This window comes from Seohaeicola saemankumensis (genome assembly GCF_021021435.1).
Taxonomy (GTDB): Bacteria; Pseudomonadota; Alphaproteobacteria; order Rhodobacterales; family Rhodobacteraceae; genus Seohaeicola.
Genome location: NZ_JAINWI010000010.1, coordinates 281,702 through 322,360, shown reverse-complemented (window position 1 = coordinate 322,360; position 40,659 = coordinate 281,702). Strand labels below are relative to the sequence as shown.

Here is a 40,659-nt window from a genome sequence, read left to right as displayed (position 1 = left end):
CAAGACGCGCCTGCACAGCGCCATCGGATACATCACACCGAACGAAGCAGAGGAGGCATTCTACGCAAACTTGAACGTTGATGAAAAAGCAGCGTAATCATTGAACCAGAAACTCTCCGGTAAACCCGGAGCGATTCAAGATGACCCAACAGCCCCCGGGCACCACTTATTCAGATAGATTTGTGGTAGGAATTAAGCATTTCGTATCTGTAAAAGGCTTGATATCTTTCCTGTTGTGTTCATGTCCAAGAGCGGGGGGCTTTTTGTGAACCATCATAGCCGCAAAGCCAGAAAAGGCGGCTTTTGAGCGACGGCCACGACCTTGGGTCGTTCGGGACACGCTTTGCCTGCGCCGCTGACCGTTCCGGCCTTCAGCGCAAGCAGTTGTTTTCGGCAGCCTTCAGGCGGCGGATTTGCGGTGCAGGGCGTGTTGCGCAGCGATGATGTCTGCGGCCTTTTCCCCGATCATGATGGATGCCGCATTGGTGTTTCCGCTGATAATGTCGGGCATGACGCTGGCATCTGCCACACGCAGCTTCCCGACCCCTTTGACGCAGAGTTCGGTATCGACCACATCACCCATCCGGCAGGTCGAGACCAGATGATAGACCGTTGTCGAATAATGCAGCGCCATATTCTCCAGTAGCGCGTCGCTTGGTCTTTCGCCTTGCACATAGCCATGTTTGCGCGCCAGTGCGGGCGGCACGTTCAACGGACCGGGTTTTTTCTCTCCGGGCCAGTTGTCCACGATCTCCAGTGCTTTTCTCATCACGGCAACCATCACCTTGAGATCATGCGGATCGGTGAAATAGTTCATCCGGATGATCGGATTATCAGCAGGGTCCGCACTGGCCAGAACGATCTCGCCCGTGCTGTGAGGCAGGACAGGATTTGCCAGCAGGATCATGTTTTCCTGATCGGCCGCCAGAATCTTGTCCGGGTCCTCGAAGAACGTGGAGATGTCGATCCGAAGACGGTCCCTGAGCAGGCCAGCATCATAGCCGCAAGGGACATATCCGATCTGGGCGTCATGGCTGTGTAGATCGCCCAGCCCCGTCGAGAAGAAGGCCACCGCATCGTAAAGCGACGATGACACAAGGCTCTCGCCTGTCTCGGCCCATTGGCCCAGTCGCCGCTCGGCCTCGGCCTTGAGACCAGCCAGTTCCGGGGGTAAATTGACGTCATCGGCGGGATCAGCCGGCAAAGGACCAGCCGGTGCGCGCAGCGCATCAGGCCCTGCCGATACGCCGACCTCGGCAATCGGTACGCCAATACCGGGCGCTGGAAAGAACAACGCGCAGTGCAGGTGGTCCTTGAGGTTCTTGCCGACGGCGGGCAGGTCATGGCGGCATTGCAAGTCAACGGCCTCTATCTCGCGGCGTGGACCGATGCCTGACAGCATCAGGATCTGCGGCGAACCGACAGCACCTGCGCTTAGGATGACCTCGCGCGCCGCATGGATCACATGCGACGCGCCCGCGGCATCGCGATACTCTATCCCTGTAGCACTCAGATCATCCGCGTCATCCGACAAGACAATGCGTGTGACATGTGCATGGGTGATGATCGTCAGGTTGTCGCGTGCCTCGGCTGCTCCCTCGAGAAAGGCGTGATAGGTGCTGGACCGCATGCCCTTGCGGGTTGTGGTCTGGAACAGCGAGGCCACGCCTGCCGGTCCGCCTCGGTCGCGCCCGTTATAGTCCCCGTTGGCAATGCCGCTATTGCCAGCCGCCGCAACAAAATCGCGGGATGCGGGAATAACCGGAGAGCGGACAGAGACGCCAAGCGGCCCTCCCGTTCCATGTGCCGACCTGTCCACCACAATTTCGTTGCTGGGGGCCAGATCCTCGCTTTTGATGAAGTAGGGCAGTACGTCTTCAAAGCTCCAACCCGTGGCGCCACCGGCGGCCCAAGCGTCGAAATCGCCGGGATGGCCTCTGACATAAGCCATGTAATTCAGTGCGGAAGAGCCTCCCAACATCTTGCCGCGCGGCACAGCCATCACATTGCCAACCAGACCAAGCCCTGCATTGCCGGGATCGGCGGTATACATCCAGTCGACCGACGGGTCCAGTTGCAGGCTGGCCACCGCCGCCGGCATCGAGGCATGTGCCGGAGGTTTTCCTCCCGCTTCGACGAGGGCGACACTGCAATTCGGGTCCTCGCTCAGCCTGGCGGCAATTACAGCGCCGGCTGACCCTCCTCCAACGATAATAAAGTCATAAACGTCTGTCATTCTTGTTTCTCCTCCCTGAAGAACCTCTGCTCAACACAGCTTTTGTTTAGGAACATCCCGAAATGGAACGCTTCCCAGCCTAAGTTGCGCAGCTGCGGATTTTGGATCAAGGATTTTCACAAAAGGTCCCGATCACGATCTTGCAAGGGACGCGCTCTGTACTTGTCGCACCGATGAGCGCGCAGCTTCTTCGGCTAGCTGCATCGCACAGGCTTTCCCTATCCCCCCAGCGCCGCCTGTGATGATGGCGGTTTTTCTGGTACGTCTGTTTGTGACCGTTCTTTTTAGTTGTCTTTGTTACCATGGCCTTCCGGCATGACGGTCCTTTTTGATCCATTCCCAAACGATAAACGTCGTTGAGTTGTGCTTTCTCACGCTTTGCTTTCGCGACGTAAGCGGACAAACGTGAGCCAATAGATCTTCCCAAACCTTGGCGATGGATGCTGGTGACGGAAGTATGCGCGACGTGTCGGCAATTACGCCGCTTTGCGGCGATCTGATCATCAAGGTGATGTAATGACTGCAGGCAGTTCCACGGCGGTTCCGGCTACATGGCAGGCACCCAGATCGAAGGCACGGTGCGCGACGTCCGCGTGCAGGCGATCAGGTGCGGAGCGACCGAGAAAATGCTGGAGGAGATCGCAAAGCGGCTGTAAGCCACAAGCGCCGCAAGAGTGGCGAATAATGCTAAGAGCATTTTCGGCAAGATGAGGGCGCGCGGCGTGAGTCAGCTTTTGTTCAGACCGCCGTTCAGGTCTGGCAGAAGCCGTTTGTGTTTGCGCATCTCGGTCAAAACATCGCCGAAAGTGACCAGTCCCTGCGCCTCGAGCATCGGGATCATCCGCAGAAATACATCGCGCGTGGCGATGGCGTCACCCAATGCGGTGTGGCGCACCTCGTCGGGCAGGTCGACTTCCAGCCGCTGCACGATTTCGTCCAGCGTATGGCCTTCGGTGCCGCCGAAAAGCACTGCCGACAACAGCACGGTATCCAGCACCGGATTGTCGAAGGCGACCCCGATGGATGTGGCATGGCGGTGGAAGAAGGCCATATCGAAAGGTGCGTTATGCGCCACCAGGACGGCATCACGGGCAAAGCTGTGAAAGCGCCGACCGGCCACAGCCATATCCGGTGCATCCGTGACCATCGCATCCGTCACGCCATGCACGGCGGTCGCGCGCGCGGGGATCGGGCGGCCGGGATTGACGAGTTGATCCAGCACCTCGCCCGCCGCCTGCTGGCAATTGACCACGCGCAGCGCACCGATCTGTACGACCTCGTCCTTGTCGGGCAGAAGCCCCGTCGTTTCGGTGTCAAAGACCACATAGGTCAGATCGCGCAGGGCCACGTTCAGGATGTTGTCGGACTGCACGCGCGTATTCAGTTCGAAATCATAGACCACGGGTCGCGCCGGTGTCGTTTCCCGCGGGACCGGAAAGCTGAGCATATAGCCCTGATCTGCCCCGAGATCATGCAAGGTCACATCGAACAGTTGCGCCCCGTCCGCCGTGACAAGTTGCTGGTCCAGCGTGCTGCGCCCCGTGTCCGACAGGTTTGCCAGTGCCGCAAGCAGATAGGTTTTGTCGAAATAGTCAAAAATGCGCTGTCCCAAACCAAGATGGTGCTGGTTGTCCAGCATCGCCGCTGCATGACCGTCATAGAGCGAGATCCGGTGATCGGGACCCACCATGACAACGGCAGCGGGGATAGCCGACAGGATGCGTGTCAACTGTTCACGTTCCGCCATCAGGCGCTTGGTGTGGCGCGCGATATCGGCGTCGGCGTCGGATTTGGCCTGTCCCAGCCGCGAGGTCAGTGCAGATGCGGCCGATGTCAGCTCGCCCAGATGACGCGCGACGGCAGTGTCTATCCCGCCCCGCATGTCGGTGGCGGCGCGGGCATGCATGGCTGCTGTCAGCCTTTCAATCGGGCGGGCAACCATCTCGTCAAAGATCAGCCACATCAGGGCGCACAGGCCCAGTATCGCAAAGCTGGCCATCAACCCCGCCGACACAAAAGCCGGTCGCGCCTCTTCCATATCCAGCCGTGAATCGGCAAGCACCAGCGATCCGACCACGGCCCCGATGGACCCCACGGCCAGCAGCCCGAAAAAAGCCAAAGTACGTTGACGAGGTTTGAGGCGGTCAAACACGGGCTTATGCCTCCTTGCAGACAAGGGCTGTGGCAGGGTCGTTCTGTCCGGTCTGGTCCCAACGCGCGACGCGGACTGTCCCGTCATCGTTGAAGACCTTTTCGGCATCCAGCAAGGCGCTGCGGCCTTGCGCGCAGTCAAAGACCACGGGCAGAACACGGACGGGTTCCCAGCGGGTGAAAAAGATCACGCGGCTCAGCCGCAGATCGGGCTGGCCCTCGTTACGCTGCACACCGTCCAGATCAACGGCGACAAAACGGTCGACATAGGGCACGACATAGGTCCAGGGGCTATAGGCCGCACTGTGATCGGCGGTCGAGATGACCTCGAAACCGGCAGGCAGCAGTTCAAGCGTGCGCGGATACCAGCGATACTCGTTGGTCAGGCTCATCAGGATCATACCCGCGCCCGCCCCGGCCGGAATGGCCCAGCGCGGCAAACGGCCGCCGATCAGCCGGTTCAGGATCATCACAATCCCCGCCGCAGCAAAACCGGCGGCAATGATCGTGATTATATCAACATACATTCTTTCTCTCCTCCTCCCGCATGCGGGAAAACCCGGAACTGCGGGGTCAGCCGATCACGCCCCGTCCTTGGGTCGCGGCGGATTGCATTGTACGAACGACAACAAAGGCGTCGCGCAGATGGCTACGCTCGAATTCGGACAGAACATTGGGTGCCATGAAATTGTCAGGCTTGCCGCCCGCGCGGATCAGCGTCGCCTGATGTTCCAGACGGGTTTGGGCGATCAGGTCATAGGCGTCCAGCAGGTCGCGCCCGCCGCTCTGGCTGATCAGTCCGCCGCTATGGGCCGCTTCAAGCCGCGCCCGTGTATTGACCATCTCAAGCTGGCCGCGCAGCGCATAAATCCGTCCCAGATCGACGACAGGCACGACGCCGTTCAGCTTCATGTCGATGTGGTTCTTGTGCTCGCCGCTGCGGACCGTGGCAAAGCCGCGAAGCAAGCCCAAGGGCGGGATATGTTTCAGCGAGTTCGACACCATATGCGCCACGAAGATCGAGTTGCGCGCCGCAAGTTCGAGTGTTTCGCGTTGCAGATCGTCAAATAGCGTGCGCGTCCCGCCGATGGGGCGCAGGTCGAACATGACCGAAGCCAGCATCTGCGCTTCGGGGTTCGGGGCTTCGATCCAGCGGCGGAAATAGCCGCGCCAGACGCTCACCGGCTGGCACCAGCGCGGATTGGTCGCCATCATATCGCCAGGGCAATAGAAATAGCCCGCCCCGTCCAGCCCGTCGCTGACGAATTTCGCCAGTTTCGCGAAATAGGGCATATCCGCCTCGGTCACGGCATCGTCCAGCATCAGGCAGTTGTCCTGATCCGATACGCCGGTCTGTTCCTGTCGCCCCTGCGATCCGCAGGCCAGCCAAAGATAGGGCACAGGCGGCGGGCCAAGGCTGTCTTCGGCCAGCGCCAGCAGACGCCGTGTCGCGGCATCGGCGATGTCGGTGATCAGGCGGGTGACGGTCTCGTGACGGTTGCCCGCACCGACCAGTTGTACCAGAAGGCGTGGGATATGGGCTGTTACCGCGCCCAGATCGGCAGGGCCGCTGGCGCGCGCGACATCGCGTACAAGCGAGGCAGTATTCGTGGCCTGAAAGCGGGTCAGGTTGGTTTGGGTCACGATCCCGACCAGCTTGCCCTGATCCACGACAGGAACATGCCCGAAACGGCGTTCCATCATCATATGCAGCACATCCGAGCCGATGGCCGAAGGAGGCAGTGTTTCGGGGTTGGCGGTCATGATCTCGTGCACGGGGCGCGAGATGTCCAAGCCTTCGGCGACCACACGGTTGTTGATGTCATGCAAGGTGACGATGCCGGCCAGACGGTCACTATCGGTGATGCCAAGCGCGGAAATCCGGTGCGACCGCATCAGGCGCGCCGCATCAAAAATCGAGGTCTGCGTGGTGCAGGTGATCGGATCGGATGCCATCAGCCGGTCAACGCGCATTTCGGTCAAGGCGACAGGACGGGCGGCATCAGCCGCCTCGCGCGCGCGGCTGCGTGCGAAAAAGCGGCGCACGCCCTCGTTGCCTGCGATCAGATCGTTGAAATCATCGGTGGGCAATAGCAGCAGTTCGCCATCAATGAGAGCGCGGGCATTGGTTCCGGTCACGCCGTCGCGCATCAGCCCGCGTTCACCAAAGGAATTTCGGGCACTCAAGTGCGAGACAATCTCGCCACTGTCCGAGGTGATTTCGACCTCGCCTTCATGGATGACATATAGACCTTCGCAGGCCTCGCCATAGCTGTAGATCACATCGTCTTTCTTGACCGGCAGGCGGCGAAACTGATCCGCGATGCGGGTCAGGTCGGCGTCGGCAAAACTGTCATAGGGATGAATGGTGCCGAGAAAACGGCGCAGGTCGTCAGCAGAACGTGGCATCAAACCGATCCTTGGGAATGTCCCTCTAGCCTCTGGTGACAACTGTCTAGCGCAGGGTAGGGCACGGGAACATCTGAAAAAGCAGAAGGGGCGGTTCTTTCGAACCGCCCGCTCCGAAGGGGTTAGTGACCTGTGGCCGCACCCGCGCCTTTGGGCACGCGGATGGATTCCACCAGTTCCTGGATCTCGCGCGGTGGCTCTTTGGTCAGCGCCGATACGATATAGGCGGTGCCGAAGTTCAGGAGCGCGCCGACGGTGCCGAACGAGGCAGGCGAGATTCCGAACAGCCAGTTTGCAGGCACGTTCTCCAGCGTGTTGGTGCCGGGGATGAAGAACCAGCCCAGGAACAGGAAGATGTAGATGGCGGTCGAGAACAGACCAACCAGCATCCCCATGATCGCGCCTTCCTTGTTGATGCGCTTCGAGAAGATGCCCATCATCAGCACAGGGAAGATTGTCGCTGCCGCCAGACCGAAGGCCAGCGCCACCACCTGAGCCGCAAAGCCAGGAGGGTTGAGGCCCAGCCATGTTGCCAACACAATGGCAAAGCCCATCGAGACACGCGCAGCCATCAACTCGCCTTTTTCGCTGATGTTCGGATTGATCGAACCCTTGATCAGGTCATGCGAGACAGCAGACGAAATCGCTAGCAGCAGACCCGCCGCCGTGGACAGCGCCGCAGCCAGACCGCCAGCAGCCACCAGAGCGATCACCCAGCCCGGGAGCTTTGCAATCTCAGGGTTGGCCAGAACCATCATGTCGTTGTCGATCTTGGTCAGTTCGTTGCCGGTCCAGCCACGTTCTGCCGCGATCTCCTGCATGCGGGGATTGTTTTCGTTGTAGTACTGGATGAAACCGTCGCCGTTCTTGTCTTCAAAGGCCAGCAGACCGGTGTTCTTCCATGTGTTGATCCAGCTGAGTTCGGGATCGGTATTGATCGCCTCCAGCGAGATCGGATCGCCTGCCAGCGCTTCGCCTGTGACGGCGTTTGGCCAGAAGGTGGTCGAGATGTTCATGCGCGCCATCGAACCCACGGCAGGTGCCACGGTGTAGAGCAGGGCGATGAAGACAAGGGCCCAACCAGCGGACCAGCGTGCATCAGCCACCCGCGGCACAGTGAAGAAGCGGATGATGACGTGTGGCAGACCGGCAGTACCGATCATCAGTGACATGGTGAAGAACACCATGTTCAGGGTCGATGTCGTGTGCGAGGTGTATTGCGTGAAACCAAGTTCGGTCACGACCTGATCAAGCTTGCTCAGGAACGCGATATCACCGCCCGCCGGAGCGTAACCACCCAGCAGCCCCAGCTGCGGGAAGAAGTTGCCGGTGATCTGGAGCGAGATGAAGATCGCCGGAATGGTGTAGGCTATGATCAGAACGCAATACTGGGCAACCTGCGTATAGGTGATGCCCTTCATCCCGCCGAAAACCGCATAGATGAAGACGATCGAGGCACCGATATACAGGCCTGTATCGGTCGAGACTTCCAGAAAGCGCGCGAAAGTCACACCCACACCGCGCATCTGGCCGATCACGTAGGTGACCGAGATCACGATCAGACAGATCACAGCCACAAGACGTGCGCCCTTGGAATAGAAGCGGTCGCCGACGAATTCCGGCACGGTGAATTTGCCGAATTTTCGCAGGTATGGTGCTAGCAGCAGCGCCAGAAGCACATAGCCGCCTGTCCAGCCCATCAGGAAGGACGATTGCGCGTAGCCGCCCGCAGGTGCCAGCGCGATGATGCCCGCCATCGAGATGAAAGAAGCCGCCGACATCCAGTCCGCAGCGGTGGCCATGCCGTTCATCACGGGCGGAACGCCCTGACCGGCGGCATAGAACTCGGCGGTCGAGCCCGCACGGGCCCAGATCGCGATGCCGATATAGAGCGCAAAGGACGCGCCCACCACCAGCAGGTTAAGAGTATACTGATCCATTGGTTTCCCTGTCCCTATCTCTTATTCTTCGACGCCGTGTTCGGCATCGAGCTTGTTCATGCGCCAGGCATAGAAAAAGATCAGTACCAGGAACACGAGGATCGAGCCTTGTTGCGCGAACCAGAAGCCCAGATCGGCCCCGCCCACGGAAATACCCATCAGGGCTGGCCGCAGGATGATGCCGAACCCGAACGATACCGTCGCCCAGATCGCAAGGCTTATCAGGATGATCCGCACGTTTGCGGCCCAATAGGCGTTATTGTCTTTTGAGTTGTCTGCCATGAAAGGCGTCCTCCCTAGTTGCACTTTTCCGAAAGATGCGGGACTTTCCGCATCTCCCCCTCCCGATTACGCGACAGCCCGTTGGACTATCGCGCTCAGCCCTTCGGCGATCTGCCCGATCTCGCCCATGGCGTCGATCCGTTGCAGAGTGCCTTGTTCCTCGTAATAGGCGATCAGCGGCGCGGTCTGCGCGTGATAAGCCCCCAGACGCTGACCCACAGTGGCCGCGTTGTCATCGGCACGCCGCTTCATATCGGTGCCACCGCATTTGTCGCAAGTGTCTGCAATCGCTGGCACTTTATAGCTGTCGTGATAGCCCTCGCCACAGGTGCCGCAGGTATAGCGGCCAGCTACACGCGCTACCATCTCTGCGTCGTCCACCTCGAGCGAGATAGCCGCGTTGATCTGCTGCCCGCTTTGCGCCAGCAGCGCGTCCAGCGCCTGCGCCTGCACATTGGTGCGCGGGAATCCGTCAAGGATCACGCCTTTCGCGGTATCGGGTTCGGCCAGCCTGTCCTTGAGGATCGCCAGAACGATCTCGTCGCTGACCAGACCGCCCGCCGCCATTACGGATTGCGCCGCGCGACCCGCCTCGGTGCCCGTAGCCACAGCCGCGCGCAACAGATCGCCGGTGGACAGTTGCACCAGTCCGAAACGGTCCTGAAGCATTCGTGCCTGCGTGCCTTTGCCTGCCCCCGGAGGGCCAAGCAGGATCAGAACGGCGGGGCGTGTCATTGTGTCGGCACCCATGCTGCTCAAGCCTTGTTCATGCGGTTTTCGATCAGGTGATCGACAACCGAAGGATCTGCCAGCGTCGAGGTGTCGCCCAACGCGCCAAAATCGTTTTCGGCGATTTTACGCAGAATGCGGCGCATGATCTTGCCCGAACGGGTTTTCGGCAGGCCCGGTGCCCATTGGATCAGGTCGGGGCTGGCGATCGGACCGATCTCGGTGCGGACCCATTTGACCAGTTCCTTGCGCAGATCCTCGGACGGTTCGATCCCGTTCATCAGCGTGACATAGGCATAGATGCCCTGTCCTTTGATGTTGTGCGGATAGCCGACCACAGCCGCCTCGGCGACGTTCACATGAGCCACCAGCGCGCTTTCGACCTCGGCCGTGCCCATCCGGTGGCCGGAGACGTTGATCACATCATCGACGCGGCCCGTGATCCAATAATAGCCATCCGCATCGCGGCGGCAGCCATCGCCTGAGAAGTAGTAGCCTTTGTAGTCGCTGAAATAGGTCTTCTCGAACCGGTCGTGATCACCGTAAACCGTCCGCATCTGGCCAGGCCAGCTATCCTTGAGGCAAAGAACACCCTCGGCGGCCGTCGTGTGGATTTCCTCACCGGTTTGCGGATCAAGGATGACGGGCTTCACACCGAAAAAGGGCAGGGTGGCCGAACCCGGCTTGGTCGGGATCGCGCCTGGCAGCGGCGTCAGAAGATGCCCTCCGGTTTCGGTTTGCCACCAAGTATCCACGATCGGGCATTTGCCCTTGCCGACGGTGTCATTATACCAGTTCCACGCCTCGGGATTAATCGGTTCGCCCACGGTGCCCAACAGCTTGATGCTGGACAGGTCATATTTCTCGACAGGCTCGGTGCCATGCGCCATCAGCGCGCGGATCGCGGTGGGGGCGGTGTAGAACTGGTTGACCTTGTGCTTCTCGCAAACTGCCCAGAACCGGCCCGCATCGGGATAGGTCGGCACACCCTCGAACATCAGGGTCGTCGCGCCATTGGCCAGCGGACCGTAGACGATATAGCTGTGACCGGTCACCCAACCCACATCGGCTGTGCACCAGAAGATATCGCCGTCATGGTAATCAAACGTATATTGATGCGTCATCGCGGCATAGGCCAGATAGCCGCCCGATGTATGCACTACGCCCTTGGGCTGACCGGTTGAACCTGAGGTGTAGAGGATGAAAAGCGGGTCCTCCGCGCCAACCTCGGCAGGAGCGCAGTAATCATCCGCCTCCATCGCCATTTCGGTGTAATCGTAATCGCGCCCGTCCACCCATGTGGTCTGCCCGCCGGTGCGGCGCACCATCAGGCATTTGACGCTGTCCTTGCAATGTAGCAGCGCCGCATCGGTATTGGATTTCAAGGGCGTTGCGCGTCCACCACGTGGCGCATAGTCGGCGGTGATCACCACTTTCGCATCGCAACCGTTGATCCGCGCGCCCAGTGCGTCAGGCGAGAAGCCCGCGAAGACAATGGAGTGAACGGCACCGATCCGCGCGCAAGCCAGCATCGCATAAGCGGCTTCCGGGATCATCGGCAGATAGATGACAACGCGGTCGCCCTTACGCACGCCCATCGACTCGAGGATATTGGCCATCCGGCAGGTGCGACGGTGCAATTCACTGTAAGTAATGTGCAGCGCCTGATCCTTGGGATCATCGGGTTCCCAGATGATCGCGGTCTGGTCGCCCCGCGTGGGCAGATGACGGTCGATGCAATTGGCGCTGACGTTCAGCGTACCATCCTCGAACCATTTGATATCGACCTTGCCCAGCGTGAAATCCGTGTTCTTGACGCGGGTGAACGGCTTGATCCAGTCGATCCGCTTGCCATGCTCCGCCCAGAAAGCCTCAGGGTCATTGATCGAGGCTTCGTACATCGCCTTGTATTGGTCTGCCGTCACATGGGCTTTGGCGGCAAAGTCAGCCGAAGGCGCATACATGGTATCGGTGCTGGTCTGGTTGGTCATAGATCCTCCATTCTTCATCTCGGCTCTAAAGCCAGTGACGCGCACCAAACGGGTGGCCGCGACGTCATCTCCTCGGGCGTGAATTTACCACAGAGATGCCATTTTTGTATAAGATACTGTTTTTTATTGTTTATTAAGTAAAGAAATTATCAAGACGTGATAATTTCTGTAAATTTCTTCGACTTCACAGAAAATTTACATACAGTTTACGGGTTTGGCGCGGAACAATCTGTCGTTGTGCAATGGGTTGTATGCTGCTTCATGCCAAAAATGGCATGTCTTTCGACGATGATGATTCCCCTTGGATTGCATGGCTCCATCCGCATATGACGTCGCGTCACTGATTCTTCGGCGCAGTCAGGCTGTCCGATTTCGGGGATTCTCTACCTGTAATCTTGGTGCTGTCGCAGGGCCTGTGCTATTCGATCTGACGATGGTTAGAACGCCGTGGCTGACCGTGCGGCTTGATCGTATTGCCCCGACATTGTCCGCAAAAGCGTGGCCAGTTTGCTGATCTGTTCCGGCTCCAGCCCCAGTTCCAGAACCGGCTTCAGAAGAAGACCCTCGCGGATTTCGCGGTAGCGCGCGCAAGCATCCTGTCCGGCTTCTGTTGCCTCGACCGTCTTTTCCTTGCCGCGACGCCCTTCCATGACCAGCCCGTGTTTGGTCAGCTTCTTGATCGCGTAGTTGACGGTATGCGTATCCTCGACATTCAGCACCAGGCAGATATCGGCCAGTTTCTTGGCCCGCCCACGATGGCGCACGGTATGCAGCACAAGCACATCCAGCGCAGACAGGTCGGGAAAGCCGGTGGCTGCCATCGCCCGCACCATCCAGCGGTTAAAGGCATGTCCGGCGATGATCATGCCGAATTCAAGTTCGGATATCTCGGCAAAGGAACCCTCTGCCAAATGCGCGGATGATACGATGGGGCCAATTCGTGATGTCATAGGCATGAGAATGAGTAACGCTGATAAAATGTCAACAATTTGTTGACGTATTCTGAAAGTCAGGCACTATGGACAGTGGAATCAGGGTTGGTTCCGGCTGGTTTTCAGCGTGACTTGACCGGATGAACCCGCCTCTGCACCTTGTTGGTGCAGCCACGATTTGGGATGGGGCGCAAGATCCTGCCCATGACCGCCCGCAAAGCCGGGCCTCAACCGGGAGACAGTTCATGAAAACATTGACCAACCTACTGACCGCGACGGCCCTGACCACGGCCATTGCATCACCTGCTTTTGCCGAGACATGGGATATGCCGCTGGCTTATCCGGCCACCAACTTCCATTCGGCGGTTGCCGCCGAATTCGGAAAATGCGTCACAACCGGGACTGGCGGCGATATCACCATCGCTACGCATCCCTCTGGTTCGTTGATCGCGGGCAATGATATCAAGCGCGCCATCCAGACAGGGCAGGTGCCTATCGGCGAGCGTCTGATGTCGGCGCACCAGAACGAGAATGCGGTATTCGGTTTCGACAGCATCCCCTTTCTTGCCACGTCGTTCGATGATTCCGCCAAGCTGTGGGAAGCAGCCAAGCCGACACTGGAAAAGGTGCTGGCCGATCAGGACCTGACGCTGCTTTATACCGTTCCGTGGCCGCCGCAGGGCATCTATTTCAAGGCGCCCATCGCTTCAGTAGATGAAATGAGCGGTATCAAATTCCGCGCCTACAACGCTGCGACCGCGCGTCTGGCCGAGTTGACCGGCATGCTGCCCGTGCAGATCGAGGCCGCCGAACTGAGCCAGGCGCTGGCAACAGGTGTCGCGGATTCCATGATCTCTTCCGCAGCGACTGGCTATGACAGCAAGCTGTGGGAAAGCCTCAACTACTTCTACGAGGTCGATGCGTGGTTGCCGCGCAACTACATCATGGTGAATTCGGGCGTCTGGGATGGCCTGTCTGAAGAAAACCGCGGCATCATCACCGGCTGTGCCGAACTGGCCGAATATGCGGGCAATTGGCGCGCACGGGAATATACCGGCTTTACGCTGCAAGGTCTGCGTGACGGCGGCATGACGGTCGAGCCTGCCTCGGACGCATTGAAAGCCGGTTTGCAGGAAATCGGCGCGACCATGACCGAAGAGTGGCTGGCAGCCGCAGGAGAGGATGGCGCAGCCATCGTCGAAGCCTACCGCGCCATGAAGTGATCGGGGCAGGGGGGGCGTCATGAACTGGCGGCCCCCCGGCAACCGTCCTCAATCCCGAAAACCAGAACGGAGGGGCCAATGGCCATTCTTCGCGGAGTGCGTATTTTTCTCGACGGTTTGTACCGCGCGGGCAGCATCCTTGCTGCAATTGCCCTCATCGCGATCCTGTTTCTGATCGTCGTGCAGATGCTGGCCCGCTGGACCGGCGAGGTGTTTCCGGGCGCGCCCGAATATGCAGGCTATGCCATGGCCGCCGCATCCTTTCTGGCCTTTGCCGATGCGCTGAACAAAGGCAGCCATATCCGTGTGTCAGTTCTGCTGAACGCCTTGCCGCCGCGCGGGAAGTGGATCGTCGATATTTGGTGCTTTGCCATCGGGGCTGCCATCGCGTGGTATGTCGTCTGGTATGCGCGCAAATTCGTCTATTGGTCGTGGAAATTCGGCGACGTCAGCCAAGGGCAGGACCGCACCGCGCTCTGGATGCCGCAATCCCTGCTCGTTCTGGGGGCCGCTATTCTGGCCATCGCACTGACTGACAACCTGATCTCGCTTCTGTTCCGCGGAAAATCCCGCGTCACCCGTGACCCAAGCGGTCATAGCGCAGCGGAGTAGTCCCGATGGAAGACCTGTCTATCATCCTCCTGTTTTTGTTCGTCCTGTTTGTCCTGTTGGGCTCTGGCGTCTGGGTCGGGCTTGCCCTGATGGGCGTTGCCTGGGTGGGCATGGAGCTCTTTACCACCCGTCCTGTAGGCGATGTGATGATGACAGTGCTCTGGCGCGCGTCATCCTCATGGACTCTGACGGCCTTGCCCCTGTTCATCTGGATGGGCGAGATCCTGTTTCGGACGCGGTTGTCCGAGGATATGTTTCGCGGCCTTGCCCCGTGGATGGCGCGCCTTCCGGGTGGGTTGATGCACACAAATATTGCGGGCTGCACCGTGTTCGCCGCCGTGTCGGGCAGTTCTGCCGCGACGCTGACCACCGTAGGAAAAATGTCGATCCCCGAACTGCGCAAGCGTAATTACCCCGAACGTATGATTATCGGCACGCTCGCAGGTGCCGCCACGCTGGGCCTGATGATCCCGCCCTCGCTGACGCTGATCGTCTACGGGGTGACTATCAACGAGAGCATCTCGAAGCTGTTTTTCGCGGGCGTCCTGCCCGGTCTGGTGCTTGCAACCATGTTCGCGGCCTATGTCGCGATCATGTCGCGTGTCTCGCGCGACTGGAAACCCGATCCCGAACCGCGTCAGAGCTTTGGTGACAAGCTGGCCAATTCGCGTTTCCTGATCCCCGTTTTCGCCTTGATCGGCGTCGTGATCGGCTCGATGTATCTGGGTTATGCCACAGCGACCGAGGCCGCCGCCCTGGGCGTGATCGGCGCGCTGGTGCTGGCCGCGATTCAGGGCTCGCTGTCGTGGCAGACCTTCAGCCAGTCGCTGATGGGCGCCACTCGCACATCCGCTATGATCGCGCTGATCCTTGCGGGGGCGGCGTTCCTGTCGATGGCCATGGGCTTTACCGGCCTGCCGCGCGGTCTTGCTGACCTGATCGGCAGTCTCAACCTGTCGCGGTTCGAATTGCTGATGGTGCTTTTGGTCTTCTACATCATCCTTGGCATGTTCCTTGACGGGATTTCCTCGGTCGTGCTGACTATGGCTGTGGTCGAGCCGATGGTGCGCGAGGCGGGGATTGATCTGATCTGGTTCGGTATCTTCGTCGTCGTGGTGGTCGAGATGGCACAGATCACGCCGCCCATCGGGTTCAACCTGTTCGTGCTGCAAGGCATGACCGATCACGAGATGGGGTATATCGCGCGCGCCGCCTTTCCGATGTTCCTGATCATGGTCGTGATGGTCTTCGTGCTGATCTTTGTGCCTGAACTCGCCACATGGCTGCCCGAGAATGTCCGCCAAGGGCCGGGCAGTTGACTATGCTGTCCGGATTGCTTGCCACAATCACCCGCCACGGGCGGCTGGCGCTGGTTGCGGGGCTGTTGGCAGGGTTGACCCTGCCGGATCTGGCCGCGCTAATCCGGCCCTGGCTGCCGCATCTGGTGGCGCTTTTGCTGTTCCTGACCGCCTTTCGTATCGGCTTGCGCCAAGCCGCAGGATCTCTGGGCGAGGCGCGGTCGGGCCTGATCTTGATCGCGGTGTTCCAGCTTGCCATGCCCTTGGTGGCGCTGGCGGTGTTCTGGGCGCTGGATTTGCATGCCACGCTTTTTGCCCTTGCGGTAATGCTCATGCTGACGGCACCCGGTGTCTCGGGGGCGGCGGCCTTTACTGCGCTGCTGGGCCGCGATCCCGCACCTGCGTTGCGTCTGCTGATTACCGGCATGGCGGTCTTTCCGCTGACGGTGATGCCGATCCTCTGGGCGACACCGGCGCTGGGCAATATGGCCGATGTTCTGGCCGCGTCGGGGCGATTGCTTGCGGTGATCGTCATCGCCTCGGCCCTCGGTTTTGCTTTGCGCCGTATGATCCCTGCGCCTGATCTGCGCCAGATCGACGGGTTGAACGCGATTGCGTTGTTTGTCATCGTAATCGGGTTGATGGCCGCTGTCGGCCCTGCCTTGCGCAGCGATCCGGTGCTGGTGCTGAAATGGCTGGCAGGTGTTTGCGCCGTCAATTTCGGTCTGCAAATCGTCTGCTATATGATCTTGCGGGACCGCGTTACGATGGACCCGACCGGCCCGTCGATCATCGCGGGCAACCGCAACGTGGCGCTGTTCCTGTTGGCTCTGCCTGCGGCGACCACCGACCCTTTGCTGATCTTTATCGGTGTCTATCAGGTGCCGATGTTCCTGACCCCTATCGCCATGCGCTGGCTTTATGCTCCGCGTCCTGATCCCAAGGCTGCACATTGATCCCATGACACAGACTGACACCCTGACACCTGATTTCCCCCGCATTTCCCCCGTTGGTATCGCTGGTCTATTGGTCAGCTTTGCCGACAGCCTGAGCGAGCCTGCAAATCGCGCGGCACTGGCCTTTCGCGCCGCGATCGAGGCAGATACGCTTGACGGGATCGAGGAAGTCTCGACCTCGCTGACCTCGACCTTTCTGCGTTTCGACCCGTTGCATCTGGATCACGCCAGCCTGACCGCACATGTAAAAAACCTGCTGAAGGCGCAGGACTGGACCCGCGCCGCCCTGCCGGAAGGGCGGCGGCATTTTCGGATCCCTTGTGTTTTCGGCACCGACCTTGCTCCGCAATTCGACGAGGCTGCGAAGGCCGCAGGCCTGTCCGCGCAAGCGGCCATCGACAGCCTGACCGCCGCACGCCCGCGCGTGCTGACCATCGGTTTCGCGCCGGGGCAGCCCTATACGGGCCAGCTGCCGAAGGAATGGGACATTCCGCGGCAGACAGCCCTGACTCCACGCGTGCCCGAAGGCGCGCTGGTTGTGGCGATCCGGCAATTGATCATCTTTTCGGCCCCCACCCAGACCGGCTGGCGTCATATCGGGCAGACGGCCTTCCGCTGTTTTCGTCCCGAATCGGACGAGCCTTTTGCCCTGCGTCCGGGCGATGAAATCTCGTTGTGGGCCATAGATGCCGAGGCGCTTGAGAATATTCGCACCACGGACAAAAGTGGTCAAGGCGGCGCCGAGATCGAGGTCATCCGATGAACCGCGCGCTGATCATCCACCGTGCAGGTCCGCAGGTCACCGTGCAGGACAAGGGCCGCGCTGGGCTGCTGGGCCAAGGGCTGTCACAGGGCGGCGCAGCCGATCCTGTCGCTTTGGCTGAAGGGGCGGCTTTGCTGCGACAACCTGCGGACTATGCTGCGCTTGAAATGGCCGGAATGGGTGGCAGTTTCGAGGTTGCCATGGAGACACGCATCGCTCTGACAGGCGCGCCGATGCAGGCCAGCATCGACGGGCAGGCGCTGGCGTGGAATGCCAGCCATCTCCTGCCAGCGGGCGCGCGGCTTGAAATAGGCGCCGCGATGCGTGGCAACTATGGCTACCTGCATCTGGGTGGTGGCATTGCCACCAAACCCGTGCTTGGCGCGCGCGCCACCCATCTGGCAGCCGGTATCGGGCAAGCCTTGCGGCAGGGGGACTGTCTGCCCTTGGACGATGATCCCCGAACTGAGGTAGGCATGACGCTGGACCCCGAGCCGCGCTTCACCGGCGGCACCGTCCGCATTACCCGCTCGATGCAGACGCAGTTGTTTGCCCCCGACATGCTGGAGCGGTTTCAGACCACGACATTTGCCCGCGACGCGCGCGGCAATCGTATGGGGGCGCGGCTGGAATTCGACGGCGATCCCTTCGCCGCCTCCGGCCAGTTAAGCATCCTGTCCGAGGTGATCGTGCCCGGTGATATCCAGATGACCGGCGACGGGACACCCTTCGTGCTGCTGCCCGAATGCCAGACCACGGGTGGCTATCCGCGGATCGGCACCGTGATCCCCGCTGACCTGCCCCGCGTGGTGCAAGCCGGGCAGGGTGTCACGCTGCGCTTCGAGGTGATCGACCTGTCCGATGCGGTCGAGGCACAGCGTCGCTTTGTCGCCGCGCTGGACAAGCTGCCCGCCACGATCCGCCCGCTGCTACGCGATCCGACGCAGATGCAGGATCTTCTGTCCTACCAGTTGATCAGCGGCGTGATTTCCGGCCATGAAGCCGAAGAACAAGGAAACTGAGCCATGACCCTGCCAACAAGCCCGCGTGTCGATCTGAATGCCGATATGGGCGAAAGCTTTGGCCCGTGGCGCATGGGCGATGACGCCGCGCTGCTGGACATCGTGACGTCGGCCAATATCGCTTGCGGGTTTCACGCCGGCGATCCCGATGTGATGATGAAAACGATGCGGCTGGCCGTGAAGAAGAATGTAGGGATCGGCGCGCATCCCGGCTACGCCGATCTGCAAGGGTTCGGCCGCCACAGGATGCAGGTGCCGCATGCCACATTGCAGAACCAGATCCGCTATCAGATCGGAGCGGCGCAAGCGATGGCGCGTGCGGCGGGCGGGCAGGTCCGTCACCTCAAACTGCACGGCGCGCTGGCCAATACAGCCGCCGAGGATTTCGCGCTGGCAACCGCGCTCTACGAGGCCGCTCTGTCCGTCGCTCCCGATATTGCGATCATGGTGCTTGCGGCCACCGAACAGCAGGCGGCCGTGCAGGCGCTGGGCTGCAAATACGTCTGCGAGATCTTTGCCGACCGTGCCTATAATGATGACGCCACCCTTGTGGATCGCAGCATTCCGGGGGCGGTGATCCATGACGCCGATCTTGCCGGCAAACGGATCACCGACATGGTGCTGCGCCGCGCCATTGTCACTGCCAGCGGCAAGGAGATCCCTACGCAGATCGACACGATCTGCCTGCATGGAGATACGCCCGAAGCGGTGGATATCGCCCGTGCCGTGCGAACAGGGCTTGAATCTGCAGGGGTCACCGTCACCCCATTTCCGGTGTAACGCTCACCTGTTTCATCTGGCTTCAAATACTCAGTTTGCGCCGTTTCAATCCGCGAAAGGGTCCTCGGGATAGCCTACGCCCGCCAGATAGAGCCCATGTGGTGGACAGACCGGCCCGCAGGCTGCGCGATCGCGCGCCTGCAAGGCGTGCTGCACATCGCCCGATGTCCAAGCGCCCGATCCAACACGTTCAAGCGTGCCTACAATACTGCGCACCTGATTATGCAGGAAAGACCGCGCCCGCAGGCGGAAATGCAGTTCTGGCCCCGACAGCCCCTCGACCGCATCAATCGAGATCGCATCCAGCGACTTCACCGGACTGGCCGACTGGCACATCGTGCTGCGAAACGTCGTGAAATCGTGCAAGCCGACCAGATGGGCAGCCGCTTCGCGCATGGCGTGAACATCAAGCATGCGCGGCACTTGCCAGACCAGCCCCGCATCATGGGTCGCAGGCGCGCGGCGCATCAGCAGGCGAAAGAAATAGCGCCGCTCCTGCGCCGAGAAACGCGCATGCCAGTCATCGGCCACGCCAGCCGCCGTCAAAACCGCCACAGGCAGCGGTTTGAGATGGTAATTCAAGGCCTCGGACAAGCGAAACGGGTCCCAGTCCCGACTCAGATCGCAATGGGCCACCTGTGCCAGCGCATGCACACCCGCATCAGTGCGCCCCGCAGCGGCAATCCGGTGCGCACGCGGTTCAAGCTTGGCCAGCGCATCCTCGATTGCCCCCTGTACCGAAGGCTGGTCGGCTTGCGCCTGCCATCCGGCAAAGGGCGCGCCATGGTATTCGATCCTGAGGGCATATCTGGGCATGTTGCGCGACATAGAGGAATTCGCGGTGCTGCTCAATCCATCCGGAAAGGCGGGTGCCGCTTTGCACAGACAGGAGCCTCCGGCGGGGATATTTCAAGCAAGAAGAAGCGGCGCGGCCTTGCCTCTGGTGAAGTGGGGGCTGGATGCCTATCTTGGCACAAACACAGGCGAAGAGGCAGGATTTTGGTTATCACGGAACTGGCTGACGGAATCACGCGGCGCGTCGAGGCGCTGGGTGATACGCTGTCTGGCACTTTTTTCGAGCCGGTGATCCGTCTGGGTGTGACAGGGCTTGCCCGCTCGGGCAAGACGGTTTTTATTACCTCTCTGGTGGCGAACCTGATCGACCGCGCGCGGATGGGCCAACTGGTCGCGCAGGCCGAGGGGCGGATCGCAGCGGCCTATCTGCAGCCGCAACCCGATGACACCCTGCCGCGTTTTGACTACGAAACCCATCTGGCCGCGCTGACAGCGGCCAAACCCCATTGGCCCGACAGCACCCGTGCTGTGTCGGAATTGCGACTGTCGCTACGTGTGCGGCCCACGGGGTTGTTGTCGGGCCTGTCGGGGCCACGCACCCTGCATCTGGATATTGTCGACTATCCGGGCGAATGGCTGCTGGACCTTGGTCTAATGGATAAAAGCTATGACCAGTGGTCGCGTGAGGTGACGACGCGGATCGCGCCGCGTCAACAGGCGGCAGAATTTCTGGCCGCGCTGGGCGGCGTTGATCCGCAATCCGTCCATGACGAGGTTACAGCGCAGGATCTTGCGCGCCGCTTTACCGGCTATCTGCATGCGGCGCGCGCGGCAGGCTATTATGATTGCACGCCGGGACGCTTTATCTTGCCAGGCGATCTGGCAGGCTCGCCCGTGCTGACATTCGCGCCAATGCTTGGCGATGGGAATGATCCGCGTAAATCCCTGCGCCGCGAGATGGCGCGACGCTATGAGGCTTATAAGGCGCAGGTCGTCAAACCGTTCTTCCGTGACCACTTCGCGCGGATCGACAGACAGGTCGTTTTGGTCGATGCGCTGGGCGCGATCCATAAAGGCCCGCAGGCGGTCGAAGATATGCGGCAGGCTATGGCCGAAACGCTGGGCGCCTTCCGCCCGGGTGGCAATGCCTTTTTGTCGCGCCTGCTGCGCGGCAAGCGGGTCGAGCGGATTCTGTTCGCCGCCACCAAGGCCGACCATCTGCATCACAGCCAGCATCCGCGCTTGAGCGCGATCATGCAGGCTCTGACCCGCGAGGCGCGCGCGCGTGCCGATTTTGCAGGCGCCCAGACCGCCGCCATGTCGATAGCGGCGCTGCGTGCCACGGTCGAGGAGACGATCACCCATGACGGTGCACAACTGGACTGTGTCCGCGGCACCTTGCTGGAGACAGGCAAGCAGGCGGCTTTTTATCCCGGTGCCCTGCCTGAAGATCCCAACCGGCTTATGGGCCCTGCGCGTGAGGGGGCGCAAAGCTGGCTGGATGCAGACTACAAGGTGATGAATTTCGCCCCTGCGCCACTGCGCTTGAAACCGGGGGAAGGACCGCCCCATATCCGGCTTGACCGTGCGGTGCAGTTTCTGGTCGGGGACCGTCTGTGATCCGCGCGGCGCAACCCACGGATGCGGGCGCGATCGGTGCGATCCTGTCGCAATTCATCGACACGACAAACTGGATGCCGCGGCTTTATAGTCGCGCGCAGGAGTTGGCTTTTGCTGGCCTAATGGTTGATCGCGGTTGGGTGAACGTGATCGAGCCGCAGGGACAAGGCACCGGAATCGCAGGTTTTCTGGCCGTGGATGCAGGATATGTCCATGCGCTTTATATTGCCTGCGAGCAGCGCGGTCTGGGATGGGGGCGGCGGTTGCTGGACCATGCCAAATCGGATGCAATCCGTCTGGAATTGCACACCTTTGCAGAAAATCGCGGGGCGCAGCGCTTTTATGCACGCGAAGGGTTCGTTGAGGCAGGGCGTGGGGATGGCACACAGAATGACGAAGGTTTGCCGGATGTCCTGCTGGTCTGGGAAAGGAAAACTGCATGAGCGAGCGTGACAAGGCTGCCTTTGCCCGTGGGCCGGTGCTGATCGAACTGGACGGCAGGCCGGAACAGGGCCCTGACCAGGCGCCTCCGGTGCCCGATCCCGAGGGGGCGACCGATCATCCGCAAGGTCGAGCGATGCAACAGATGGCGCATCTGATGGCGCGTCCCCCGTCGCGGCTTGCGCGCTGGTTCTGGGCTTTGCTGCTGTCCTTGCTGGGCGTCGTCCTGTCGGTTGCTGCATGGGATTTCGTGACAGGCCTGATCCAGCGCGCGCCGCTTCTGGGCTATCTGGTTACAGGCATTACTGCGGCTCTGCTGGTGGTTTTGCTCGCCATTGCCCTGCGCGAGGCAGCGGCTTTTGCGCGGCTGGGCCGGATCGACAAGCTAAACCATGATGCGCGCGCGGCTTTGGCCTCTGACGATCTGCCTACAGCGCGGGATGTGACCACGCGGTTGGCGGCTCTTTACAGCAATCGTCCCTCACTTGAATGGGGCCGCGCCCGTCTGGCCGAGCAACAGGCAGACCAGTTCGACGTGTCCGGTCTTCTGGGGCTGGCTGAAACCGAGCTTCTGGCCCCGTTGGACGCGGCGGCGCGGCTTGAGGTCGAGGCGGCGGCGCGGCAGGTGGCCACGGTGACGGCACTTGTCCCGATTGCACTGGCTGATGTGGTGGCCGCGCTGACATCGAACCTGCGGATGATCCGCCGCATCGCCGAAATTTACGGGGGCCGCGCCGGTACTTTGGGAAGCTGGCGGCTGACGCGCGCCGTGCTGACCCATCTGGTGGCCACAGGGGCTGTGGCAATCGGCGATGACATGATCGGATCACTGGCCGGTGGCGGCCTGTTGTCGAAACTGTCGCGTCGCTTCGGCGAGGGGGTGGTCAATGGCGCGCTGACCGCGCGCGTCGGCATCGCCGCGATCGTGGTGTGCCGCCCCTTGCCCTATATCCAGCAGCGCCGACCGTCCGTCACGGGCGTGGTCAGGCAGGCGCTGACAGGGCTTTTTGGACAGGGCAGCGAAACCGCCCCCAAGAGTTGAGAGAGCATCAGAAACCCCTGTGGATATGTGGATAAAACCTGAATCCGGACGATCGAGGGAAAGCTAGGTTCGCCGTCGAACGAGTTTCGGAATACCGTCCGGCCCGATATCGCGGTCCGCAGCACCCATCCGCAGGCTTCGCCCAATGCGGTGGGCCAACGCGGACCATGCGGCGGCGGTCTCAGGCTCCAGCTGGCGGTGCAGGACACCGTCGAACAGGGCGAGCCAGATATCGAACTGGCCAGCCCGCACATCGCCGGCCTGCACATGCACTTGTTGCGGATTGCCGTCATAGCGGCGCTCGAACAGAATCGCATTGGCCCAGAACCGCACGATTTTTTCCTCATGTGCGGGCCAGTCGTTCACATGGGCTGTAAAGACCGGACCAAGGCCGGGATGGTGACGAACAAGATCATAGAACTCGGCCACCACCGCCGCAATCTGCGTGCGGCTGACATCAAATCGGGGAGGGAGTGCGCTCATCTTTTGCCTTTGCCGTTGCAAAGGCGGACCCTGCACAAGACTGGACAGCGGCGCAAGGCACGGATTGTTGCGATGAAAGATTAGACCTCGGCAGCGGTGTGAACCAATCTGCCAAGGTTCCCGATAGGTAGCGCTGTGTCGGCTTCAATCCGGCCCGTTTACTCGACGGGCTGCGCTGGGGCCGTCTGTTCCGCGCTAGGACCGGCCTGCTGCTCGACAGCGGGCGCTGTCGTGCCCTGGCCGGTCTGATCGCCGCGCTCATCCGCAGGGCCGGCCATCATCGCCAGACCCAGAAGACCCAGCAGGACAAACAGAACAACCGCAAGACCCCATACAGAGGTGCCGGATTTCGTGTGATTGCCGACCGGATGCGTCCCGCTTGGGGAGTGGTAACTATGATCTCTATAGCTCATAACGTCCTCCTGTCGCTGTTTTCGCCGTGGGACAAGATTAGGCGCGAAACCGTCGCAATTCATTGCTCTCATCGGCAAAAGCCGGCTTTCGGCACCTTTTGGCTGGATTGCCCTTATACCAAAGGCTGAATCTTGCCGGTTCACTGCTGGCCCTGCGCATTTCCCGACTTTCCGTAGCGCGGGATGCATATATGACTTGCGTTGAACCGGCCTCTGGACGCTTGGGTTCCATCGTCCTATAACGCGGCCCATGCAGTGGCTATTTGCGATCATTCAGCGAATTACCGGCCCGGCGCCTTGATCCTGAGACAGGGTCGTCAGGCCGCCGGGACAAGGCGCATGGACTGCCGCGCTGCCCCCATCCGTATTGTTAATTCGCTGACCGAAGGACGCCCGACATGAGCGCCGAGACCCAAGATTACAAAGACACGTTGAACCTGCCCCGCACCGAATTTCCGATGCGCGCGGGCCTGCCCCAACGCGAACCCGACTGGCTGGCGCGGTGGGACAAGATCGGCGTCTATGACCGCCTGCGCGACAAGGCGAAAACGACCACGCGCCAGCCCTTCACGCTGCATGACGGCCCGCCCTATGCCAACGGGCATCTGCATATCGGGCATGCGCTGAACAAGACGATCAAGGACATGATCGTGCGTAGCCACCAGATGATGGGCTTTGACGCGCGCTATGTGCCGGGGTGGGATTGTCACGGCCTGCCCATCGAATGGAAGATCGAGGAACAGTACCGCGCCAAGGGGATGGACAAGGATGCCGTACCGGTTGTCGATTTCCGGCAGGAATGCCGCAAATTCGCGGCGGGTTGGGTGGATATCCAGCGCGAGGAATTCAAGCGCCTTGGGGTGACCGGCAACTGGGCCGATCCCTATCTGACGATGGATTTCCATGCCGAGGCGGTGATCGCGGCCGAGTTCCAGAAATTCCTGATGACCGGAACGCTCTATCAAGGTTCCAAGCCTGTGATGTGGTCGCCGGTCGAGAAAACCGCGCTGGCCGAGGCCGAGATCGAGTATCACGAGCACAAGTCGCATACGATCTGGGTGCCTTTCGCGATCAGCAGCATGGGCAGTGGCGCGGACAAAGACACCTCCGATCTTCGGAACGCCCGCGTGGTGATCTGGACCACGACTCCGTGGACCATGCCGTCGAACAAGGCAATCGCCTATAACCCCAAGCTGACCTACGGCCTTTATCATGTTGACGGCACGCAGGACGAAAGCTGGACAAGCATCGGGGATCTTTACCTTTTCGCTGATGCGTTGGCCGAGGAATGCCTGACCAAAGCCCGCGTCACAGCTCATACCCGCATCCGCACGGTCGATGCCTCGGAATTCGACGGTATGATTTGCGCCCACCCGTTCAACGGCTTGGACGGGGCAGACGGGTTCTGGGATTACCCCGTGCCCATGATCGACGGCGATCACGTCACGGACGAGGCAGGCACCGGTTTCGTGCATACGGCCCCCAGCCACGGCGCGGACGACTTTGACTGTTTCGTCAAACGCGGCTGGCTGGACCGGATGACCCATAACGTCGGCGAGGAGTCCGAATTCCTGCCGCATGTGCCCTTCTTTGCAGGGCTGAAGGTGCTGGATCACAAGGGCAAGGAAGGCAAGGCCAACACCGCCGTGATCGAGAAACTGGTCGAGGCCAAGGGCCTGATCGCCCGCGGACAGTTGAAGCATAGCTATCCGCATTCATGGCGTTCGAAAGCGCCGGTGATCTTCCGCAACACGCCGCAATGGTTTGCCGCCATCGACAAAGCGGTGGGCGACGGACAGGACGATTACGGCACCACGATCCGAGAACGCGCGCTGGCATCCATCGACCAGTTGGTGAAGTGGACGCCTGCAACGGGCCGCAACCGCCTTTTCTCGATGATCGAGGCTCGGCCCGACTGGGTGCTGTCGCGTCAGCGGGCGTGGGGCGTGCCGCTCACTTGTTTCACCAAGGTCGGCACGCTGCCGACCGATCCTGATTTCCTGTTGCGCAACAACGATGTGAACGACCGCATCCTAGCCGCCTTCGAGGTCGAAGGTGCGGATGCTTGGTATAAGGAGGGCGCGAAAGAGCGGTTCCTGTCCGGCATCGTCAACCCCGACGAGTGGAACAAGGTCGATGACATTCTCGACGTCTGGTTCGATAGCGGGTCAACGCATGCTTTCGTGCTGCGCGACCGCGCCGACGGGACTGAAGACGGAATCGCGGATGTCTACATGGAAGGCACCGACCAGCATCGCGGCTGGTTCCATTCCTCGTTGCTGCAGGCTTGCGGGACCTTGGGCCGCGCGCCCTATCGCAATGTGGTGACGCACGGGTTCACGCTGGACGAGAAGGGCAACAAGATGTCCAAGTCGCTTGGCAATACCATCGCGCCCGAGCAGGTGATCAAGCAATATGGCGCGGATATCCTGCGGCTCTGGGTGGCACAGTCGGATTACACGGCGGATCAGCGGATCGGGCCGGAAATTCTGAAAGGCACGGCAGACGGCTATCGCCGGTTGCGCAATACGATGCGTTTCCTGCTCGGCTCTTTGGCCGATTTCAGCGAGGCGGATCGCGTGGACCCCGCCGATATGCCTGAACTGGAACGCTGGGTGCTACACCGTCTGGCCGAATTGGATCAGCGTGTACGCACGGGCTATGCCGCCTTCGATTTTCAGGGCGTGTTTCAGGCCGTGTTCAACTTTGCCACGGTCGATCTTTCGGCCTTCTATTTCGACATCCGCAAGGACGCGCTGTATTGCGATGGTGACACCGCCCGCCGCCGCGCCGCGCGCACCGTGCTGGATATCCTGTTCCACCGCCTGACGACATGGCTGGCGCCCGTGCTGGTTTTCACGATGGAAGAAGTCTGGCTTGAGCGCTATCCCGGCGAGGATAGCTCGGTTCATTTGCAGGACATTCCCGAAACACCCGCTGACTGGCTGAATGCTGGTCTGGCCACCAAATGGGCCAGAATCCGCAGCGCGCGCCGCGTCGTGACAGCGGCATTGGAGGTGCAGCGCACCGCCAAGGTGATCGGGGCCAGCCTTGAGGCGGCCCCCGTCGTGCATGTCTATGATCCCGACCTACTGGAAATCCTCGGATCGGTCACATTCGAGGATGTCTGCATCACATCGGCCATCGGGTTAAGCGCCGACCCTGCACCCGAAGACGCTTTCACCCTGCCGGATGTAGCGGGAATTGCTGTGATCTTCCGCGAGGCTGAGGGCGAGAAATGCGGCCGGTGCTGGAAAATCCTGCCGGATGTGGGTCAACACAGCCATGCAGGTGTTTGCGGTCGCTGTGACGGGGCCCTGATTTGATCAGCCCTCGGCCCTGCTGTGAAGCGGGGACGGCGAGTATTTGATGCAAAATGAATGAAGGGCAGGGCGCAGTCTCTGCCCTTGTTCTTTTTGCGAAGGGGTCAGTCCTCTACGCGGCTTGGCAAAAGCTGCTGTGCGATGCCGGCGAATAGTAGGTAGACCGAGGTGACCACTAACCCCCAATGCGCCCAGCTTTCGGGGTGGAAATCCACCCATGCGGCCCAGCCTGCAAAAAAGGTCCATGCCAGCGCCACGGGAAGTGACAGCAATCGCCAGCGCTCAGTCCGGACGGGGTGGATGAACTTGAGAGGCAGGAACATCGCCACCGCAAGCGTCGAGACAAGGATCAGGATGATCCAGAAATCCGGTGACAGGGCGAAGAGAACTAGAACAAGCATGTTCCAGCATCCGGGAAAGCCGGAGAAGGAATTGTCTTTTGTTTTCATGCGAGTGTCAGCAAAATACATCGCACTGGCAAAGGTGATCACGATAATTGCGAACCAGCCTGTCCAGCCTGGCAACAGATCTGATTTGAAAAGCGCGAATGCCGGAATGAACACATAAGTCAGATAGTCGATAATCAGGTCCAAAAGCACACCGTCAAATTCGGCCGCGTGTTTCTTGACCTCGTAGCGCCGCGCGAGCGGGCCGTCGATCCCGTCAACGAAGAAAGCGACGACCAGCCACAGGAACATCATGTCCCATTCGCCGTCGACAGCCGCCAGCATGGCCAGCATGGCAAAAACAGCCCCTGTTGCGGTGAACAGATGCACCGCCAGTCCCTTGAGGGCGGGGCTCATGTCCTGCCTCCGGTCCGGATTGCGGCGCGGGGATGACTGGCCTCGTAAACCTGCATCAAGCGGGCGGTATCGACTGCCGTATAGGCCTGCGTGGTCGACAGGGAGGCATGGCCCAGCAACTCCTGTATGGCGCGCAGATCACCGCCTGCATTCAGAAGATGCGTCGCGAAGCTGTGGCGCATCGCATGCGGAGTCGCGCTGGCAGGCAGGCCCAGTTGCATCCTTGCCTGTTCCATCACCTTCTGGATGGCCCGCGGGTTGAGCGGCCCGCCACGCAAGCCACGAAACAGCGGTTGGGCCGCTTCCAGCGGATGGGGGCAGAGCTGCGCATAGCGCGCCACAGCCGCGCGTGCGGCGTCGATCACGGGTACGACACGGTCCTTGTTACCCTTTCCACTGATCCGCAGGACAGGGGGCAAAGGCAGATCTGCCCCAGTCAGGGACAGCGCCTCGGAAATCCGCAAGCCGCAGCCGTAAAGCACTGTAACAACCGCCATATCCCTGGCGGCAACCCAGTCCTGCCGCGCCTGTAATTCGACAGTGTCGATCATGGCGCGGGCGGCATCCTCGGCCAGCGGACGGGGCAGTTTGCGCTGGAATTTGGGGGCGCGTGTCGCAAGAACGGCTGTCGGCTCGAACCCTTCCCGCTCGGCCAGCCAGCGGGTGAAGGATTTCACCGCCGACAGTTTGCGCGCCAGAGAGCGTGCGCCGACATCGCCGCTGCGGGTATGGGCCATCCAGGCCCGCATATCCGATATGGTGACGCGCGACAAAGCCGCCAGACCCTGCGGCGTACCGGAATGGGCAGCCAGGAAGGCGATATAGTCCAGCACGTCGCGGCGGTAAGCCTCCACCGTGTTGGGCGAGGCGCCACGCAAGGTTTTTTGCCCCTCAAGCCATGCGTTCAGCGCATCCGCTGCAGCTGGCGAGATCAGGCTCATGACAGCCAGCGGCGCATCGACCGTTCGAACACACCTGCAAAGAAAGCCAGAAGATCAACGCCTTGGCTGGGGTTGAACTGATGCGGGTCTTCAGCCCCCATCACCAACATGCCGGGCAGTCGCCCAGCCCCAAAATCAAGGCGCAAGCAGGCTTCGGACCTGATCCAGCCCGCTTTGTCGCCATAGATTGCGGCGCTGCCTTCCTGCATCTGGCGCAATGTCACCTGCCGCTGCGGTGCGTCGCGCCCCGCGCTAAGATAGTCGGCCACAAAACCGGGTTGTGCCACGCGCAGCACATCACCCAGACGTTCCACCACCGGATCTTGGTCGTGCTGGACCGATTCCAGCACCAGCCGTATCGCGTCGACGCGCAGAATTTCGGCCACCGGACCGCCCAGATCACGCAAGAACACCTCGAATTCGGTCGGGTCCAGCATCCGCAGGATCGCGCGGTGCACCTGATTGGTGCCGGCCAGATTGTCATAGGCGGCGGCGATCACACTGCGATGCGTGTCTTCCAGACGGTCAAGCCGGGCTTCCAGTCGTTCCATAGCGATGCCGCGCAGGTCGATGATATTAGCCCCCATCATCCGCTCGTTGGCGACGATAAGCGCGCGCATCAGATCGCGATCCTCAAGGATCACATCGGGTTGCGCGATGATTTTGTCACGCAGCGCGCTGTCCATTCCGGGTTTCGTGCTCATGGATGCCTCGGGCTGTTTCTTGGTTTTCGGTTCTATAGCACGGGGTCAGAGAATTTTCTGCCCCGTTTTTTTCCAATCCGCCATAAAGGTCTCGAGCCCCTTGTCAGTCAGCGGATGGCTTGCCAGTTTCTTGATCACTTCGGGCGGTGCTGTCATCACATCGGCCCCGATGCGCGCGCAGTCCAGAACATGGTTCACCGTGCGGATCGACGCAGCCAGAATCTCTGTCTCGAACCCGTAATTGTCATAAATCGTGCGGATATCCTCGATCAGGTCCATCCCGTCGAGGTTGATATCATCCAGCCGTCCGATGAAAGGGCTGATGAATGTCGCCCCCGCCTTGGCCGCCAGCAGCGCTTGATTGGCGCTGAAACATAGCGTTACGTTCACCATGAAACCTTCGCCCGACAGCACTTTGCAGGCTTTCAGCCCGTCCCATGTCAGGGGCAGTTTCACGGCGATATTGGGGGCAATCGCCGCCAGCTTGCGCCCTTCCGCAATCATGGCATCCGCTTCGAGCGCGACGACCTCGGCGCTGACGGGGCCGTCGACCAGTTCGGCGATTTCCTTTGTGACCTCAAGGATGTTGCGGCCGGATTTGAGGATCAGCGACGGGTTGGTGGTCACGCCATCCACCATGCCCAGATCGTTCAACTCGGCTATCGCGGCGATTTCGGCAGTATCGACAAAGAACTTCATGACGCTCCCTCGGGGCTTGGCCTTTTGTTGCCTTGGCTTTACCCCATAGTGCAGAAACCCGAAACCCCTTTCACCGAAAGCCGCGAGTCGTTGAGCGATTTCTTCCATCATGGCGATTTGATCGCGGTGCTGACCACACAACCGCTGGACCGGCTGCTGGATTACCGCGCGCCCGAAGGCGGCTGTCATGCAGGCGCTTTTGTCGAGGTGCCGCTGGGCCCGCGCAAGGTGCTGGGCGTTGTCTGGGGGGCGGGCAAAGGTGATTTTGATCCTGCCAAGGTGCGCCATGCCTACCGCGTGCTGGATGTGGCCCCGATGCAAGTCGAAATGCAGGATTTCTTGACGCGTGCCGCCGATTACACCATGACGCCGCTGTCCGCGATGCTGCGGCTGGCCACGCGCGCTCCGGGTCTGGGTGATCCGCCGGCGATGCGGCGCATCTACCGGCTGGGGCAAGGGGTGCCCGACCGGATGACGCCTGCGCGCGCGCGCGTGCTGGACGTCTTGCGCGACTACGGCGGGCTGGCCTTCACCCTGCGCGAACTGGCGGACATGGCAGGGGTGTCGACCGGCGTGGTCAAGGGGCTGGCGCAGCAGGGTGCTGTGCAGGAAGAGGACAGCCCCCGCGATCTGCCCTTTCCCGTGCTTGATCCGTCACAGAAGGGCAAAGCCTTGAACGATGATCAGGCGCAAGGGGCTGCGGCCCTGCGCGCTGCCGTGGCGGGTGGCACTTATGGAACAACCTTGCTGCGTGGCGTGACAGGGTCCGGCAAGACCGAAGTGTATCTGGAAGCCGTGGCCGAAGCACTGGCAAAGGGGCGGCAGGCGCTGGTTCTGCTACCCGAGATCGCCTTGAGCGCCGAATTCCTGACCCGTGTCGAGGCACGTTTTGGCGCGCGCCCCGCCGAATGGCATTCCGGTGTGACAGTGACCGAACGCCGCCGGATCTGGCGCATGGTGGCGGAAGGTGGCGCGCAACTGGTCGTGGGTGCGCGCTCGGCCCTGTTCCTGCCTTACCGTGATCTGGGGCTGATCGTGGTGGATGAGGAACATGACACATCCTACAAGCAGGAAGACGGTGTGTTGTATAATGCCCGTGACATGGCGGTCCTGCGTGCCGCGATCTGCGGGGCAAGGGTTGTTCTGGCCTCGGCGACGCCAAGTCTGGAAAGCTGGGCAAATGCCGAGGCGGGCAAATACGACAAGCTGGTGCTGACCGACCGGTTCGGCGCGGCTGTCTTGCCGGAAATGCGCGCAATTGATATGCGGATGGAAAGCCTGCCCAACAACCGCTGGATATCACCCAGCTTGCAGGCGGCCGTGACGCAGCGCATCGCGCTTGGCGAGCAGGCGCTTTTGTTCATCAACCGGCGCGGTTATGCCCCGACAACCGTGTGCCGCGCCTGCGGGCATCAGATCGGATGCGATCATTGCGACGCGCGGATGGTCGAGCACCGTTTTCTCAAGCGCCTGGTGTGCCATCAATGCGGCGAAACCAAACCGATGCCCGAAACCTGCCCCGCCTGCGGGGTGGCGGGCAAGCTTGCACCTGTCGGCCCGGGGGTGGAGCGGCTGACCGAAGAGGCGCAGGCCCTGTTTCCCGATGCGCGCGTGGCGACATTGTCGTCGGACATGTATGCCTCTGCTCGCGCGCTCAAGGCCGAGATCGAAAGCATCGCCGGTGGCGGGGCGGATATCATCATCGGCACGCAGCTTGTGGCGAAAGGCCATAACTTTCCCCTGCTGACGCTTGTCGGGGTGATCGACGCTGATCTCGGCTTGCAAGGGTCTGACCTGCGCGCGGCAGAGCGGACCTTTCAGTTGATGCGGCAGGTCGCGGGGCGGGCAGGGCGCGCTGAGAAGCGCGGGCAGGCGCTTTTGCAGACGCACCAGCCGGAACATCCGGTGATCCGCGCTATTCTGGCAGGCGACGAGGAAGGTTTCTGGCGGGCCGAGGCCGAGGAACGACGGCAAGCCGGTGTGCCACCTTATGGCCGGATGGCGGGGATCATCATTTCGTCCACCGATGCCCAACAGGCTTTTGAGTTGGGCACGGAGTTGGCACGCCGGGACGCGCCGCTGCGCGGGATTGGCGCGCAGGTTTACGGACCTGCCCCGGCCCCCATCGCGCGAATAAGGGGGCGTCACCGCGTGCGACTGCTGGTGCGAGCGGACAAGGGCGCGCCCCTACAGACAGCGCTGACCCGATGGCTGGGTCAGGTAAGGCTGACCGGCAGCCTGCGGCTGGCCGTGGATATTGATCCGCAGAGTTTTTATTGATGCGGCAGAGGGCAAAGCCCGAAGGCATGCCAAAAAACCTGCGCGCCTTGGTTTCGCGCCTGCGCCTTTACCCCATCCGCTCGGACGCATAACTGCCGGGGCTGGCCGGAAAGACGACTGTCTTGTTGCCGTTCTGGAAGACGCGGTGGTGGATATGGGCATGGATTGCGCGTGACAGCACCTGAGCCTCGACGTCGCGGCCAAGGCTCACATAATCCTCGGCGCTCTGGGCATGGGTGACGCGGACGGTGTCCTGTTCGATGATCGGGCCTTCGTCCAGATCTGCGGTCACGTAATGCGCTGTCGCGCCGATCAGTTTCACGCCGCGCTCATAGGCCTGTTTATAGGGGTTTGCGCCCTTGAAACTGGGCAGGAACGAGTGGTGGATGTTGATGATCCGGCCTGACATCTTCTGGCAGATCGCATCCGACAGAACCTGCATGTAACGCGCCAGCACGATCAGTTCGGCGCCGGTTTCCTCGACCAACGCCATCAGGCGCGCTTCGGCTTCGGGCTTGTTCTCTTTGGTGACCCTGATCTGGTGGAAGGGCAGGTCGTGGTTCACCACCACTTTCTGGTAGGTCATGTGGTTCGACACAACGCCCACGATCTCGATCGGCAAAGCCCCGATCCGCCAGCGATAGAGCAGGTCGTTCAGGCAATGGCCGAAATTCGACACCATCAGCAAAACCTTCATGCGTTCGGTGGCGTCATGGATTGCCCAGACCATCCCGAATGTCGTGGCGATGGGATCGAACCCTTCCATCAGATCCTCGCGCGATGTCCCAGTCTCGGCCACGAAGGTCATGCGGACAAAGAACATGCCCGTCAGCGGATCGTCGAACTGGTGGCTGTCGGTGATGTTGCAGCCGTTCGCCGCCAGAAAACCTGAAATTGCCGCGACGATTCCGCGGGTCGAGGCACATTGGACAGTCAGCACATGATGGGTCATTGGTCTCTCCGGGTTCTGCATTCTGCGGTTGGTAGCAGCAGGACCACAGGGCTGGAAGGCCGGAAACGACAAGCGCGCGCGTCGTCGCGACGCTGTGTGATTTGGCGTGCTGGCGTGCTCAGGCGGTCACGGGGCTGCCCTGCTGGTCGATCAGCAGATCGGTCAGAATTGCGCCGACCCACATCGCGCAAAGTGCGGCCCATGCGGTGCCCACAAAGATCGACCCGCCTGTCACACCGGCCCCGATGGCACAACCTCCGGCCAGCATCCCCCCAAAACCCATGAGTGCTGCGCCGGTCATGGCGCGGCGCATGTTGCTTTCCCCGTCAAAGCCCTGAAACTTGAACTCGCGGGTGGCGACGGCCGCCAGAAACGAGCCAAGGAAAACGCCCGGCACCAGTCCGACATCGAATTCCAGAATGGAGCTGCGGTCGAGCGTGAACATCAGCATTCGCGCTGACGGGCCTGTGAAGCTGGCGCTTTCGATCTGAACGGGCTCGAACGCGATCTGGCTTAGCCCGAAGGTCAGCACCCAACCCAATGCCACGGCAAAGCCCACGCCCGAGGCGAAGATCAGCCGCACCGCCCCTATCCGGTTGCGCCGCGCCAATTCCAGCGCCAATACGGCCATGATCGCGCCAAAGGCGAAGCCGCCCCAGTCCGGCATCCGCAATACGGCAAGCAGGTCCATATTGCGCCCGCCGGATGTGATCCAAAGCCCTGCAAGATAGTCACGCAAGGGGCCAAGCCAGCCTGTGATGCTCATCTGGGCGACCACCGCAAAGATCAGCCCCGACACGACCGAGCGCAGGTTGCCCGTTGCCCCCAGAACCAGCAGGCGACCCGAACAGCCGCGCGCCAGTACCATGCCGACGCCAAAAACCAGCCCTCCGATAATGGCGCCCGACCAACTGCCAGGCACCGCCATCATGCGGGCATCGGCGCTGCGCATCAGGCCAAACATTTGCGCGCCCTGCACCCAGACAATCGCGGTCGAGATCGTCAGAAGCCAGACCGCGACCTTGTCACCCAACTGACCCCGCGCGAATTCCACCGCCGCCGCACGAAGACAAAAGCGCGAACGTTGTGCCGCGATGCCGAAGACAAGACCGGTCAGCAGGCCCAGCACGGCGGCTGCCGGTTCCTCGCCGATCCGCTCCACCAGTGTCAGAATATCCATTTGCGCGGTCTCCTGTCGGATTGGCCGGTTTCTGATGAAAAGCAATCGCATTGCGGCACGGGGCCGTCCTTGATCCAGATCAGGCGGGCTAGAGATGCTGCATAGCTGAAAACCGACATTGACAGGTCGCATCGCGCAGCGACCGAAGGTTTGATCAGGCCTATGCGGGGCAGGAACTGTACAAAAGGAAGCGCGCGATGGAATTGGGACAGGCTGACGCGAATATGCCGTCCGAGGCGCTGGCCCTGGCGATGGTGGCACTGGCTGCCTTGCCGCAACGCATCGAGGCGGCGGATCAACCGCTGGAAGGCGGTGATGATCCTGCTTTCGGTACCGTGCGCTGGCGGACACTGTTCTGCGCGGATCGCACCCAGACCGGCGGTGTCGTCATGGGGATTGCCGAATTTGCGCCCGCTGGCACGCTGCTGCCGCACCGCCACAGCCCCGCCGAAGTGTATTTCGGGCTTGAGGGGAATGCAGTTGTCACTGTCGATGGTCTGGCGCAGCCGATGGCGGCAGGCACCGCGCTGTTCATTCCCGGCGATGCGGAACACGGAACAGTCGCCGGACCCAACGGATTCCGGATGCTCTATGTCTTTCCGCGTGACCGGTTTTCGGAAGTCGAATACCGCTTCTCGCCGTTGTGAATAGCGCGCTCTGAACAGGTTTTTCGCCGCACAGATCCCAGTGCATTCGCGCGCGTTATGAGTTGATCTTGGCCCTCGCCAATGTCGGAAAATCGGCGTAAGCGGTTAACATGCAAATTATCCCGCTTGCCCTTGCCCCGTCACTGCCGGTCTGGCGCAGACCCGTGGCCCTGCTGTTCCTGATGGCAGCGGCGATGCCGATTGCTTTTGCCACCTGGTCTGCGCTGCTGAACAACTTTGTCATCGAGGTGGCGCAGTTTGATGGGTCAGATATCGGCTGGTTGCATACCGTGCGCGAAATTCCCGGCTTTCTGGCAATCGGCGTGATTGCAGTGCTGCTTGTCATGCGCGAGCAGGTTCTGGCGATGGTCTCGCTGATCCTGCTGGGGGTTGCGACCGCGATGACCGCATGGTTTCCCAGTCTTGGCGGGATCCTGACCATTACCATGCTGTCCTCGATCGGCTTCCACTATTACGAGACAGTGAACCAGTCGCTGCAATTGCAATGGCTTCCCAAGGATCGCGCGCCGCAGATGCTGGGCTGGTTGTTGGCGGCTGGGTCGGGGGCCACGCTGGTGGCCTATCTGTGCATCATCGTGACATGGGAAGCGCTGGGGCTGACCTATAACATGGTCTATTTGCTGGCAGGCGGCTTCACCGCCGCAGTCGCGCTCTTTGCGCTGCTGGTCTATCCGCAATTCGAGGCGCCCGAGCCGCAGATCAAGAAGATGGTGCTGCGCCGTCGCTACTGGCTCTACTACGCATTGCAATTCATGTCAGGCGCGCGGCGTCAGATATTTGTCGTCTTCGCAGGTTTCATGATGGTCGAGAAATTCGGCTTTCGTGTTCATGAGGTGACAGCACTGTTCACAATCAACCTGGTGATCAACATGATTGCGGCCCCCTTGCTGGGCCGTGCGGTGGCCCGCTGGGGCGAGCGCAAGGCGCTGAGCGTCGAATATATTGGTCTAATCTGCGTCTTTCTTGGTTATGGCGGCATCTATTGGTTCGGATGGGGCGTGATGATGGCGGCGTTCCTCTATGTCGTGGATCACATCTTTTTCGCGATGGCACTGGCGCTTAAGACCTATTTCCAGAAAATCGCCGATCCGCGCGACATCGCGCCCACGGCGGCAGTTGCCTTTACAATCAACCATATCGCGGCGGTTTTCCTTCCGGCGTCATTGGGCTATCTCTGGTTGGTTTCGCCAAGTTCGGTCTTTGTGCTGGCGGCGGGTATGGCGGGCGTATCCCTTTGCCTCGCCCTTCTGATTCCGCGCCATCCCGAGCCGGGGAACGAGACGATTTTCGCGCGTTTCGCGCCTGCCCCGGCGGAGTAGGACAGACATGAGCAGCTCTGAGTTGACAGAAATGGCCGATCGACCGGCGCAGGCAAAATTCCTGACTGGATCGACGATGCGGCATGTGGTCGTGATGACCCTGACCGGATCACTGGGGTTGAGCTTCCTGTTTCTGGTGGATTTTCTGGCGCTGTGGTGGATCAGTCGACTGGAGAACGAGGTGCTGATCACCGCTATCGGTTTTGCCGGCACCATCCAGTTCTTCGTGATGTCTGTTGCCGTGGGTATGATGATTGGTGCTGTCGCATTGGTCAGCCGCGCGTTGGGCATGGGCGACACGGAAGAGGCGCGCCGCATCGCCACATCCTCGATGATCTATGGTGCCAGTTTCCAGACAGCTTTGGCGATCCTCGTCTTCATCTTCCGCCGTGAGATCCTGATCTGGACAGGTGCAGAGGGTGCCGCGCTCGAAGTGGCGGTGGATTTCCTTGGTCTCTCGCTGCCGTCGCTGCCGCTGGTCGCAATCGGCATGTGCGCCAGCGCCGTTCTGCGCGCTGCGGGCGAGGCGTGGCGCTCGATGATGGTCACGGTCTCTGCGGGTGTTGTGGCACTGATCGTCGATCCGATTCTGATTGTCTGGATGGGCTACGGCGTGAGCGGTGCCGCGGGGGCCATCGTGCTGTCGCGGCTGGCGATGGCTGTCATGGGTTTCTACTGGGTCAGCCACTCGCGGAACTTGCTGGCAAGACCCAGCCTGATCGATTTGCGCAGCTTCCTGCTTCCCTTCGCTGCCATTGCCCTGCCTGCCGTTGCCACGCAGGTTTCGACACCTTTCGGCAACTGGATACTTGTGCGCGCGATGGCGCAGCATGGTGACAGCGCCGTGGCGGGGCTTGGCGTTGTGATGCGCCTGACCATCGTGTGTTTCGGTGGAATTTTCGCGCTGTCCGGTGCGATTGGCGGGATCATCGGACAAAATTACGGGGCCAAGCAATATGACCGTGTCGCCTCGGCTTATACCGACGCACTGAAATTCTGCGCGATCTACACCGGGGTGGTCTGGCTGCTTCTGATCTTTAGCGCCGATATGGTCGCATCGTCCTTCGGCTTGGGTGAAGAGGGCGCGCATATCGTGCGGGTGTTTTCCTATTACGCGGCGGGCACCTTTGTCTTTACCGGTGCGCTATTTGTCTCGAACGCGGCGTTCAACAATCTGGGTCGGCCGCTTTACGCGACAGCCGCCAACTGGTCGCGCGACGCGATCCTGATGGCACCCTTGGCCTTCGGTCTGGGGGGCATCTACGCGGGTGGTGGCGTAATCACGGGGCAGGCGCTGGCAAACACGCTGGCAGGGATCATGGCGGCTTGGGTTGGATGGCGTTTCGTGCGTCGCCTTGGCGGACGACCTGCTGGCGTGCTTGACGGCAGCCCCGCATCCACATAACCGCAGGGGCAACAGCGCAACCCTCGGAGAGATGCCATGCCCACATTTACCGCCATCACCACCCTGACCGGCAAAACCCCCGCCGAGGCGTTGGGCGAGGCAGTCGAGACCCTGACCCCTGAACCCGAAGGTGTCGGCGTCTTCGAGATCGAGGACGGGTCGGGCCTGTGGGAAGTGGCTTGCTACTTCACCGAGAAACCCGACCATGCTGGTCTTGCGCTGCTGGCGACGATCCACGGGGCCAAGCCCTTTGCGATCTCGGAACTGCCGGAAACCGACTGGGTCGCCCATGTGCGGCGCGAATTGTCGCCCGTGGTGGCAGGGCGCTTCTTTGTCTATGGCAGCCATGATGCCGACAAAGTGCCCGAGGGCGTCGAGGCGCTGCTCATCGAGGCGGCCATGGCCTTTGGTACCGGTCATCACGGCACCACGCAGGGCTGTTTGCGGGCCTTGGACCGCTTGGCCAATGACGGCTTCACCGGCAAGAACGTGGCCGATATCGGCTGTGGCACGGCTGTTCTGGCGATGGCAGCCGCGCGGATTTGGCCGAACCCCGTTCTGGCCGGCGATATTGACGAGGTGGCCGTGGATGTGGCCCGCGCCAATGTGGCAGCCAATGATCTGGAAGGGCGTGTGCATTGCGTCGAGGCAACAGGCTTTGACCACCCCGATATCGCGGAAGCCAGCCCGTTCGATCTGGTCTTTGCCAATATCCTCAAGGGACCGCTGATTGATCTGGCGCCTGACATGGCAGCACATCTGACGTCGGACGGCTATGCGATCCTGTCAGGGATTCTGAACGAGCAAGCCGATGAGGTTGTCGCGGTTTATGCACTATCCGGCATCAATCTTGTCCATCGCGAAGAGATTGGTGAGTGGACAACGCTGACATTGGGCAAATAACGCCCCAACTTCACAAGACACTTGCAGAATTTGGCCATCTGTCCAAGATTTGCCCCAAATTACTGATATTCTGAGTTCTGTGTTTGGTAAACGGTGCCGATTTTCTTTGGATATTGGGTGGGGCCTGGTGTCTGGAGGTTACGCATGTCTGACGCATTTCAAGATTTCGACAATCGCTTGCGGCGTATCAACAAGTCGCGGGTCAAAATGTCCGGTGGTTATGTCTCGGTGGTCGGCGACGATGGCTTGATCGTCATCAGGCCGCGCCGCAGGTCAGGGCGTGTTGCACTCAAAGGATTTGCGTTTCTGCTGATCGGCTGCTTCGGGTTCAAGGCGGCCATCCTCGCAACGCTTGGCGACACAGTTTATCAGGACCGGCTGGAAAAGCTTGCCACGGGGACCATGATCGAACAGGCAGGGGCCTGGGCGATGCAGGCTGACCCGTTAACCGTGATGCTGTCCGAACAGCTCAAACCCTACTTTCGCTGACCATCCTGCACATGATACAGAAAAACCGCGCGCCTTGACGGTCGCGCGGTTTTTCTTGCCGTGAGTGGCATGGAGTAAGTGGTAATCAGCGGTTCTTCACGACCAAATCAATGTCGCCACGGCAAAGACCGATATCTTCCAGTTCGCGGTCCGACAGTTTGGACAGCGCGTTGCGGGTGATGCGGGTGTCGTTCCATGCAGCAACAACGCCAACCATGGTCGAGAAGAAACCGGTCAGGCCAGCGGCCGGAGCGGAGGTGCGGGGGGCGTCATAAACAGCCATTTTGTTATCCTAGCTTGCGCGTCTGCGCGGTAAGTGGGTTAAAGCATGTCAAGGCCATTGTGGACCTCTTTCTGCAGCTGCACATAGTTTGCCTTTATTTACGGCACAAGCGGGACAATATGCATAGGTCTTATGCGACTTTTGCATGGGTCCAGAATTGCGGCATCGGCCTAAAAATAAGGCGCTAGCCTTGGCTGCAAAGGTCGTTTTTCGACTGCGGACCGGCGAATTTGATCATTTTGCTGCATTGCAGCATCTGGCGGATGTTTCGGCGTGTTGATGCTTTGCCATTGGCGTTTGTTCGCCTTTCGTGCTAGTGCATCAAAAAAGCAACAGAGCAGGGACAGATAATGCGGGTTTTGGGGATCGATCCCGGCTTGAGGAACCTCGGCTGGGGAATCATTGATGTTATCGGCAACCGCCTGACCCACGTTGCAAACGGAATTTGCCATTCTGCGGGAGATGACTTGTCCTTGCGCCTTCTGTCGCTTCACGGCCAGTTGACCGCCGTGCTTGCCCAATACCAACCGGATACCGCGGCGGTCGAGCATACATTCGTCAACAAGGATGGCGTGGCCACGCTGAAGCTGGG

Annotated in this window: 37 protein-coding genes and 1 pseudogene (1 of these 38 running past the window's edge); 19 read left to right on the top strand and 19 right to left on the bottom strand. The window is 60.8% G+C overall.

Annotated features, from left to right (window positions below):
- Window positions 1-400: 400 nt before the first annotated feature.
- A complete protein-coding gene (locus tag K7H22_RS08280) occupies window positions 401-2,236 on the bottom strand; it encodes a GMC family oxidoreductase (protein WP_230800263.1) in 1,836 nt (611 codons plus the stop codon).
- A 527-nt stretch (window positions 2,237-2,763) separates the two neighbouring features.
- Between K7H22_RS08280 and K7H22_RS08275 the strand changes: the two are divergent.
- Window positions 2,764-2,892: pseudogene (locus tag K7H22_RS08275) on the top strand (acyl-CoA dehydrogenase family protein); the annotation flags it as partial.
- 71 nt (window positions 2,893-2,963) lie between these two features.
- Here K7H22_RS08275 and K7H22_RS08270 read toward each other — a convergent pair.
- The 8 genes from K7H22_RS08270 to K7H22_RS08235 all read right to left on the bottom strand — a co-directional run bounded on the left by K7H22_RS08270 (window position 2,964) and on the right by K7H22_RS08235 (window position 12,694).
- Window positions 2,964-4,388 (bottom strand): 3'-5' exonuclease, encoded by a 1,425-nt coding sequence (locus tag K7H22_RS08270; RefSeq protein WP_230800261.1) that lies wholly within the window; start codon window positions 4,386-4,388, stop codon window positions 2,964-2,966.
- Window positions 4,389-4,392: 4 nt separating this feature from the next.
- The gene (locus tag K7H22_RS08265) at window positions 4,393-4,914 is read right to left on the bottom strand and encodes a hypothetical protein (RefSeq protein ID WP_230800260.1); all 522 of its coding nucleotides are present in this window, start codon (window positions 4,912-4,914) and stop codon (window positions 4,393-4,395) included.
- 46 nt (window positions 4,915-4,960) lie between these two features.
- Entirely contained in the window at window positions 4,961-6,796 is a 1,836-nt protein-coding gene (locus K7H22_RS08260) for a DUF294 nucleotidyltransferase-like domain-containing protein (protein ID WP_230800259.1), read from the bottom strand.
- A gap of 122 nt (window positions 6,797-6,918) precedes the next feature.
- Window positions 6,919-8,736, bottom strand: coding sequence for a sodium:solute symporter family protein (locus K7H22_RS08255; RefSeq protein ID WP_230800258.1), 1,818 nt, complete (start codon window positions 8,734-8,736; stop codon window positions 6,919-6,921).
- Between the two features lie 21 nt (window positions 8,737-8,757).
- Window positions 8,758-9,018 carry a DUF4212 domain-containing protein gene (locus tag K7H22_RS08250; RefSeq protein WP_230800257.1) on the bottom strand — a complete coding sequence of 87 codons (261 nt, stop codon included), beginning with the start codon at window positions 9,016-9,018 and terminating at the stop codon, window positions 8,758-8,760.
- A gap of 66 nt (window positions 9,019-9,084) precedes the next feature.
- A complete protein-coding gene (locus tag K7H22_RS08245) occupies window positions 9,085-9,768 on the bottom strand; it encodes an adenylate kinase (protein ID WP_230800256.1) in 684 nt (227 codons plus the stop codon).
- 5 nt (window positions 9,769-9,773) lie between these two features.
- A complete protein-coding gene (acs, locus tag K7H22_RS08240; protein WP_230800255.1) occupies window positions 9,774-11,738 on the bottom strand; it encodes an acetate--CoA ligase in 1,965 nt (654 codons plus the stop codon).
- A 437-nt stretch (window positions 11,739-12,175) separates the two neighbouring features.
- Entirely contained in the window at window positions 12,176-12,694 is a 519-nt protein-coding gene (locus K7H22_RS08235) for a winged helix DNA-binding protein (RefSeq protein ID WP_230800254.1), read from the bottom strand.
- Between the two features lie 221 nt (window positions 12,695-12,915).
- On the opposite strand from K7H22_RS08235, the gene K7H22_RS08230 reads away from it, so the two are divergent.
- The 7 genes from K7H22_RS08230 (at window position 12,916) to K7H22_RS08200 (ending at window position 19,324) form a co-directional block, all read left to right on the top strand.
- Window positions 12,916-13,893 carry a TRAP transporter substrate-binding protein gene (locus tag K7H22_RS08230; RefSeq protein ID WP_230800253.1) on the top strand — a complete coding sequence of 326 codons (978 nt, stop codon included), beginning with the start codon at window positions 12,916-12,918 and terminating at the stop codon, window positions 13,891-13,893.
- Between the two features lie 78 nt (window positions 13,894-13,971).
- The gene (locus K7H22_RS08225; RefSeq protein ID WP_230800252.1) at window positions 13,972-14,505 is read left to right on the top strand and encodes a TRAP transporter small permease; all 534 of its coding nucleotides are present in this window, start codon (window positions 13,972-13,974) and stop codon (window positions 14,503-14,505) included.
- A gap of 5 nt (window positions 14,506-14,510) precedes the next feature.
- Window positions 14,511-15,824 carry a TRAP transporter large permease gene (locus K7H22_RS08220; protein ID WP_230800251.1) on the top strand — a complete coding sequence of 438 codons (1,314 nt, stop codon included), beginning with the start codon at window positions 14,511-14,513 and terminating at the stop codon, window positions 15,822-15,824.
- A 2-nt stretch (window positions 15,825-15,826) separates the two neighbouring features.
- Window positions 15,827-16,759, top strand: coding sequence for a hypothetical protein (locus K7H22_RS08215; RefSeq protein ID WP_230800277.1), 933 nt, complete (start codon window positions 15,827-15,829; stop codon window positions 16,757-16,759).
- Window positions 16,760-16,763: 4 nt separating this feature from the next.
- The gene (locus tag K7H22_RS08210; protein WP_230800250.1) at window positions 16,764-17,522 is read left to right on the top strand and encodes a 5-oxoprolinase subunit B family protein; all 759 of its coding nucleotides are present in this window, start codon (window positions 16,764-16,766) and stop codon (window positions 17,520-17,522) included.
- Window positions 17,519-18,544: a biotin-dependent carboxyltransferase family protein gene (locus K7H22_RS08205; RefSeq protein WP_230800249.1), complete on the top strand. Its 1,026-nt coding sequence runs from the start codon at window positions 17,519-17,521 to the stop codon at window positions 18,542-18,544. The genes K7H22_RS08210 and K7H22_RS08205 overlap by 4 nt, the downstream gene beginning before the upstream one ends.
- Window positions 18,545-18,547: 3 nt before the next feature.
- Window positions 18,548-19,324: a LamB/YcsF family protein gene (locus K7H22_RS08200; protein WP_230800248.1), complete on the top strand. Its 777-nt coding sequence runs from the start codon at window positions 18,548-18,550 to the stop codon at window positions 19,322-19,324.
- Window positions 19,325-19,369: 45 nt separating this feature from the next.
- On the opposite strand, the gene truA is transcribed toward K7H22_RS08200, so the two are convergent.
- Window positions 19,370-20,140 carry a tRNA pseudouridine(38-40) synthase TruA gene (truA, locus tag K7H22_RS08195; protein ID WP_230800247.1) on the bottom strand — a complete coding sequence of 257 codons (771 nt, stop codon included), beginning with the start codon at window positions 20,138-20,140 and terminating at the stop codon, window positions 19,370-19,372.
- 183 nt (window positions 20,141-20,323) lie between these two features.
- Between truA and K7H22_RS08190 the strand changes: the two genes are divergently transcribed.
- Genes K7H22_RS08190 through K7H22_RS08180 form a run of 3 tightly spaced genes read left to right on the top strand, consistent with a single transcriptional unit; the run spans window position 20,324 to window position 23,222 of the window.
- The gene (locus K7H22_RS08190) at window positions 20,324-21,739 is read left to right on the top strand and encodes a YcjX family protein (RefSeq protein WP_230800246.1); all 1,416 of its coding nucleotides are present in this window, start codon (window positions 20,324-20,326) and stop codon (window positions 21,737-21,739) included.
- Window positions 21,736-22,182: a GNAT family N-acetyltransferase gene (locus K7H22_RS08185; protein WP_230800245.1), complete on the top strand. Its 447-nt coding sequence runs from the start codon at window positions 21,736-21,738 to the stop codon at window positions 22,180-22,182. Before K7H22_RS08190 ends, K7H22_RS08185 begins: the two co-directional genes overlap by 4 nt.
- Complete coding sequence (locus K7H22_RS08180) at window positions 22,179-23,222, top strand: YcjF family protein (RefSeq protein ID WP_230800244.1); 1,044 nt, start codon at window positions 22,179-22,181, stop codon at window positions 23,220-23,222. Before K7H22_RS08185 ends, K7H22_RS08180 begins: the two co-directional genes overlap by 4 nt.
- A gap of 63 nt (window positions 23,223-23,285) precedes the next feature.
- Here the strand turns inward: K7H22_RS08180 and K7H22_RS08175 are convergent, their stop codons facing one another.
- Window positions 23,286-23,705, bottom strand: coding sequence for a group III truncated hemoglobin (locus K7H22_RS08175; RefSeq protein WP_230800243.1), 420 nt, complete (start codon window positions 23,703-23,705; stop codon window positions 23,286-23,288).
- Between the two features lie 158 nt (window positions 23,706-23,863).
- Window positions 23,864-24,118, bottom strand: coding sequence for a hypothetical protein (locus K7H22_RS08170; RefSeq protein WP_230800242.1), 255 nt, complete (start codon window positions 24,116-24,118; stop codon window positions 23,864-23,866).
- Between the two features lie 398 nt (window positions 24,119-24,516).
- Between K7H22_RS08170 and ileS the strand changes: the two genes are divergently transcribed.
- A complete protein-coding gene (ileS, locus tag K7H22_RS08165; protein WP_230800241.1) occupies window positions 24,517-27,444 on the top strand; it encodes an isoleucine--tRNA ligase in 2,928 nt (975 codons plus the stop codon).
- Window positions 27,445-27,545: 101 nt separating this feature from the next.
- On the opposite strand, the gene K7H22_RS08160 is transcribed toward ileS, so the two are convergent.
- The 4 genes from K7H22_RS08160 to fsa are packed head-to-tail and all read right to left on the bottom strand — an operon-like array spanning window position 27,546 to window position 30,588.
- Complete coding sequence (locus K7H22_RS08160; RefSeq protein WP_230800240.1) at window positions 27,546-28,244, bottom strand: CDP-alcohol phosphatidyltransferase family protein; 699 nt, start codon at window positions 28,242-28,244, stop codon at window positions 27,546-27,548.
- A complete protein-coding gene (locus K7H22_RS08155) occupies window positions 28,241-29,185 on the bottom strand; it encodes a tyrosine recombinase XerC (RefSeq protein WP_230800239.1) in 945 nt (314 codons plus the stop codon). The genes K7H22_RS08160 and K7H22_RS08155 overlap by 4 nt, the downstream gene beginning before the upstream one ends.
- A complete protein-coding gene (locus tag K7H22_RS08150; protein WP_230800238.1) occupies window positions 29,182-29,889 on the bottom strand; it encodes a DUF484 family protein in 708 nt (235 codons plus the stop codon). Before K7H22_RS08150 ends, K7H22_RS08155 begins: the two co-directional genes overlap by 4 nt.
- Before the next feature lie 45 nt (window positions 29,890-29,934).
- Entirely contained in the window at window positions 29,935-30,588 is a 654-nt protein-coding gene (fsa, locus tag K7H22_RS08145) for a fructose-6-phosphate aldolase (RefSeq protein ID WP_230800237.1), read from the bottom strand.
- A gap of 90 nt (window positions 30,589-30,678) precedes the next feature.
- Between fsa and K7H22_RS08140 the strand changes: the two genes are divergently transcribed.
- Complete coding sequence (locus K7H22_RS08140; RefSeq protein WP_230800236.1) at window positions 30,679-32,868, top strand: primosomal protein N'; 2,190 nt, start codon at window positions 30,679-30,681, stop codon at window positions 32,866-32,868.
- Window positions 32,869-32,935: 67 nt separating this feature from the next.
- On the opposite strand, the gene purU is transcribed toward K7H22_RS08140, so the two are convergent.
- Together purU and K7H22_RS08130 are read right to left on the bottom strand one after the other, a co-directional pair.
- A complete protein-coding gene (gene purU / locus K7H22_RS08135) occupies window positions 32,936-33,820 on the bottom strand; it encodes a formyltetrahydrofolate deformylase (RefSeq protein ID WP_230800235.1) in 885 nt (294 codons plus the stop codon).
- A 118-nt stretch (window positions 33,821-33,938) separates the two neighbouring features.
- Entirely contained in the window at window positions 33,939-35,000 is a 1,062-nt protein-coding gene (locus K7H22_RS08130) for a YeeE/YedE family protein (protein WP_230800234.1), read from the bottom strand.
- Between the two features lie 197 nt (window positions 35,001-35,197).
- On the opposite strand from K7H22_RS08130, the gene K7H22_RS08125 reads away from it, so the two are divergent.
- The 5 genes from K7H22_RS08125 to K7H22_RS08105 all read left to right on the top strand — a co-directional run bounded on the left by K7H22_RS08125 (window position 35,198) and on the right by K7H22_RS08105 (window position 39,784).
- A complete protein-coding gene (locus K7H22_RS08125) occupies window positions 35,198-35,647 on the top strand; it encodes a cupin domain-containing protein (RefSeq protein WP_230800233.1) in 450 nt (149 codons plus the stop codon).
- Between the two features lie 110 nt (window positions 35,648-35,757).
- Entirely contained in the window at window positions 35,758-36,987 is a 1,230-nt protein-coding gene (locus tag K7H22_RS08120; protein ID WP_230800232.1) for an MFS transporter, read from the top strand.
- A gap of 7 nt (window positions 36,988-36,994) precedes the next feature.
- The gene (locus K7H22_RS08115) at window positions 36,995-38,392 is read left to right on the top strand and encodes an MATE family efflux transporter (RefSeq protein WP_230800231.1); all 1,398 of its coding nucleotides are present in this window, start codon (window positions 36,995-36,997) and stop codon (window positions 38,390-38,392) included.
- A gap of 36 nt (window positions 38,393-38,428) precedes the next feature.
- On the top strand, window positions 38,429-39,295 hold the full coding sequence (locus K7H22_RS08110; RefSeq protein WP_230800230.1) for a 50S ribosomal protein L11 methyltransferase: 867 nt from the start codon (window positions 38,429-38,431) through the stop codon (window positions 39,293-39,295).
- 144 nt (window positions 39,296-39,439) lie between these two features.
- Window positions 39,440-39,784, top strand: a complete 345-nt coding sequence (locus tag K7H22_RS08105; RefSeq protein WP_230800229.1) for a hypothetical protein — start codon at window positions 39,440-39,442, stop codon at window positions 39,782-39,784.
- A gap of 85 nt (window positions 39,785-39,869) precedes the next feature.
- Here K7H22_RS08105 and K7H22_RS08100 read toward each other — a convergent pair whose 3' ends face one another.
- Window positions 39,870-40,067: a DUF1127 domain-containing protein gene (locus K7H22_RS08100; RefSeq protein ID WP_230800228.1), complete on the bottom strand. Its 198-nt coding sequence runs from the start codon at window positions 40,065-40,067 to the stop codon at window positions 39,870-39,872.
- A gap of 350 nt (window positions 40,068-40,417) precedes the next feature.
- Here K7H22_RS08100 and ruvC point away from each other — a divergent pair, with 350 nt between their 5' ends.
- A protein-coding gene (gene ruvC, locus K7H22_RS08095; RefSeq protein WP_230800227.1) for a crossover junction endodeoxyribonuclease RuvC crosses the window boundary here: on the top strand, window positions 40,418-40,659 show its 5' end (the start). Its footprint extends 265 nt past the window's final position; only the first 242 of its 507 coding nucleotides appear in the window; it begins with the start codon at window positions 40,418-40,420; its stop codon lies beyond the right edge, outside the window.

Bases quoted from the DNA above. Each gene is read 5' to 3' on its own strand.
- K7H22_RS08280 (WP_230800263.1), bottom strand. From the start codon at position 2,236: ATGACAGACGTTTATGACTTTATTATCGTTGGAGGAGGGTCAGCCGGC.
- K7H22_RS08265 (WP_230800260.1), bottom strand. From the start codon at position 4,914: ATGTATGTTGATATAATCACGATCATTGCCGCCGGTTTTGCTGCGGCG.
- K7H22_RS08260 (WP_230800259.1), bottom strand. From the start codon at position 6,796: ATGCCACGTTCTGCTGACGACCTGCGCCGTTTTCTCGGCACCATTCAT.
- K7H22_RS08255 (WP_230800258.1), bottom strand. From the start codon at position 8,736: ATGGATCAGTATACTCTTAACCTGCTGGTGGTGGGCGCGTCCTTTGCG.
- K7H22_RS08250 (WP_230800257.1), bottom strand. From the start codon at position 9,018: ATGGCAGACAACTCAAAAGACAATAACGCCTATTGGGCCGCAAACGTG.
- K7H22_RS08245 (WP_230800256.1), bottom strand. From the start codon at position 9,768: ATGGGTGCCGACACAATGACACGCCCCGCCGTTCTGATCCTGCTTGGC.
- acs (WP_230800255.1), bottom strand. From the start codon at position 11,738: ATGACCAACCAGACCAGCACCGATACCATGTATGCGCCTTCGGCTGAC.
- K7H22_RS08235 (WP_230800254.1), bottom strand. From the start codon at position 12,694: ATGCCTATGACATCACGAATTGGCCCCATCGTATCATCCGCGCATTTG.
- K7H22_RS08230 (WP_230800253.1), top strand. From the start codon at position 12,916: ATGAAAACATTGACCAACCTACTGACCGCGACGGCCCTGACCACGGCC.
- K7H22_RS08225 (WP_230800252.1), top strand. From the start codon at position 13,972: ATGGCCATTCTTCGCGGAGTGCGTATTTTTCTCGACGGTTTGTACCGC.
- K7H22_RS08220 (WP_230800251.1), top strand. From the start codon at position 14,511: ATGGAAGACCTGTCTATCATCCTCCTGTTTTTGTTCGTCCTGTTTGTC.
- K7H22_RS08215 (WP_230800277.1), top strand. From the start codon at position 15,827: ATGCTGTCCGGATTGCTTGCCACAATCACCCGCCACGGGCGGCTGGCG.
- K7H22_RS08210 (WP_230800250.1), top strand. From the start codon at position 16,764: ATGACACAGACTGACACCCTGACACCTGATTTCCCCCGCATTTCCCCC.
- K7H22_RS08205 (WP_230800249.1), top strand. From the start codon at position 17,519: ATGAACCGCGCGCTGATCATCCACCGTGCAGGTCCGCAGGTCACCGTG.
- K7H22_RS08200 (WP_230800248.1), top strand. From the start codon at position 18,548: ATGACCCTGCCAACAAGCCCGCGTGTCGATCTGAATGCCGATATGGGC.
- truA (WP_230800247.1), bottom strand. From the start codon at position 20,140: ATGCCCAGATATGCCCTCAGGATCGAATACCATGGCGCGCCCTTTGCC.
- K7H22_RS08180 (WP_230800244.1), top strand. From the start codon at position 22,179: ATGAGCGAGCGTGACAAGGCTGCCTTTGCCCGTGGGCCGGTGCTGATC.
- K7H22_RS08175 (WP_230800243.1), bottom strand. From the start codon at position 23,705: ATGAGCGCACTCCCTCCCCGATTTGATGTCAGCCGCACGCAGATTGCG.
- K7H22_RS08170 (WP_230800242.1), bottom strand. From the start codon at position 24,118: ATGAGCTATAGAGATCATAGTTACCACTCCCCAAGCGGGACGCATCCG.
- ileS (WP_230800241.1), top strand. From the start codon at position 24,517: ATGAGCGCCGAGACCCAAGATTACAAAGACACGTTGAACCTGCCCCGC.
- K7H22_RS08160 (WP_230800240.1), bottom strand. From the start codon at position 28,244: ATGAGCCCCGCCCTCAAGGGACTGGCGGTGCATCTGTTCACCGCAACA.
- K7H22_RS08155 (WP_230800239.1), bottom strand. From the start codon at position 29,185: ATGAGCCTGATCTCGCCAGCTGCAGCGGATGCGCTGAACGCATGGCTT.
- K7H22_RS08150 (WP_230800238.1), bottom strand. From the start codon at position 29,889: ATGAGCACGAAACCCGGAATGGACAGCGCGCTGCGTGACAAAATCATC.
- fsa (WP_230800237.1), bottom strand. From the start codon at position 30,588: ATGAAGTTCTTTGTCGATACTGCCGAAATCGCCGCGATAGCCGAGTTG.
- purU (WP_230800235.1), bottom strand. From the start codon at position 33,820: ATGACCCATCATGTGCTGACTGTCCAATGTGCCTCGACCCGCGGAATC.
- K7H22_RS08130 (WP_230800234.1), bottom strand. From the start codon at position 35,000: ATGGATATTCTGACACTGGTGGAGCGGATCGGCGAGGAACCGGCAGCC.
- K7H22_RS08125 (WP_230800233.1), top strand. From the start codon at position 35,198: ATGGAATTGGGACAGGCTGACGCGAATATGCCGTCCGAGGCGCTGGCC.
- K7H22_RS08120 (WP_230800232.1), top strand. From the start codon at position 35,758: ATGCAAATTATCCCGCTTGCCCTTGCCCCGTCACTGCCGGTCTGGCGC.
- K7H22_RS08115 (WP_230800231.1), top strand. From the start codon at position 36,995: ATGAGCAGCTCTGAGTTGACAGAAATGGCCGATCGACCGGCGCAGGCA.
- K7H22_RS08110 (WP_230800230.1), top strand. From the start codon at position 38,429: ATGCCCACATTTACCGCCATCACCACCCTGACCGGCAAAACCCCCGCC.
- K7H22_RS08105 (WP_230800229.1), top strand. From the start codon at position 39,440: ATGTCTGACGCATTTCAAGATTTCGACAATCGCTTGCGGCGTATCAAC.
- K7H22_RS08100 (WP_230800228.1), bottom strand. From the start codon at position 40,067: ATGGCTGTTTATGACGCCCCCCGCACCTCCGCTCCGGCCGCTGGCCTG.